This window comes from Ancylobacter rudongensis (assembly GCF_900100155.1).
Classification (GTDB): domain Bacteria; phylum Pseudomonadota; class Alphaproteobacteria; order Rhizobiales; family Xanthobacteraceae; genus Ancylobacter; species Ancylobacter rudongensis.
This window is the reverse complement of record NZ_FMTP01000002.1, coordinates 620,467-675,097: the sequence shown is the minus strand read 5'-3', so window position 1 is coordinate 675,097 and position 54,631 is coordinate 620,467. Positions and strand designations below refer to the sequence as shown.

The 54,631-nt window shown below is 68.4% G+C and carries 56 protein-coding genes (2 of these 56 running past the window's edge); 35 read left to right on the top strand and 21 right to left on the bottom strand.

Going from position 1 to position 54,631, the window contains the following annotated elements; all coding sequences use genetic code 11:
- Nucleotides 1–509: the 3' portion of an exopolysaccharide biosynthesis protein gene (locus BLO63_RS08135; RefSeq protein WP_091438662.1), read on the top strand. Its footprint begins 154 nt before the window's first position; 509 of the gene's 663 nt are visible here — the last part of the coding sequence; its start codon lies beyond the left edge, outside the window; the stop codon is at nt 507–509.
- Nucleotides 510–538: 29 nt separating this feature from the next.
- Here the strand turns inward: BLO63_RS08135 and BLO63_RS08130 are convergent, their stop codons facing one another.
- Complete coding sequence (locus BLO63_RS08130; protein ID WP_091438660.1) at nt 539–751, bottom strand: hypothetical protein; 213 nt, start codon at nt 749–751, stop codon at nt 539–541.
- A gap of 342 nt (nt 752–1,093) precedes the next feature.
- Between BLO63_RS08130 and BLO63_RS08125 the strand changes: the two genes are divergently transcribed.
- Nucleotides 1,094–1,462: a DUF983 domain-containing protein gene (locus BLO63_RS08125; protein ID WP_205409293.1), complete on the top strand. Its 369-nt coding sequence runs from the start codon at nt 1,094–1,096 to the stop codon at nt 1,460–1,462.
- On the opposite strand, the gene BLO63_RS08120 is transcribed toward BLO63_RS08125, so the two are convergent.
- Nucleotides 1,445–2,359 carry a ChbG/HpnK family deacetylase gene (locus BLO63_RS08120; protein WP_280138054.1) on the bottom strand — a complete coding sequence of 305 codons (915 nt, stop codon included), beginning with the start codon at nt 2,357–2,359 and terminating at the stop codon, nt 1,445–1,447. The genes BLO63_RS08125 and BLO63_RS08120 overlap by 18 nt on opposite strands.
- 127 nt (nt 2,360–2,486) lie before the next feature.
- On the opposite strand from BLO63_RS08120, the gene BLO63_RS08115 reads away from it, so the two are divergent.
- The 7 genes from BLO63_RS08115 (at nt 2,487) to BLO63_RS08085 (ending at nt 12,138) form a co-directional block, all read left to right on the top strand.
- Nucleotides 2,487–3,524, top strand: a complete 1,038-nt coding sequence (locus BLO63_RS08115; protein WP_091438655.1) for a glycosyltransferase family 2 protein — start codon at nt 2,487–2,489, stop codon at nt 3,522–3,524.
- Nucleotides 3,521–5,281, top strand: coding sequence for a glycosyltransferase family 39 protein (locus BLO63_RS08110; protein ID WP_091438652.1), 1,761 nt, complete (start codon nt 3,521–3,523; stop codon nt 5,279–5,281). The genes BLO63_RS08115 and BLO63_RS08110 overlap by 4 nt, the downstream gene beginning before the upstream one ends.
- Nucleotides 5,282–5,349: 68 nt before the next feature.
- Complete coding sequence (locus tag BLO63_RS08105) at nt 5,350–5,793, top strand: GtrA family protein (protein ID WP_091438650.1); 444 nt, start codon at nt 5,350–5,352, stop codon at nt 5,791–5,793.
- 81 nt (nt 5,794–5,874) lie between these two features.
- Nucleotides 5,875–6,720: an ImuA family protein gene (locus BLO63_RS08100; protein ID WP_091438648.1), complete on the top strand. Its 846-nt coding sequence runs from the start codon at nt 5,875–5,877 to the stop codon at nt 6,718–6,720.
- Between the two features lie 79 nt (nt 6,721–6,799).
- Nucleotides 6,800–8,242, top strand: coding sequence for a Y-family DNA polymerase (locus BLO63_RS08095; RefSeq protein WP_091438959.1), 1,443 nt, complete (start codon nt 6,800–6,802; stop codon nt 8,240–8,242).
- 7 nt (nt 8,243–8,249) lie between these two features.
- Nucleotides 8,250–11,774 (top strand): error-prone DNA polymerase, encoded by a 3,525-nt coding sequence (locus BLO63_RS08090; protein ID WP_091438645.1) that lies wholly within the window; start codon nt 8,250–8,252, stop codon nt 11,772–11,774.
- Nucleotides 11,775–11,856: 82 nt separating this feature from the next.
- Entirely contained in the window at nt 11,857–12,138 is a 282-nt protein-coding gene (locus tag BLO63_RS08085) for a hypothetical protein (protein WP_091438642.1), read from the top strand.
- A gap of 220 nt (nt 12,139–12,358) precedes the next feature.
- On the opposite strand, the gene BLO63_RS08080 is transcribed toward BLO63_RS08085, so the two are convergent.
- Nucleotides 12,359–13,660 carry an NAD(P)H-dependent oxidoreductase gene (locus tag BLO63_RS08080; protein ID WP_162841783.1) on the bottom strand — a complete coding sequence of 434 codons (1,302 nt, stop codon included), beginning with the start codon at nt 13,658–13,660 and terminating at the stop codon, nt 12,359–12,361.
- A 167-nt stretch (nt 13,661–13,827) separates the two neighbouring features.
- Nucleotides 13,828–14,850, bottom strand: a complete 1,023-nt coding sequence (locus BLO63_RS08075) for a sugar-binding transcriptional regulator (RefSeq protein WP_091438636.1) — start codon at nt 14,848–14,850, stop codon at nt 13,828–13,830.
- A 172-nt stretch (nt 14,851–15,022) separates the two neighbouring features.
- Between BLO63_RS08075 and BLO63_RS08070 the strand changes: the two genes are divergently transcribed.
- Nucleotides 15,023–15,472: a MarR family winged helix-turn-helix transcriptional regulator gene (locus BLO63_RS08070; RefSeq protein ID WP_205409280.1), complete on the top strand. Its 450-nt coding sequence runs from the start codon at nt 15,023–15,025 to the stop codon at nt 15,470–15,472.
- On the opposite strand, the gene BLO63_RS08065 is transcribed toward BLO63_RS08070, so the two are convergent.
- Entirely contained in the window at nt 15,462–16,460 is a 999-nt protein-coding gene (locus tag BLO63_RS08065) for a LysR family transcriptional regulator (RefSeq protein ID WP_091438631.1), read from the bottom strand. The two genes, BLO63_RS08070 and BLO63_RS08065, sit on opposite strands and share 11 nt — an antisense overlap.
- A gap of 204 nt (nt 16,461–16,664) precedes the next feature.
- On the opposite strand from BLO63_RS08065, the gene BLO63_RS08060 reads away from it, so the two are divergent.
- From BLO63_RS08060 to moaB, 4 genes are all read left to right on the top strand, one after another.
- A complete protein-coding gene (locus tag BLO63_RS08060; protein WP_091438629.1) occupies nt 16,665–17,597 on the top strand; it encodes a ring-cleaving dioxygenase in 933 nt (310 codons plus the stop codon).
- Nucleotides 17,598–17,831: 234 nt separating this feature from the next.
- Complete coding sequence (locus BLO63_RS08055; protein ID WP_091438626.1) at nt 17,832–18,464, top strand: alpha/beta hydrolase; 633 nt, start codon at nt 17,832–17,834, stop codon at nt 18,462–18,464.
- Between the two features lie 94 nt (nt 18,465–18,558).
- The gene (gene ypfJ, locus BLO63_RS08050; RefSeq protein WP_091438623.1) at nt 18,559–19,461 is read left to right on the top strand and encodes a KPN_02809 family neutral zinc metallopeptidase; all 903 of its coding nucleotides are present in this window, start codon (nt 18,559–18,561) and stop codon (nt 19,459–19,461) included.
- A 24-nt stretch (nt 19,462–19,485) separates the two neighbouring features.
- On the top strand, nt 19,486–20,037 hold the full coding sequence (gene moaB, locus BLO63_RS08045; RefSeq protein ID WP_091438621.1) for a molybdenum cofactor biosynthesis protein B: 552 nt from the start codon (nt 19,486–19,488) through the stop codon (nt 20,035–20,037).
- Between the two features lie 27 nt (nt 20,038–20,064).
- Here the strand turns inward: moaB and BLO63_RS08040 are convergent, their stop codons facing one another.
- Entirely contained in the window at nt 20,065–20,652 is a 588-nt protein-coding gene (locus BLO63_RS08040) for a glycosyltransferase family protein (RefSeq protein WP_091438618.1), read from the bottom strand.
- 317 nt (nt 20,653–20,969) lie between these two features.
- Between BLO63_RS08040 and BLO63_RS08035 the strand changes: the two genes are divergently transcribed.
- Together BLO63_RS08035 and BLO63_RS08030 are read left to right on the top strand one after the other, a co-directional pair.
- The gene (locus BLO63_RS08035) at nt 20,970–22,085 is read left to right on the top strand and encodes a PA0069 family radical SAM protein (protein ID WP_205409292.1); all 1,116 of its coding nucleotides are present in this window, start codon (nt 20,970–20,972) and stop codon (nt 22,083–22,085) included.
- The gene (locus BLO63_RS08030; RefSeq protein ID WP_425284322.1) at nt 22,082–22,606 is read left to right on the top strand and encodes a VOC family protein; all 525 of its coding nucleotides are present in this window, start codon (nt 22,082–22,084) and stop codon (nt 22,604–22,606) included. The genes BLO63_RS08035 and BLO63_RS08030 overlap by 4 nt, the downstream gene beginning before the upstream one ends.
- Nucleotides 22,607–22,856: 250 nt before the next feature.
- On the opposite strand, the gene BLO63_RS08025 is transcribed toward BLO63_RS08030, so the two are convergent.
- Nucleotides 22,857–23,513 (bottom strand): DsbA family protein, encoded by a 657-nt coding sequence (locus BLO63_RS08025; RefSeq protein WP_091438615.1) that lies wholly within the window; start codon nt 23,511–23,513, stop codon nt 22,857–22,859.
- Between the two features lie 120 nt (nt 23,514–23,633).
- Nucleotides 23,634–24,182 carry a DUF721 domain-containing protein gene (locus tag BLO63_RS08020; RefSeq protein WP_091438612.1) on the bottom strand — a complete coding sequence of 183 codons (549 nt, stop codon included), beginning with the start codon at nt 24,180–24,182 and terminating at the stop codon, nt 23,634–23,636.
- A 65-nt stretch (nt 24,183–24,247) separates the two neighbouring features.
- On the opposite strand from BLO63_RS08020, the gene mutY reads away from it, so the two are divergent.
- On the top strand, nt 24,248–25,318 hold the full coding sequence (gene mutY / locus BLO63_RS08015) for an A/G-specific adenine glycosylase (RefSeq protein ID WP_091438609.1): 1,071 nt from the start codon (nt 24,248–24,250) through the stop codon (nt 25,316–25,318).
- Nucleotides 25,319–25,409: 91 nt separating this feature from the next.
- Entirely contained in the window at nt 25,410–25,598 is a 189-nt protein-coding gene (locus tag BLO63_RS08010; protein ID WP_091438608.1) for a CsbD family protein, read from the top strand.
- An 81-nt stretch (nt 25,599–25,679) separates the two neighbouring features.
- Here the strand turns inward: BLO63_RS08010 and BLO63_RS08005 are convergent, their stop codons facing one another.
- On the bottom strand, nt 25,680–26,855 hold the full coding sequence (locus tag BLO63_RS08005; RefSeq protein ID WP_091438605.1) for a site-specific DNA-methyltransferase: 1,176 nt from the start codon (nt 26,853–26,855) through the stop codon (nt 25,680–25,682).
- A 163-nt stretch (nt 26,856–27,018) separates the two neighbouring features.
- On the opposite strand from BLO63_RS08005, the gene BLO63_RS08000 reads away from it, so the two are divergent.
- The 8 genes from BLO63_RS08000 to BLO63_RS07965 all read left to right on the top strand — a co-directional run bounded on the left by BLO63_RS08000 (nt 27,019) and on the right by BLO63_RS07965 (nt 34,895).
- Nucleotides 27,019–28,035 carry an FUSC family protein gene (locus BLO63_RS08000; RefSeq protein ID WP_244517725.1) on the top strand — a complete coding sequence of 339 codons (1,017 nt, stop codon included), beginning with the start codon at nt 27,019–27,021 and terminating at the stop codon, nt 28,033–28,035.
- 106 nt (nt 28,036–28,141) lie between these two features.
- Nucleotides 28,142–31,594, top strand: a complete 3,453-nt coding sequence (locus BLO63_RS07995; RefSeq protein WP_091438604.1) for a chromosome segregation SMC family protein — start codon at nt 28,142–28,144, stop codon at nt 31,592–31,594.
- A 236-nt stretch (nt 31,595–31,830) separates the two neighbouring features.
- Nucleotides 31,831–32,217 carry an AtpZ/AtpI family protein gene (locus tag BLO63_RS07990; RefSeq protein ID WP_091438601.1) on the top strand — a complete coding sequence of 129 codons (387 nt, stop codon included), beginning with the start codon at nt 31,831–31,833 and terminating at the stop codon, nt 32,215–32,217.
- Nucleotides 32,218–32,348: 131 nt separating this feature from the next.
- On the top strand, nt 32,349–33,098 hold the full coding sequence (locus BLO63_RS07985) for a F0F1 ATP synthase subunit A (protein ID WP_026221270.1): 750 nt from the start codon (nt 32,349–32,351) through the stop codon (nt 33,096–33,098).
- 65 nt (nt 33,099–33,163) lie between these two features.
- Nucleotides 33,164–33,391, top strand: coding sequence for a F0F1 ATP synthase subunit C (locus BLO63_RS07980; protein WP_018389010.1), 228 nt, complete (start codon nt 33,164–33,166; stop codon nt 33,389–33,391).
- An 85-nt stretch (nt 33,392–33,476) separates the two neighbouring features.
- A complete protein-coding gene (locus tag BLO63_RS07975; protein ID WP_091438599.1) occupies nt 33,477–34,079 on the top strand; it encodes a F0F1 ATP synthase subunit B in 603 nt (200 codons plus the stop codon).
- Between the two features lie 10 nt (nt 34,080–34,089).
- Nucleotides 34,090–34,572, top strand: a complete 483-nt coding sequence (locus tag BLO63_RS07970; RefSeq protein ID WP_091438596.1) for a F0F1 ATP synthase subunit B family protein — start codon at nt 34,090–34,092, stop codon at nt 34,570–34,572.
- A 107-nt stretch (nt 34,573–34,679) separates the two neighbouring features.
- On the top strand, nt 34,680–34,895 hold the full coding sequence (locus BLO63_RS07965) for a hypothetical protein (RefSeq protein ID WP_091438594.1): 216 nt from the start codon (nt 34,680–34,682) through the stop codon (nt 34,893–34,895).
- A gap of 36 nt (nt 34,896–34,931) precedes the next feature.
- Here the strand turns inward: BLO63_RS07965 and BLO63_RS07960 are convergent, their stop codons facing one another.
- Nucleotides 34,932–36,209, bottom strand: a complete 1,278-nt coding sequence (locus BLO63_RS07960; RefSeq protein ID WP_091438592.1) for a cell wall hydrolase — start codon at nt 36,207–36,209, stop codon at nt 34,932–34,934.
- Nucleotides 36,210–36,395: 186 nt separating this feature from the next.
- Nucleotides 36,396–37,373 carry an L-threonylcarbamoyladenylate synthase gene (locus BLO63_RS07955; RefSeq protein WP_091438591.1) on the bottom strand — a complete coding sequence of 326 codons (978 nt, stop codon included), beginning with the start codon at nt 37,371–37,373 and terminating at the stop codon, nt 36,396–36,398.
- A 266-nt stretch (nt 37,374–37,639) separates the two neighbouring features.
- Here BLO63_RS07955 and BLO63_RS07950 point away from each other — a divergent pair, with 266 nt between their 5' ends.
- The 3 genes from BLO63_RS07950 to BLO63_RS07940 all read left to right on the top strand — a co-directional run bounded on the left by BLO63_RS07950 (nt 37,640) and on the right by BLO63_RS07940 (nt 39,368).
- Entirely contained in the window at nt 37,640–38,569 is a 930-nt protein-coding gene (locus tag BLO63_RS07950; RefSeq protein WP_091438588.1) for a histone deacetylase family protein, read from the top strand.
- Between the two features lie 70 nt (nt 38,570–38,639).
- Entirely contained in the window at nt 38,640–38,885 is a 246-nt protein-coding gene (locus tag BLO63_RS07945; protein ID WP_091438586.1) for an exodeoxyribonuclease VII small subunit, read from the top strand.
- Between the two features lie 21 nt (nt 38,886–38,906).
- Nucleotides 38,907–39,368, top strand: coding sequence for a DUF1284 domain-containing protein (locus BLO63_RS07940; RefSeq protein ID WP_091438584.1), 462 nt, complete (start codon nt 38,907–38,909; stop codon nt 39,366–39,368).
- Here BLO63_RS07940 and BLO63_RS07935 read toward each other — a convergent pair.
- Genes BLO63_RS07935 through BLO63_RS07925 form a run of 3 tightly spaced genes read right to left on the bottom strand, consistent with a single transcriptional unit; the run spans nt 39,334 to nt 41,532 of the window.
- Nucleotides 39,334–39,585: a DUF1272 domain-containing protein gene (locus tag BLO63_RS07935; protein ID WP_091438581.1), complete on the bottom strand. Its 252-nt coding sequence runs from the start codon at nt 39,583–39,585 to the stop codon at nt 39,334–39,336. The genes BLO63_RS07940 and BLO63_RS07935 overlap by 35 nt on opposite strands.
- 18 nt (nt 39,586–39,603) lie before the next feature.
- Nucleotides 39,604–40,191, bottom strand: a complete 588-nt coding sequence (locus BLO63_RS07930) for a protein-S-isoprenylcysteine O-methyltransferase (protein ID WP_091438578.1) — start codon at nt 40,189–40,191, stop codon at nt 39,604–39,606.
- Between the two features lie 15 nt (nt 40,192–40,206).
- Complete coding sequence (locus BLO63_RS07925) at nt 40,207–41,532, bottom strand: hypothetical protein (RefSeq protein ID WP_244517724.1); 1,326 nt, start codon at nt 41,530–41,532, stop codon at nt 40,207–40,209.
- Nucleotides 41,533–41,742: 210 nt separating this feature from the next.
- Here BLO63_RS07925 and dxs point away from each other — a divergent pair, with 210 nt between their 5' ends.
- Both dxs and BLO63_RS07915 read left to right on the top strand, forming a co-directional pair.
- A complete protein-coding gene (dxs, locus tag BLO63_RS07920; RefSeq protein WP_205409279.1) occupies nt 41,743–43,665 on the top strand; it encodes a 1-deoxy-D-xylulose-5-phosphate synthase in 1,923 nt (640 codons plus the stop codon).
- A 17-nt stretch (nt 43,666–43,682) separates the two neighbouring features.
- Nucleotides 43,683–44,438: a TlyA family RNA methyltransferase gene (locus tag BLO63_RS07915; protein ID WP_091438573.1), complete on the top strand. Its 756-nt coding sequence runs from the start codon at nt 43,683–43,685 to the stop codon at nt 44,436–44,438.
- Between the two features lie 35 nt (nt 44,439–44,473).
- Here BLO63_RS07915 and BLO63_RS07910 read toward each other — a convergent pair whose 3' ends face one another.
- Entirely contained in the window at nt 44,474–45,010 is a 537-nt protein-coding gene (locus BLO63_RS07910; RefSeq protein ID WP_091438570.1) for a DUF1097 domain-containing protein, read from the bottom strand.
- Between the two features lie 211 nt (nt 45,011–45,221).
- Between BLO63_RS07910 and BLO63_RS07905 the strand changes: the two genes are divergently transcribed.
- On the top strand, nt 45,222–46,481 hold the full coding sequence (locus BLO63_RS07905) for a class I SAM-dependent RNA methyltransferase (protein ID WP_091438568.1): 1,260 nt from the start codon (nt 45,222–45,224) through the stop codon (nt 46,479–46,481).
- A gap of 32 nt (nt 46,482–46,513) precedes the next feature.
- Here BLO63_RS07905 and BLO63_RS07900 read toward each other — a convergent pair whose 3' ends face one another.
- The 4 genes from BLO63_RS07900 to aroC all read right to left on the bottom strand — a co-directional run bounded on the left by BLO63_RS07900 (nt 46,514) and on the right by aroC (nt 51,112).
- On the bottom strand, nt 46,514–47,320 hold the full coding sequence (locus BLO63_RS07900; protein WP_091438564.1) for a DUF1194 domain-containing protein: 807 nt from the start codon (nt 47,318–47,320) through the stop codon (nt 46,514–46,516).
- 159 nt (nt 47,321–47,479) lie between these two features.
- Complete coding sequence (gene ribB / locus BLO63_RS07895) at nt 47,480–48,784, bottom strand: 3,4-dihydroxy-2-butanone-4-phosphate synthase (RefSeq protein WP_091438562.1); 1,305 nt, start codon at nt 48,782–48,784, stop codon at nt 47,480–47,482.
- 755 nt (nt 48,785–49,539) lie between these two features.
- The gene (locus tag BLO63_RS07890; RefSeq protein WP_091438560.1) at nt 49,540–49,848 is read right to left on the bottom strand and encodes a hypothetical protein; all 309 of its coding nucleotides are present in this window, start codon (nt 49,846–49,848) and stop codon (nt 49,540–49,542) included.
- 151 nt (nt 49,849–49,999) lie between these two features.
- Nucleotides 50,000–51,112 carry a chorismate synthase gene (gene aroC / locus BLO63_RS07885; RefSeq protein ID WP_091438558.1) on the bottom strand — a complete coding sequence of 371 codons (1,113 nt, stop codon included), beginning with the start codon at nt 51,110–51,112 and terminating at the stop codon, nt 50,000–50,002.
- Between the two features lie 157 nt (nt 51,113–51,269).
- On the opposite strand from aroC, the gene BLO63_RS07880 reads away from it, so the two are divergent.
- Nucleotides 51,270–52,589: a hemolysin family protein gene (locus BLO63_RS07880; RefSeq protein WP_091438556.1), complete on the top strand. Its 1,320-nt coding sequence runs from the start codon at nt 51,270–51,272 to the stop codon at nt 52,587–52,589.
- Nucleotides 52,590–52,595: 6 nt separating this feature from the next.
- On the opposite strand, the gene BLO63_RS07875 is transcribed toward BLO63_RS07880, so the two are convergent.
- Nucleotides 52,596–52,814 carry a hypothetical protein gene (locus BLO63_RS07875; protein ID WP_091438553.1) on the bottom strand — a complete coding sequence of 73 codons (219 nt, stop codon included), beginning with the start codon at nt 52,812–52,814 and terminating at the stop codon, nt 52,596–52,598.
- A 735-nt stretch (nt 52,815–53,549) separates the two neighbouring features.
- Nucleotides 53,550–53,675 (bottom strand): hypothetical protein, encoded by a 126-nt coding sequence (locus BLO63_RS21430; RefSeq protein ID WP_280138053.1) that lies wholly within the window; start codon nt 53,673–53,675, stop codon nt 53,550–53,552.
- Between the two features lie 333 nt (nt 53,676–54,008).
- On the opposite strand from BLO63_RS21430, the gene BLO63_RS07870 reads away from it, so the two are divergent.
- Entirely contained in the window at nt 54,009–54,512 is a 504-nt protein-coding gene (locus tag BLO63_RS07870) for a VanZ family protein (protein WP_091438948.1), read from the top strand.
- Between the two features lie 82 nt (nt 54,513–54,594).
- Nucleotides 54,595–54,631 carry the beginning of a DUF3833 family protein gene (locus tag BLO63_RS07865; RefSeq protein WP_091438550.1) on the top strand. 464 nt of this gene lie beyond the right edge of the window, so 37 of the gene's 501 nt are visible here — the first part of the coding sequence; its start codon is at nt 54,595–54,597; its stop codon lies off the right edge, out of view.

Below are 54,631 nucleotides of genomic sequence, written 5' to 3'. Positions count from 1 at the left end.
AGCGCGCCTTCGGGCCGCTGATGCTGATCTTCGCGCTGCCCAACGTGCTTCCCACCCCGCCGGGCACCTCCTCCGTGCTCGGCGCGCCGCTGGTGTTCCTTACCGCCCAGCTCGCGCTCGGCTGGTCGCCCTGGCTGCCGCCGATCATCGCCCGACGATCTATTGCCCGCAAGGATTTCGCCGCCTTCGTCGCCAAGGCGGCGCCTTGGCTAGCGCGGGCGGAAAAACTGCTGCGCCCCCGCCTCGGCGTGTTGGCGCACCCGCCGGCGGAGAACATCATCGGGGTGATGTGCTGCGTGCTGGCGCTGATTCTGGTGCTGCCAATTCCGCTCGGCAACATGCTACCGGCGTTGGCCATCTGCATCCTCGCGCTCGGCATCCTGGAGCGCGACGGGGTGTGGATCCTCGCGGGCATGGCCGTGGCCATCGCCTCGATAGGCGTCGTCTCGGGCGTGATCTGGGCCTTCATCAAGGCCGGGCTGTTCCTGCTGCACCAGTTGATCGGCTGAGCGACCAGGCCACCCCCGCTTGGAACGGCTCATCCCTGGGCGCGGGCGTTTTCCAGCGCGCGGGTCAGCATGTCGAGGCATTCATGCGCCTGTTCCTGCCCGCTTGCATCGCCCCGCAGCCGGAAAGCGATGTCGCGCAGATCGCGTATGGCGACATCGACGGCGGTGAGGAGGTCGATGTCGAACTCGCCCTCATTCTCGGGAGCGGGGACGCGGACGGGGAACGGAACAACGTTACTCATGCGACTTCGGGACTCATGTTCGGCGAATCGCCGTGGCGTTTATCCCCGGAAACATGCCCGCAATTGGTTAATGACCCGCTCCTATTACCGGTTCCAGCGGTGAGCACTCTCTGCAAATCGACTGGTGAATGCAGTCAATATCCATTCAATACTGGATTGTATTGACATTGAATGCTGACTGACTATTTTTTGACTGCAACGTCGCGCGCAGTCGGTGTGCGGGCGTGCAGGAGTGCCGCCATGTCCGTCCGTTCCTCGACCGTGCCGCTTCCGTCCGTCCGTCTGCCCTCCGTGCCGGTGGCGGACCGCCATTATCCCAGGCTGTCGCCCTTTGAGTGCGGGATGCGGGCCTGCTGCCCGCGCTGCGGCGAGGGCAAGCTGTTCGACGGGTTCCTGAAGTTGGCGCCCCGCTGCGAGGTCTGCGGCCTCGATTATTCCTTTGCCGATCCTGCGGACGGGCCGGCCTTCTTCGTCATCTGCTTCGTCTGCGTGCCGGCGGTGATCTTCGGCCTGTGGCTGGAGGTGGCGTTCCAGGCGCCCTATTGGGTTCACCTCGTCACCACCCTGCCGGTGCTGCTGCTGACCTGCATCCCGCCGCTGCGCCCGCTCAAGGGCTGGATGGTGGCCAGCCAATTCTACTACAAGGCCGAGGAAGGTCGCCTCGTCATGGCCGACGAGACCCCGCCTGCCGCCTCAGTGGCCCGCGAGTGATCCTGGCCTCGGCCCGGTCTCGCGGAAGCGGGCGGGCCGGACGCCGGCACGTTCAAGGTCTTCCCCGCATTCGCCGGAGCTGAGATAGGTGTATTCCCTTGTGCGCGGCTCCAGCAGCGGGTCGAGCCGGCGCAGTTCCGCGTCGACATGGCCGGGATGGCAGTGCACCAGCACGCGCTGCCCCAGCCCTTCGAGGCTCGCCTGAAAAACCTCGCGATAAGGCGGGTCATCGGTGAAGCCGTAGAGGCCGCGAAAACTGTCATTGCTCGCGATGCCGGCCCGGGCCGCCCGCCCTGCGCTGCCGGCGGCGAGGGTGCCGACGACCAGTGCCTTGCGCAGGCCGAGCCGGCGCTGGCGGGCCCATGAGGCGGGCTCGGTGCAGTTGCGCAGCCAAGGCAGGCGCCCGCGATAGCGGGCCGCCATCTCGGCGATGACGATCTCGCGGATGCCTGGCAGCGCATGGGCGTGCTGGTGGCCGTCGACGAAATCGGGCGGCGCTCCCCATTCATCCTCGAAGGCGTCAAGCTGGGCGCGCAACTCTTCCGCCAGCGCCGCGCGCGGCAGGGCCCCGGCAAGCGCGCGCAGGACCAGCGGCCCGATCTCCGGCAGTCGCCCGTCCCGCGCCAGTCCGCACGCGCGGGTCAGGGGTCGCTGGCCGGTGAGGGTGAGATGCAGGCCGATATCGGTGGGATGCTCGGCAACAAGCGCCTTGAGCCCGGCGGCCCTCCGCTTCCAGCCCGGCAATCCGGTCATTGCGCCGGTGGCCGAGAGCCGGCCGCACGCGATCAGCTCTTCGATGGCGGCGCTGACGCCGTCGCTCAAACCGTAGTCGTCGGCGCAGATGACAATGGGTTTCAGAGTGTTTCCCTCTGTGCGTGCCCGACAAACAAAGAGCACAATCGGCTCCTACGTCCATGCAAGCTTCGCGAAAGTTGGCCGTGTGTTTACTATAGGGAATAGCGTCTTACCTCACGTAAACATCGCTGCCAGTGCGGCTTTTATCAAGTAAAATCAGCTTGAAATCATGACGACAGCTTCTCCAAAGTGGCCGGGCCTGATCTCGATCGTGGTGCCCGTGTACAATGAGGCGCGATGCCTCGCGGCGCTGCACGCGCGCCTGTGCGCCGCGCTTGATGCCTATCCCGGCCTGCGACGGGAGTTTGTCTTTGTCGATGATGGCAGCCGCGATGGCAGTTTCGAGCTACTGGCGGCGCTCGGCGCGCAGGATCCTGCGATCAAGGCTGTGCGCTTCGCCCGCAATTTCGGCAAGGAATCGGCGATGGCGGCCGGGCTGCGCGCGGCGGTGGGTGATATCGTGGTGCTGATGGATGCCGATCTGCAGCACCCGCCGGAGATCATCCCCGAGATGATCGAGCGCTGGCGGGGTGGCGCGCAGATGGTGACGGCGGTGCGCCGGTCGCGCCGCACCGATCCGCTGGCGCGGCGGCTGTTCTCGCGTGGCTTCTACCATTTCTTCCACGCGCTGTGCGACGTCGACATTCCCGAAGGGGCGGGCGATTTCCGCCTGTTCGACCGCCGCGTGGTCGACGCCATCAATGCCCTGCCCGAGCGCAACCGCTTCATGAAGGGCATCACCAGCTGGGTCGGCTTCCGCCAGGAAGAGGTCGTCTTCGAGGTCGCCGCGCGCGCCGGCGGCGAGAGCTCGTTCAACACGCTGCGCCTGCTGCGCTACGCCATTGACGGGCTCTCCTCCTTCTCCATGGTGCCGCTGCGCGTGTGGTCGCTGGCCGGCGTCCTGCTGGCCGGGTTGTCGGGCCTTTATGGCCTGTATCTGCTGGGCGAGGCGATGGTGTTCGGCGTTCAGACGCCCGGCTTCCCCACCATCATGGTCAGCATGCTGTTCGTTTCCGGCGTGCAGCTCATCAGCCTCGGCGTCATCGGTGAATATGTCGGGCGCATCTTCACCGAGGTGAAGCGCCGGCCGCTCTACCTCATTGCCGACGAGATCGGCTTTGCCCCGCCCGCCGCCTTGCCGACGGCGACGCTGCAGGCCGAGATGCGGCAGGCGCCGGCGCTGGTGCCCGAGGGTTTCGCCCCGTGAGCCTCGTCTCGTTCGACCTTGGCGCCACCCCGTCCTCACGGCTGGTTAGGCGCTCCCTGCCTCTGGCGCGCCTCGCCAGCCTCGCCGTGTTCGCGGCGGTGGCGGCTTTCATTCTGCTCACCTTCCGCGACTACGGCATCAGCAATGACGAGCCGGTGCAGCACACCTATGGCCAATTGCTGCTGGCCTGGTATGCGAGCGGCTTCACCGACGACCGGGCCTTTCACTACATCAATCTCTATCTCTATGGCGGCCTGTTCGACCTGATCGCGGCCGGCTTCGCGCCCTATGTCCCGCTGCCGCTCTATGAATGGCGCCATCTGCTCTCCGCCGGCTTCGGCTTTGTCGGCCTTATCGGCACCTGGCGGCTGGCGACGCGCCTTGGCGGGGAGGGCGCGGGTCTTGTCGCCGTCCTGCTACTGGCCTTCACCGGCATGTATGGCGGGGCGATGTTCACCCATACCAAGGACGTGCCCTTTGCCGCCGCCATGGTGTGGAGCCTGTATTTCATCACTGCTTTGGCCGGCGAACTGCCCGCCCGCCCACGCTGGCGCATCGTACTCGGGCTTGGCGTGGCGGTGGGCTGTGCGTTCGGGCTGCGGGTCGGCGGGGTGTTCGCGGTCCTGTACCTCGCGCTGACGATCGGGGCGGCGACGGCGCTGCTGCGCGACGGGCGCCTTGCGTGGCGTCTTATGCCGCGCCTCCGCGTCGCCGGGCTGGTCGCGCTCACGATCATGGCGGCGACCTGGCCGTGGTCGGTGCTGCCGCCGACCAACCTGTTCAAGGCGATGGGCGCCTTCAGCCATTTCAGCTTCGATCTCAAGACGCTGTTCAATGGCCAACTGCTGCCGATCGACCAGCTGCCGCCGACCTACATGCCGGAATATCTGCTCATCAAGCTGCCGGAGGTGACGCTGCTTGGCCTGCTGGCCGGGCTGGCGGTTGCTGTTCTGGCGCTGGTGACGCACCTGCGCGCGCCGGGCGCGAAGGCCGGCCCTTTCTCGCGCGGGCGGCTTGCCGCGTCGATGCTCACCTATCTGCCGCTGGGGCTGGCGATCCTGGTGCCGATCGGCGTCGCTGTGCTGACCGATCCCCCGCTTTACAACGGCATCCGCCATTTCCTGTTCGTGCTGCCGCCGGTGACGGTGCTGGCGGCGCTCGGGCTGGTGGGCGCCTGGCGGGCGCTGCACCGGCGCGCGCGCCTTGCGGGGGCGAGCTTCGCGCTGGCGGCGCTGGGGCTGTTCCTGTTCAACGCCTCGGTGCTGTGGCGTCTGCACCCTTACGAATATGTCGCCTACAACCAGCTCGTCGGTGGCACGGCGGGCGCGTGGGGACGCTTCGAGGGCGATTACTGGTCGGCGAGCCTGCGCGAGGCGGCGCTGGCGCTGCGCCATGGGGTGGAGCGCGAGACGCCGCCGGCTCATCCCTACAAGGTCTCGGTCTGTGCCGAGGACGTGCAGGCGCTGGCCTATCTCGGGCCCCGTTTCGAGGCGGTGGAGGAATGGGAGGATGCCGATTTCATCCTCTCCGCGCGTGATGTCGGCTGCGACGCGGCGCCGGGCCTGCCCTATGCGACGGTGAGCCGGATGGGCCTCGCCTTCGCCTCGGTGCGGGACCAGCGCCTGCGGCACATGCCGGTGGAGGTGCCGGTGCCGGACGGGGACGGGGACGGGCCGGACCTCGACGCCCCTTCGGTCTCGCAGAACGGGGGCGGATCGCCGCCTACGGGGCCGCAGGTCGCCAAGGCCAAGCCATGAGAGGCCAAGCATGAGAGGCCAAGTCGTGAGAGCCAAGTCTTGAGCCGTCAGGCCGCGAGGAGCCGCGCATGAACGAGCCGGCCATGAGACGGGCGGCGGCGCTTGCCGCACGGTTGCGTCACATCCTGCTCTTTGCCGCCCTCGGCGGCGTCGGCACGCTGGCGCAATACGCGGTACTCATCTCCCTCGTGCAGGGCGGCCTCGCCAGGCCGGTGGCGGGATCCTGCGCCGGCTTCGCGGTCGGCGGGCTGGTGAACTACCAGCTGGGCCGGCGGCTGGTCTTCCGCTCGGCCAAGCCGCACCGCGAGGCCATGGCGAAATTCTTCACCATCGCCGGCATCGGGCTGGGGCTGAACGCGACTCTGATGGCGCTGCTCACCGGGCCGCTTGCCGCGCCCTATCTGCCGGCGCAGATCCTCGTCACCGGGCTGCTGGTGCTCTGGCACTATGCCGGCAATGCGCTGTGGACGTTCCGGTCGGCGGGGCCGACGCAGCCCCCCAAGCAGGGGTGAGTCGCTTCAAGACGGCTTGACTCTCGGCACGGATGGAGTCGTTTTAGAAGGAACAAATCATGAACACACAGAGCGCCCCCCATGGACCCGATCCGCGATGTGGCGGCGCTGAGGCAGATGCTCGCCGGGCTGGAGGCGGAGCGTCTGCCCGGCGTCGAACAGTTCTTCTCCCTCGGTGCCGCCGGGCCGGAGGCGGGCGGCGTGCGTCTCGCCCGTGGTGCCCTGCATGAGGTGCAGGCGGCGTCGAGTGCCGACATGCCGGCCGCCACCGGCTTCGCGCTGGCACTGGCGCTGCGGGCCATGCGCCGCGCCGTGGCGGAAGAGGGGCGGCCATTGCTGTGGGTGCGCCAGGATATGGCGGAGGCCGAGTTCGGCCGGCTCGACGGGCCGGGCCTTTCCGCCCTCGGCCTTGACCCGGCTCGTCTCATCCTGGTGCGGGCGCGCGACGGGGAGGAGGTGCTGCGGGCGGCCGGGGACGCGGTGCGCTGTGCCGGCCTTGGCGCGCTGCTCATCGAGATCTGGGGCACGCCGAAGGTGCTCGACCTCACCGCCACCCGCCGCCTCGCCCTGCGGGCGACCTCCTCCGGGGTGACGAGCTTCCTTCTGCACCGGGCGGCGCAGCCGGCCGCCACGGCGGTGGCGACGCGCTGGCGGGTGATGCCGGCGGCGTCCGCCCCGCTGGAGGGCGACGCGCCGGGTGCGCCTTCCTTCCACGCCACCCTGCTGCGCCATCGCGGCGGCGAGGGCGGGGCCCGGCCGGTGGAGGGCGGCGACTGGACATTGGAGTGGGACCATGAGGCCTTTACCTTTCGCGACCTCGACCCGCTATCTCGCACTGTGGTTTCCGTTCCTGCCGGCCGACCGGATCGAGCGGCTGCGCCGGAAGCGCGGCGGGGCGAGAACCTCGCGCTGCGCCGTGTCGGCTGAGGGCGTGCGGGGAGGCGAGGGGAGCGGGCCGCAGACCGACGATCCCTTTGCCCCGGCGCCGCTGGTCTTTGTCGAGAAGGTGCAGAACGCGCTACGCCTCGCCGCGCTGGACCGCGCCGCGCGCCGGGCCGGCCTTGTCCCCGGCCTGACGCTGGCGGATGCGCGCGCCCGCGTGCCCGGCCTCGCCGTGCTCGACCACGACCCCGCCGCCGACGCCGCCTTTCTGGAAGAGGTGGCGGATGATTGCGACCGCTGGACGCCGCTGGTGGCGCTCGATACGCCGGAGGGTGTACCGGACGGGCTGGTCCTCGACATCACTGGCTGCGCGCATCTGTTCGGCGGCGAGGTGGTGCTGCGCGCGCGCCTTCTCTCCCATCTCCAGCGTCATGGCCTCGGGGCGCTCGCGGTGATTGCCGGCACACCGGACGCCGCGCGGGCGCTTGCCCGTTCAGGCAAGGGCGGCGTGGTGCTGCCGGGCGGCGAGGCGCAGGCGGTTGCCGGCCTGCCGGTCGCCCGGCTGGGCGTGAGCACGGAGATCGTCACCGGGCTCTCCCGGGCCGGGCTCAAGACGATTGGCGATCTTGCCGCCCGCCCCGGCACGCCGCTCGCCGCCCGCTTCGGCCGGGAGCTTCTGACCCGGCTGGCGCGCACGCTGGGGCGCGAGGATGTGCGCCTGGTGCCGCGCCGGCCGCTGCCGGAATGTATCGCCGAGCGGCGCTTCGCCGAGCCCATCGCCCGCACCGCCGATATCGAGGCGACGCTGGCCCTTCTGGTCGACGACCTCGCTTTGATGCTGGAGGCGCGCGGCGAGGGTGGGCGGGCCTTTGAGGCCTGCTTCTTCCGTACCGATGGGGCGGTGCGGCGGCTGAAGATCGAGACCGCGCGGCCGCTGCGCGATGGGGTGGCGCTGGCCCGGCTCTGGCACGAGCGGATCGAGGCGCTGGCCGACCCGCTCGACCCTGGCTTCGGCTTCGACCTCGTGCGGCTCGGCGTGATGCGGGCCGAGAAGCTCACCCCGGCACAGGTGAGCCTCGATGGCCGCGCGGTGGAGGAAGAGGAGGTCGCCGCGCTGATCGACCGGCTCGCCGTGCGGCTGGGACGCGAGCGGGTGCTGCGCTTCCTCCAGCGCGACACTCACGACCCCGACCGGGCCAGCGCGCTGGTGCCCGCGGACGGCGTGTCCACGCTATCGCCTGCGCTGACCCCGCCCGAGGTACCGGCGCGCCCGCTGACCTTGTTCGATCCGCCCCAGCCGGTGGAGGCGCTGGCCGAAGTGCCGGACGGCCCGCCCTTGCGTTTCCGCTGGCGGCGGGTGGTGCATGAGGTCGCTCGCGCCGAGGGGCCCGAGCGTCTCGCCCCGGAATGGTGGCGGCAGCCGGAGGCGGCACCGACGCGCGACTATTACCGGGTGGAAAATCGCGAGGGCCGGCGCTTCTGGCTGTTCCGTGCCGGCCTGTACGAGCGGGAGGCGCAAGGCGAGGCCGGCCCGCCGCGCTGGTTCCTGCACGGCCTGTTCCCGTGAGGCGATGATGCACACAGATGCGAACGCGCACGTCTATGCGGAACTCGTCGCCGCCTCGAACTTCTCCTTCCTGCGCGGCGCCTCCGCGGCCGGCGATCTGGTGGCTCAGGCGCTGCTCCTTGGCCATGCCGGGCTCGGCATCGCCGATCGCAACACCGTGGCCGGCGTGGTGCGCGTCCATGCGGCGGTGAAGGAGGCCGCGGCGCGCTACAAGGGGTTCTGGGAGGCGCGGAAACAGGCGATGGCCTTCCAGGAAGACGAGGCACCTTTGCCCACCCTGCCGCAAGGCCTGACCCGGGGTGGACCCGCCTCCCCTCCGGGCGGGACGACGCAGAAGGAGGGGGATGACGAGGACATACTCGCCCGTCTCCTGCGCCACCGGGCGGAGGTGGCGGCCGATACCGGGCAGGGGGCGGAGCTTCCCTTCACCCTCGCCGTGGGCGCGCGCCTGGCCTTTGCCGATGGCACGCCCGACATCGTCGCCCATGCGCAGACGCGTGCGGGCTGGGCACGGCTGTGCCGGCTGCTTACCGCCGGCAATCTCAAGGCAGCCAAGGGCTCCTGCCACCTCACCCTGGAGGATCTTCTGGCCGATGCCGGCGGGCTCTCGCTCATCCTCATGCCGCCCGATGAGAGGCCGGCCAGGAGCCTGCCGGCCCTTGCTCCCCTTCTGGCGCAGCTGAACGAGGCGGCCCCCGGCGCGCTGTGGCTCGGCGCCACCATGCGCCGGCGCGGCGACGACCGGCGCCGGCTGGCGGGGCTGACAGCGCTGGCGGCAAAAGCAAGGGTACCGCTTCTCGCCACCAATGACGTGCTCTACCACCACCCCGCCGAGCGCGACCTGCAGGATGTGCTGACCTGCATCCGCGAGGGCGTCACCCTCGAGAGCGCAGGGCGGCTGCTGGAGGCCAATGCCGAGCGCCATCTGAAAAGCCCGGCGGAGATGGCGCGGCTGTTCCGCGAGGCGCCGCACGCGGTGGAGGAAATCGCCGCCTATCTCGCCCGCCTCGACTTCTCGCTCGCCGAGCTGACCTATGAATACCCGCAGGAGCCGGTGCCGCCCGGCTACACCCCACAACAGCGGCTGGAGGAGCTGACCTTCCAGCGCGCCGCCATCCGCTATCCCGAGGGCATGCCGGACAAGGTCGAGCGTCAGCTCAAGGTGGAACTGGGGCTGATCGGCGAGCTCGGCTACGCTCCCTATTTCCTCACCATCCGCGACATTGTCGACTTCGCCGAGAGGCGGGGCATTCTGTGCCAGGGGCGCGGCTCGGCGGCGAATTCCGCCGTCTGCTATGTCCTCGGCATCACCGCCGTCGATCCGGCGACCAGCAACCTGCTGTTCTCCCGCTTCATCGCCCGCGAGCGCAACGAGCCGCCGGATATCGACGTCGACTTCGAGCATGAACGGCGCGAGGAGGTGATCCAGTACATTTATGAGCGCTATGGCCGCGAGCGGGCGGGCATTGTCGCCACGGTCATCTCCTATCGCCCGAAGAGCGCCATCCGCGATGTCGGCAAGGCGCTCGGCCTTACCGAGGACATCACCGCCCGCCTTGCCGGCACTGTGTGGGGCAGCTGGGGCAAGGAAATCGAGGAGGGCCAGGCGCGCGAGGCCGGGCTCGACCCGGCAAACCCGCAGGTGGCGCGGGCGATCGGCCTGGCCACGCGCCTGCTCGGCTTTCCCCGCCACCTCTCCCAGCATGTCGGCGGCTTCGTGCTGACCCAGCACCGGCTCGACGAGACGGTGCCGATCGGCAACGCCGCGATGAAGGACCGCACCTTCATCGAATGGGACAAGGACGACATCGACACGCTCGGCCTTCTGAAGGTCGATGTGCTGGCGCTCGGCATGCTCACCTGCATCCGCAAGGCGCTGGACCTTCTGCGCGCGCATGAGGAAATCGACTGGGGCCTCGCCGAGGTGCCCCGTGAGCAGGCCGATGTCTACGACATGCTGTGCACGGGCGATTCGATCGGCGTGTTCCAGGTGGAAAGCCGGGCGCAGATCAACATGCTGCCGCGCCTGAAGCCGCGCCGGCTCTACGATCTCGTCATTCAGGTCGCCATCGTCCGTCCCGGCCCGATCCAGGGCGACATGGTGCACCCCTATCTGCGCCGGCGGGACGGGTTGGAGAAGGTGGACTATCCCTCGCCGGCTCCGCCGCACCCGCCAAACGAACTGCGCGAGGTGCTCTCGCGCACGCTCGGCGTGCCGCTGTTCCAGGAGCAGGCGATGCAGCTTGCCATGGTGGCGGCGGAATTCACCGATGTGGAGGCGAACCATCTGCGCCGGGCCATGGCGACCTTCCGCCACCACGGCACGATCGGCACCTTCCAGAAGCTGCTGGTCGAGCGCATGAGCGCGCGCGGCTATGACCCCGCCTTCGCCGCCCGCTGCTTCGAGCAGATCAAGGGTTTTGGCGAATATGGCTTTCCGGAAAGCCACGCCGCCTCCTTCGCCAAGCTGGTCTACATCTCCGCCTTCCTCAAATGCCGCTATCCCGCGATCTTTGCGGCGGCGCTGCTCAACTCTCAGCCTATGGGCTTCTACGCCCCGGCGCAGATCGTGCGCGATGCGCGCGAGCACGGGGTCGAGATCCGTGGCCCGGACGTGAATTACAGCTTCCACGACAATACGCTGGAACGCGACGCGCCGGGCGTGCCGCTGGCCCTGCGGCTCGGCCTGCGCCAGCTCGACGAATTCAAGCAGGAGTGGAGCCGGCAGCTGGTCGACGCGCGGGAGCGGGGCTTCCTGCACGACATTGAGACGCTGGCCCACCGCTCCCGCCTGCCGGCGGCGGCGCTGGCGAAACTGGCGGATGCCGACGCCTGCCGCTCCATGGGGCTCGACCGGCGCGAGGCCGCCTGGGCCATGCGCCGGCTGCCGGATGACGCGCCGCTGCCGCTGTTCGTCGCAGCTGAGGCGCGCGAGCTCGGCAGCGACGCGGAGGCGCATCTGCCCCTCATGCCGCTGCCCGAGCAGATCGCCGTCGATTACCAGACCACCCGGCTGTCGCTGAAGGGCCATCCGATGGGCATGCTGCGTGCGGTGTTCGCCACTGAAGGGGTAGTCTCCAGCGCCGAGGTAGCGGCGGCGCGGGACGGGGCAAGGGTGCGCGTGGCCGGCATCGTGCTGGTGCGCCAGCGGCCGGGCAAGGGCAACGCCATCTTCATGACGCTGGAGGACGAGGCCGGCATCGTCAATGTGCTGCTGTGGACCCGCCAGTTCGAGCGCTACCGGGCGGAAGTGATGGGCGCGCGGCTCGTCGTGGTCGAGGGGCGGGTGCAGAAGAGCAAGGAGGGCGTGGTGCATGTGATGGGCGAGCGGGTGTTCGACCGCACGGCCGAGCTCGCCCGCCTGTTCGAGGATGTGCGCGCGATGCCCTCGCCGCAAGCTGACCCCGGCCAGGACGAGCGGGTGCGGGGCGGACCGCGTCCCGCCGCGGAGCATCTGCTCGCCGGCCGCCGCTCCGGCCATGGCCATCCCCGGCAGGTGCGGGTATTGCCGAAGTCGCGCGACTTCCATTGAGGCGGCGGCATCGAGGCTCCCGGCCTGTCGCGCCGGGGGCGATCAATGCTAGACGGGGGCGACACGCACGAAGGAGACACCCATGGCGCAGCGCTTCGACGATTGGGAGAAGGACGACAAGGGGCATTTGAAGGTGTGGCCGATGCTGGCCTTCACCACCGCCCTGTTCGGCAGCGACAAGGTGGGCCTGCGTCTGGAGATCGGCTCCCAGCAGCCCAAGCCCGGCGAGCCGGTGCCCGCGCTGCAGCTGGTGCTCGATCCCGCCCAGGTGCGCCAGCTCGCCGAGGCGCTGGCCGAGGCCGAGGCACGCCTGCTCGACGCCCGCTTCACCAGCCTTGCGAACTCCTCTCCCGGGAGTGCGTGACAGGCATCCTTCCAGGCGCGCGGCCCTCACACCTCGCGATGACGACGTCCTCGTCCAAGGGGACGCGCATGCACGGGCCCGTCATGCTGAGCTGCCGGCCGCCGGCCGGTCTTGCCGAACGCGGCGGCCCAACCGCCCTTTTTCCGGCCTTTCAGGAGGTCACTCCCGGCTCGGTGCTGCGGACCGTCCGGGATGACATGCGCTCTCGCGAAACGTCGCGCTAAGCTGCCAGGAACTGCGCGTCGGCCTGGTCGAGGCGGCGGCGGATCTGGGTGACGATAAGCTGCTCGTCCGGCATGCAATTGTCGTAGGTCAGCCGCTCGCCGGCCTTCACCGGCTTCAGCACCCGCGCGCGCTCGGCAAGACCAAGCGGCAAAGCGAAACTGTCGCGGGCGTCGCGCCAGCTCATTGTGTAGCCGCGATAATCATATTCGCCGATTCGGCCGAGCAGCGCGCCGGGCTGAAGGTCGCGCTTGGCCACCGCCGTGCACTCGGCGACGGGATGGTCCAGCACCTCCATATCGCGCGTGCCGTGCATCACCGCCCGCACGGCCGAGAGCGGCACTTCGAGGCTCGTGAGGTGGAACGGGCGGATCAGCGCGAAGCAGGGGCCGGGGCCCACCTTGAGGTCGGCCATGCGCTCGATCACCCGGTCATGGCGCGGCTTGACGATGCAGAACACGCCGGGTGCCACGCCCTTGCCGAGGGTGAAGTCCACCACGCCGGAACGCGAGAGGATGCCGCCATCCTCCTTGGTGCACAGCACCTGCGCCAGCACGTCGCGGTCGGCATGCGGCCCGTGCATGCCCGGCACGTCGGGCACCAGGCCGGTGGCGTTGGCGAGCGCCGTCATCTCCACCATGGTCTTCGAGCCGTCGACGAACTCGACCAGCATGCGCGGATTCATGTTGCGCGCCTTCGCCTCCGCCTCGAACTCGTCGGGAATGGCGTCGGGTTTGAAGGCGTTGTTCTTGGCCTTACCGGCGCAGACGATCTCGAAACCCAGCGCCTGGGCGAAGCCGATCAGCTCGATGGTCGCCGCTGGTTCGTCCCCCGCTGCCCCCGTGAGCACGACGCCCGCCGCCCGGGCCTCCTGCTTGAGGTAGCGGCCGATGGTGATGTCGGCCTCCACGCTCAGCAGCACCACATGCTTGCCGTTGCGGATCGCTTCCAGCGACACCAGCGTACCGATATTGGGGCTACCGGTGGCGTCGATCACCACGTCGATATGGCCGGAGGCGCACATGGCGCGGTAATCGTCGGTGATGGCGAAATGCCCGGCCTCGATGGCGCGGTCGATGGCGGACGGCGACGAGGCGCTGACGATCTCCTCGCGCCGGTGGCCGGCCATCAGCGCGGCGTCGATCGCTACCTGGGCGTTCAACTCCGTCACCGCGCCGATACGGACGCCCGGCATGAGGGCGGCCTGCACGATGAGGTCGGTGCCCATCTGGCCGGCGCCGGCAAGACCGATCGTTACCGGCCCGTGCGTGGCGGTCCACTGTTCCAGTTCGGCGGCCATCCCCGTCCGCACGATCCCGCTTGCACCGAGCCTAGTTGCACCGAGCATACGCCCAACCCTTCCCTGAGGCGCGCCTACGCCTTTCGGCGCATGCGTCATTGTTCTTCGGTACTCGACATTTGTTCCGAGGCAAAGAGCGCGCGCGCTCGCATCCCGCGCTTCCGCGTTCAGTAAGTCGCGCCGGCCTCTTCCAGTACCGCAGCGGCGGTGATCTCGTCGGTGATGAAGACGGTGGGACGCAGCATACGCAGCGCCGCGAGCGCCGCCTTCGCCTTGCCCGGCCCGCCGGAGGTGAGGATGCGCTCGGGGGTGGCCTGCAGCGTCTCGATCGGGATCGACATGACTCGGGTATTGATCGGGTGGTCGACCGGGCGGCCTTCGATGTCGATGAAGTTGTAGACGACGTCGCCCACCGCGCCGGCGGCGATCAGCGAGGCCCAGTCGGCATCGGAGAAGAATCCGAAGCGCAGCGAGGTGCTCTCCGATTCCATCTCGCCGACGCTCAGCACCACCGCGTCCATCTCGCGGGCGAGGGCGTAGACTGTGCCGAGGCCGCAGCGCTCGATCAGCGCCTGTTTGGTCTCGATGCTGTCGACAATGGCTGGGGCGGCGATCAGATGACAATCGGCCTGGAACAGCCGGGAGAGCTGCCAGGCGAATTCGGACGGGTTGTACTGCTTGGCCTTGGTGATGCCGCCCAGCAGCGAGATGACGGAGAGGTTCGTCACCGTCTTCTCGTCGATGAAGCCGAGCGCCCGCATCAGCGTGCGGCCCCAGCCGAAGCCGATCTTCATATCGGAGCGGATGAAGTCGGAGATGAACAGCCCCGTGGCCGCGCCGATGGCGCTGGTGGCGTCGGCGAAGGGACCGGAGACCGGGGCCACCACTGCCTCGCGCAGCCCGAACGCCTTCTGCAGGCCCATTTCAAGCCGCGGTAGCTCGGCGATCTCGCGGCTGAGCGAGATCTTCACTTCGTTGAGCTGGCGGGCATCGGCGAGCAGACGGACGACGGTGACCCGGCCGATGTCCAGCGCCTCGGCGATGGCGCTCTGCGTCATGCCCTCGACATAGTACATCCAGGCCGCGCGCAGTCGCAGCCGCGCCGAGCGCCGTCCGGTCGGGCTCAGATCGGCGAGCGAGGGCGCCTCGCTCAGGCCGCCCGGCCTGGTCGTCGCAGCTCCACCCGACATAAGCACCTCATCGCCCGCATGACGTCTGCGCCTGCTATAGAGGACCCCGGCGCCATCTTCAAACCGGCTGGCCCGGCCAGCCTGGGAAACGGGCCGGCGTTACGCAGAAACCCGCTTGTCGGGGGCGCCGGCCGGGCGCACGGTGCCGGCTAAAGGCACGCATGGTTCCGACATGTCCAGCACTGACGATACGCTCAAGCTCAAGAACTTTCTCTGCTTCGCGGTCTATTCGGCCAATCACGCCTTCAACCGCGTCTACAAGCCAATGCTGGACCGGCTGGGCCTGACCTATCCGCAATATATCGCCATGGTCACGCTGTGGTCCGAGGAAGGGTTGACCGTCGGCCAGATCGGCGACCGGGTGCTGCTGGAAACCAACACGCTGACTCCTCTGTTAAAGCGGTTGGAGAGCGCAGGGCTGGTGCGCCGGGTGCGCGACGCGGCCGATGAGCGGCAAGTGCGGGTGTATCTCACCGAAAAGGGCCGGGCGCTGCGCCATGAGGCCGAGCAGGTTCCCGCCGAGATGGGCGTATGCCTCGATCATGATTCGCAGGAATTGCGAGAGCTGACCGACGATCTCAGCCGGCTGCGCGACCGGCTGCTGGCCCGCCTCAAGCCGTAGCTTCGGAGCTGGTGGCAAGCGGTTCCGGTGCCACCCTTTCCGCCACACCCTTCTCCGATCCGTTCTCGTCGGGGAGCTCGATCTGCCCCTCGATGAAGCGCCTGTGCCGGGCGATTTCGCCGGCGAGGAAGTCGAGGAAGGCGCGCACGCGCGGCGAATGGCGCAGGTCCGGATGGGTCAGCAGCCACAAATCGGCGGCGTAATCATTGTTCGGTGGCCCGAGCCGCACCAGAGAAGGCCGGGCATCACCGATCAGGCAGGGTATGTGGCCGATACCAATGCCCGCCTCCACCGCCTCGGCAATGCCGAGAACGCTGTTTATCTTGTAGGCGACCCGGTCCGGCGGCACGTTCTCCTGCACGAACTTCACCGTTTTCAGCGCCCCGAGGCTGTCGCCGAGCGACACCCAGTTGCAAGCGTCGAGCTGCTCCTGCGTGAGGGCGCGCGGCTCGGGGAAATCCACGGCGCGCCCATAAAGCGCCCAGGCGATGCGGGCGACACGCCGCCCGACCAGGTTCTCCGGGGGATTGTCGGTGGCGCGGATGGCGACGTCGGCGTCGCGCTTCGACAGGTTTAGCGGCTGGTTGCTGAGCACGATGTCGAGCCGCACCTCCGGGTAGCGCGCGCGGAAGGTGGCGAGCATCGGCATGAGCAAATGGATGAGCAGCGAATCCGGCGTCGTCACCCGCAATTCGCCCGAGGGCGCCGGCTCGCGGCCGGCCAGCTTGCGGCCGACGGCGGTGATCTCCTCGTCAAGCCGGTTTGCCAGCGCGACCATCTCCTCTCCGGCGGGGGTGAGCGCGTAGCCGGTGCGGTGGCGTTCGAACAGCAGTGTGCCGAGCTGGTCCTCAATCTGCTTGAGCCGGCGGAACACCGTGGAATGGTTGACGTTCATCGCCATGGCCGCCGCTGGCAGGCCACGGGCATCGGCCACCGCCTTGATCAGCCGGAAATCGTCCCAGCTCAGGTTCTTGAACGGCTCGGCCATGCGGGTCCCCGATGCTTGCGAAAGCTCAAATCGCTGCGCTGACAGAGGATTTTTTCCCATGCCCGTCAGCCTGCCGGCGAAGCTGACGATAGCAGCACAGATGAGATTGCGTCAACGCAATTGATAGGCCATGGCATTGCGTCGTTGCCGGGTTATCTCTTGTCGCAAGGAGAGCGCGGGTCGCGCTCGCGAGAGGGCAAGATCATGAACCGCAATGGCATCCATCATGTGACGGCGATCGCCGGCAATGCGCGCCGCAATGTCGAATTCTACACTCGGACGCTCGGTCTCCGGCTGGTGAAGAAGACCGTCAATTTCGACGATCCCGGCACCTATCACTTCTATTATGGCGACGAGGTGGGTTCGCCCGGCACCATTCTCACCTTCTTCCCCTGGGACCACGTCGCTCCCGGCCGGCTCGGAATTGGTGAGACGCAGGAGACCGCGTTCCGCGTGCCGGCGGGCGCGATTGGCTACTGGACGCAGCGCTTTGTTGAGAAAGGCGTGGCGCACAGCGCGTCGGTGAAGCGCTTCGGCGAGAGTGTGCTGGCCTTCAAGGACCCGCACGGCATGCGCCTGGCGCTGGTCGGTGTGGTCGGCGCCGAGAACGAGCCGGCCTGGCTCGGCACCGACGTCCCCGCCGAGAACGCCATTCGCGGCTTTCACAGTGTGAACCTGCTGCTGGCCGAGGCGGCGCCAACGGGGGCGATCCTCACTGACGTGTTCGGCTTCACCGAAATCGGCCGCGAGGGTTCGCTCGTGCGCTTCAAGGCCGAGGGGACGGAGATCGGCGGGATCGTCGATATCCATGCGGCTGGCGGTTTCCTGCCGGCGCGCATGGGCGGCGGCTCGGTGCATCACATCGCCTTCCGCGCGGCCGACGACGCCGCCGAGTTCGCCATGGTGAAGAAGCTGCGCGAGAACCACGGCATCGCCACCACCGAGCAGAAGGACCGCAACTACTTCCGGTCCATCTACTTCCGCGAGCCCGGACATGTGCTGTTCGAGATCGCCACCGACATTCCCGGCTTTGCCGCCGACGAGCCGGTGGCGAGTCTTGGCGAGGCGCTGAAGCTGCCGGACTTCCTGGAGGGCCGCCGCAGCCAGATCGAGGCCGTGTTGCCCGAGATTGCCTGAACCTAAGGCGCCGCCCGTGACAGGGCGGCGCCACCAACCCGTCCAACCAGTAATACCTTCATGCTGAGGTGCTCGCGCAGCGAGCCTCGAAGGATGGTCGCGATAGTGCCCGCAGATCACATCCTTCACCGCCCGGCCGATGGCCGGGCACCTCAGGATGACGTTCACCCGGCGAATGCGTGCCGTTCGCTTACTCGCCGGGCGCTTTCATCCACATCGCAAGAGGAGGTCGTCATGACCGACGCCGCGCTTTCCTTCGTGCATCGCTTCGAGCCCGCCACAAAAGCGGGCGCTTCCCCGCTCCTGCTTCTGCATGGCACTGGCGGCGACGAGAACGACCTGATCCCGCTCGGCGGCATGATCGCGCCGGGTGCGGCCCTGCTGTCGCCGCGCGGCAAGGTTTTGGAGGGCGGGATGCCGCGCTTCTTCCGCCGCCTACGCGAAGGCGTGTTCGACGAGGACGATGTGCGCGCCCGGGCCGCCGAACTCGCCGCGTTCATCGCCGAGGCCCGCACAGTCTATGGCCTTGCCGCGCCAGTTGCGGTTGGCTTCTCCAACGGCGCCAATATCGCTGCCGCGCTGCTGCTGACGCAGCCGGACGTACTCGCCGGCGCGGTGCTCCTGCGCGCCATGGTGCCGCTGGCCGTTCCTCCCGCCGCCGATCTCGCCGGGCGTCGCATCCTGCTGCTCTCCGGTGCGATGGACCCTATCGTGCCGGAAGACAACGCTGCCCGCCTCGCCGGGCAATTGCGCGCGGCGGGGGCGGCGCTCGACCACCGCACCCTTCCGGTCGGGCACGGCCTTTCGCAGGCCGACCTGACTCTCGCCCGTCAGTGGATCGAGGGTCCGGCGCACGCTGTGGCCTAGGCGCGGCGGAACCGGATGCCTCCCGGTGCATTGCTGCCACGGCGGAGGTGTTTCACACTCGCGCCGTGGCAGCAGGCGGTCGGCGGAGGTTGGGATGCGTTGGGAAGATTTCCGCCGGAGCGGCAATGTCGAGGATCGGCGCGGCCACGGAGGCGGTCGGCTCGGTGGCGGGATGGGACGCGGCGGGCTTGGCATAGGCGGGCTCATCATTGTCGGCCTCATCGCCTGGGCCACCGGTATCAACCCCGCGGTGCTGATCGGCGGCGCCGAAATCCTGCTCGGCGATGGCAGCGGCACCAGCCAGCAGGCATCACCGCAGCGGCAAAACGCACCGGCGCGCACACTCAGCGCCGAGGATCAGAAGCTCGGCGATTTCGCCGCCGTGGTGCTGGCGCAGACCGAGGATGTGTGGACGCCGCTGTTCAAGGGCGAGGGCTCGGCCTACCGCCAGCCGGGCCTTGTGCTGTTTTCCGGCGGCACCCGCTCGGCCTGCGGCTCGGCCGATTCCGCGACCGGCCCGTTCTATTGCCCCCGCGACCAGAAAATCTATCTCGACACGGCCTTCTTCACCGAGCTGAACAAGCGCTTCAAAGCGCCGGGCGATTTTGCCGCCGCCTATGTCATCGCCCATGAGGTCGGCCACCATGTGGAGAACCAGATCGGCCTGCTGGAACAGGTGCAGGCGCGCCAGCGCCAGGCCTCGCGCACCGAGGCCAACGCCCTCTCGGTGCGTGTCGAGCTGATGGCCGATTGCCTCGCCGGCGTGTGGGCGCACCATGCCGATGCGCAGTGGCGCATTCTCGAAGACGGCGATATCGAGGAGGCGATGAATGCGGCCGCCGCCATCGGCGACGACCGCCTGCAGAAGCGGCAGCAGGGTTACGTGGTGCCCGATAGTTTCACCCACGGCACCTCTGCCCAGCGGGTGAGGTGGTTTAAGCAGGGGCTCGACAAAGGCTCGCTGGCGCAGTGCAACACCTTCAAGGGGGCCATCTGAGGGCCGCCCTACCGAGAGGCTGACATGAGTTCCGGTATTGCCTTCGTGCCGCTTTCCATCGCGGTGCTGACCATTTCTGACACCCGCACACCCGAGGATGACCGCTCGGGAAATACGTTGGTCGAGCGCATCGCGCAGGCCGGCCACCACCTCGCCGCCCGCGCCATCGTGCCTGATGATGTCGAGGCGATCCGCGCGCATGTGTCGGGCTGGGTTGCCGATGTGAACGTGGATGTCGTCATCACCACCGGCGGCACCGGCTTCACCGGCCGCGACGTGACCCCGGAGGCGGTGGAACCGCTGTTCGAGAAGCGCATGGAGGGTTTCTCCACCGTGTTCCACATGGTGTCCTTCGGCAAGATCGGCACCTCCACCCTGCAGAGCCGCGCCACTGCCGGCGTCGCCAATTCAACCTATATCTTCTGCCTGCCTGGCTCCCCCGGCGCCTGCCGCGACGGCTGGGACGAGATTCTCGTCCACCAGCTCGACATCCGCCACAAGCCCTGCAATTTCGTCGAAATTCTTCCCCGGCTCGATGAGCACCTCAAGCGCGGCAAGCTGCGCGCGCCTAGCTGAGCCTGGCGCCGGCGGAGCGGCTGACCTTCACCCTTCCTCCGGCAGCAGGATCTGCGAGCGCAGCAGGATAAGCCGCTTGCGCCCGACCCGCGCCAGCAGGCGCCGATTGGCGTTGGGCCCGGGGGTGTGGCCGCCGAGCGCCTCATAAAGCCGGCGGTGCAGCAGTAACCCCTGTTCGGGGCGCGGACGGCCGGTAATGGCATGGCGCATCATCGCCGCCGCCTCCCTCACCCGCGGCGAAACGCCGAAGCCATCCAGAGCCAGCCGGAAGGTGGCGGCCCGCCGCTCACTGGTCCCGGTCCGTTCGACCTGATCGGTGAAGTTGCGCACCTCGCGTGCCCAACCTTCCTGCAAGAGGCCCGTCGGTTCCAGAAACAGCAACCAGGAGGCCCGCGCCGCTGCCGCGCCCTGGCGCAGCCTTGCACCATGATCGGCCGGGCCAGCCAGATACTCGCATCCCGCGGCGTCGGCGATCTCCGCGACGTCGCCGGACGGGGCAGAATCGACGAGCAGCACTTCACGCACCAGCCCTGCGGCGGCGCCCGGCACGAGCGAGGCGAGGGTGGGAATCAGCCGCTTGGCGCCCGAACCTGTAGGAATGACGACCGAGATCACGCCGCGGACACCCTTGATGATCTGGGTCTGGAGAAGGCCGGGGAGCTGCCCCGAGCCTGATGGAGAGAGCTTTTCCTGCCTATCGCACCGTCTTGCGCCCGTACAGCCCGGCTGTCGCAATTCGGTCAATGTTCTTGATATGTTCTATTGGCTGCGCTAGAGATTCCATTATGCAACGCCCCGCTCCCGATCGGCCCTCCGGCCCGCCACCACCCCCTTCTGCCCCCCGGCATCTGGGACGGCTGGCGCAGCAGCGCCGCGACGCCCGCGCGCTGGAGCGTGCGGAGGCCGCCCGCGACCTTGCCGGCCTGTCGGACATGGACGCGGTGGCGCCCGCGCCCATGCCAGACTGGATGGTGGAGGCCGAGCGGCGGCGCGGGCGCGGCGCTCTTTCCAATCCGGCGGGCCGCTTCGAGCCGCACAGCCGTGAGCGCTTCGACGATGGCTGGCAGGGGCTGGACGATCTGCCCCCGTTCCGCACCAGTGTGACGGTGGAGAAGCCGCGCACCATCATCAACCGCAATGAATCGCCCGATGTCGGCTTCGACCGCTCGATCAATCCGTATCGCGGCTGCGAGCACGGCTGCGTCTACTGTTTTGCCCGGCCGACCCACGCCTATCAGGGCCTTTCCGCCGGGCTGGATTTCGAGACCAAGCTGTTCGCCAAGCCGGACGCGCCGGAGCTTCTGGCCAAGGAACTCGCCAAGCCTGGCTATGAGCCGCGTACCATCGCGCTCGGCATCAATACCGACGGCTACCAGCCGATCGAGCGCGAGTGGCGGTTGACCCGGCGCATCCTCGAAGTGCTGCGCGATTTCGGCCATCCGGTCGGCATCGTCACAAAATCGGCGCTGGTGGTGCGCGATTTCGATATTCTCGGCCCCATGGCGGAGAAGGGCCTGGTGAAGGTGGCGCTGTCCATCACCACGCTCGACGCCAAGCTGGCGCGGATCATGGAACCGCGCGCGGCGACACCGTCGCGGCGGCTGGACACGCTGCGCCGGCTGTCCGAAGCCGGCGTGCCGACCGCCGTTCTGGTCGCGCCGGTGATTCCTGCCGTCACCGATGCGGAATTGGAGCGCATCCTAGATGCGGCGGTGGCGGCCGGCGCGACGGAAGCCGGCTATGTCATGCTGCGGGTGCCGCTGGAAATCCGCGACCTTTTTCGTGAATGGCTGCTTACTCATTTCCCCGACCGCTACCGCCATGTGCTCTCGCTGCTGAAGGAACTGCATGGCGGGCGCGAATATGATTCCACCTTCGGCCAGCGCATGACCGGCACCGGCCCCTATGCCTGGACTCTGGCGCGGCGCTTCGAGATCGCGGCGGAGCGGCTCGGGCTCAACCGCCGCCATACCCGCCTGACCACCCGCCATTTCACCCGCCCGCCGCAGAAGGGCGAGCAATTGTCGTTGTTCGGAGAGGGCATATGAGCGGGCAGGACGGTATGGAACGGGGCGAGACGGAAGCCTGCGCGGCGGCATATGTTCCAGGGTCCGAGCCGAAGGCGGCGACGCGCACACTGCCACCGCTGCGCCTCTCGCTGGTGACGCTCGGCGTTGCCGACCTGAAGCGGGCGGTGGCGTTCTATGAGGCGCTCGGGCTGGAGCGGCGGGTGAAGGAGGCCACGGGTGCTGCCTTCTTCGATGCCGGCGGCGTGGTTCTCTCGCTCTATCCGCGTACGGAACTTGCCGCCGATGCCGGCGTGCTGGCGGGCCGCCCGGGGGCGTTCGGCGGCATCGCGCTGGCCTGCAACCGGGCGAGCCGGTCGGAGGTGGACACCACGCTGATCCGCGCCGTGGCGGCGGGAGGGCGGGCGCTGCGCCCGGCGCAGCCGACCTTCTGGGGCGGCTATTCAGGCTATGTCGCCGATCCCGACGGCCACCCTTGGGAGATCGCCCACAATCCCGGCTTTCCCTTCGACGCCGCCGGCCGCATCGTGCTGCCGGAGTGACGGTGAGGCCTCACCGGCAGGGCGTGCGCGTCGGGCGCGCGAGCTACTGGAGCGGTTCGCTGCGGGGGAGGCGGAAGAGCGTCGGCTGTGCGCAGCCGGCGTGGCTCGGGGGCCGGAGGCGTCCAGCACAACTGCGTGCCGCCGGCGCGGCTGCGCCTTCCGGCCGCTTGGCCTGTGGGATCATACGTGGTCACCCCGGCGCGGCTCATGCGCCGGGGCCGAACGGGCAGCGAACTGCGATGGTCGGGCTTCAGTTAGCGCCGAGCAGCGGCGCCAGTTCCTTGTCGAGCTGCTCGGGGCTCAGTGCGCCGGACACCTTCTTGCCGTTGATGAAGAAAGTGGGGGTGGAATCGATGCCGAGTTCGGCACCGCGCTTGGCGACCTCGTCGATCTGGCCGGCCAGCTTGGTGTCGTTGAGGCAGGCGTTGAACTGTTCCTCGGTCATACCGCTCTGCTTGGCGATGGCGAGGAGCGCCTGCGCCGGGTTGTTCGAGAACGCCCAGTTCTTCTGGGTCTCGAACAGCGTGTCGGTCATCGGGTAATATTTGCCCTCGCCGCCGCAGCGCGCGAGCATGAAGGCGGCCTTGGCGACGATGTCGAGCGGGAACTCGCGCAGGATGAAGCGCACCTTGCCGGTGTCGATGTATTTCTCCTTGAGCACCGGATAGGTGGTCTCATGGAAATGCGCGCAGTGGCCGCAGGTCATCGAGGCATATTCGACGATCGTGACGGGCGCGTCGGCCTTGCCGAGTACCTGGTCGGGCAGGGCGCCCGGCGCCATCAGCTTCTCGGTATCAACCGTCTGCGCCTCGGCGCGGCCGATCAGGCTGCCGCCAAGCGTCTTGAAGGCGGCAAGGGTGAGGGCGAGGGCGCCTATACCTTCGAGGAAGCGACGGCGGTCGATCATTGTCGGTCTCCAGAAGCAGCCGGGCGTTCCCGCCGGCCTTGAATGCCTGTGTCTTGTGTCTGTCTCTAGCGCCTACAGCCCACGCGACGTCCTGGCAACGGGGCGCTGCCGCCGCGTGCCTCACCGCTGCGTGAAACCGGGTCGATTGCCACGGCTGCTATCACCACTGTTGCAGTCACCTTTGTCGCGTGTCTCGCGCGCCACCAGCGCGCCGAGCCGGGCCAGGGCGGTGGCCAGTGCCTCATCCTCGAACGCGCCGGCGACGGCCGCGATTCGCTGCTGGGCGGCACCGCACTCCGTCGCATTGGGCTCCCGAAAGCGGAAGCGCGGGCGCGGGCGCGGCACCGGCCCCTGCTTGAGCGCCAGTCGGCCGATGCAGCGCCAGCCGAAATAGCGGTTCACCCGGTCGATCACGATTGGCGCGTCGTGCTGCAGTTCGATGGCAAAGCCGCCTTCGACCCGCACATGCAGCACGCCCGGCTCGACGCTGTCCGGCCGCGGGGGCCAGGCGAGCTTGATCGGCATCGCGCGCGCCGCCAGCGCCTCGCCGACAATGTCGGCCCAGCGGGTGACGATCTCCACTGAGGCGAGGCCGCGCTTGCGGCAACTCTCGGCGATGGTGGCGTCGATCAGGTCGGCGAGCGGGCGGGGACGGGAGCGGGGGGCCATCATAATCTCGTCTTGCCCGGCGTCGCCGATACGGCCACGGTACGGGCATTGTTCCTGAGGATCGCATGCCTGCCGCCGCCAATCCAGCCACCGCCGACGCGCTTTCGCGCCCCAATCCTGCCGCGCTGCTCGCCTGGTATGATCGCCACCGGCGCCGCCTGCCCTGGCGGGCCCCGCCCGGCGAACGGCAGGACCCCTACCGGGTGTTCCTGTCGGAAATCATGCTGCAGCAGACCACGGTGGTGACGGTCGCGCCCTATTACGCCGCCTTCCTGCGCCGCTGGCCGGATGTGCATGCGCTGGCTGGCGCGCCGCTGGAAGAGGTGCTCTCCGCCTGGGCTGGCCTCGGTTACTACGCCCGCGCGCGCAATCTCCATGCCTGTGCCAAGGCGGTGGCTGAGCGCCACGGCGGGCAGTTTCCGGCCGATGAGGCGGCGCTTCTCGCGCTGCCGGGCATCGGCCCCTATACGGCCGCCGCGATCGCCGCCATCGCCTTCGAGCGCAGCGCCGCGCCGGTTGACGGCAATTGGGAGCGGGTGGTGGCGCGGCTGTTCGCGGTGGCTGACCCTCTCCCTAAAGCACGGCAGAAGCTTCAGGCGCTGGCACTCACCTTGTTGCCACCGGCGCGTCATGGCGATTTCGCCCAGGCGATGATGGACCTTGGCGCCACCATCTGCACGCCGCGCAAGCCCGCCTGCGCCCTGTGCCCCTGGCAGAACCCCTGTGCCGCACGTGCCGAGGGCGCGCCCGAGCGCTACCCGGTCAAGGCAGCGAAGGCGGCGCGCCCGACCCGCCAGGGTGTCGCCTTCCTCGCTGTGCGGGCGGATGGCGCCGTGCTGGTGCGCTCGCGTTCGCCCAAGGGGCTGCTTGGAGGGATGACCGAGGTGCCTTCCACTCCTTGGGAGAGCGGCGGCAGCGCGCACCCCTCCGCTCACGCCCCCTTCAAGGTGTCGTGGACCGCGCTCAACGCCACCGTCACCCATGTGTTCAGCCATTTTGCGCTGGAGCTGCAGTTGTGGCGAGCCGAGGTGTCGGCCGACGCCCTCGCCCCGGATGGACATCGCTGGGTATTGCCGAGCGGCTTCGATGACGAGGCGTTTCCAAGCGTCATGCGCAAGGTGCTTGCCTACGCCTAGCGGTTTTGGCGGGCCCAGAATGAACCTTCAGACGCCTTGCTCGTTATTCCTGCAAGCCGCGAACGAGCGGATCAAACAGGAGATGACGACCATGGGTAGCACGATGGACAAGGCCAAGGGTATGGGCAACGAGGCCATGGGCAATGTGAAACAGGGTGTCGGCAAGATGACCGATTCCGAGCGTCTTCAGGCCGAAGGCAAGGTGCAGGAGCTCAAGGGTGAGGCCCAGCAGGCCAAGGGTGAAGTCAAGGAGCAGGTCAAGAAGGCCGGCAACCTCTGACCACCAGCGATCGCCTAGGACAAGGCCGCCCTCCCGGGCGGCCTTTTTCATTCCCGGGCGCCACTAGCAAAGGATATCGGCTTACTCCGCCGCCATTGCCATTTCGGAACGAACGACGGAACGCAGCGTGTCGATCGGCTTCAGCCCGTCGCGGGTGACAATGTGCCAGTAGGTCCAGCCATTGCAGGCCTCCAGGCCTTGGGCGAGGGCTCCGGCGCGGTGGATGGAGCCGATCTGGCCGAGGCCCGGCGCGGTCTCCAGAGACAGCGTCCCGTCCGCCCGCACCATGGCTCGCACCTTCGCCTTGGCATCGGTGAGCTGGGTGCCGGGTGTCAGCAGGCCACGCTCGACTAGCGAATTGAAGGCGATGCGCGGTGCCTCACGCGCCGTGGGCGCGGGGATGAGGGCAAGATCGGGCAGCGGCTCGACCGCATCAATGCGGGCCTGCGCCGCATCGGCATAAGTGGCGTCGCGCTCGATGCCGATGAAATGCCGGCCGAGGCGCTTGGCCACCGCCGCCGTCGTACCCGAGCCGAGGAAGGGGTCGAGCACCACGTCGCCGGGCTTCGAGGCGGAGAGGATGACGCGGGCCAGCAGCGCTTCCGGCTTCTGTGTCGGGTGCACCTTGTGGCCGTCCTCGTCCTTCAGCCGCTCATGGCCCGAGCAGATCGGGAACAGCCAGTCGGAGCGCATCTGCACGTCCTCGTTGGCTGCCTTCAGCGCCTCATAATTGAAGGTGTAGCCCTTCGCCTCCGGCTCGCGCGCCGCCCAGATCAGCGTTTCATGGGCATTGGTGAAGCGCCGGCCGCGGAAATTCGGCATCGGGTTGGTCTTGCGCCAGACGATGTCATTCAGGATCCAGAAATCGAGGTCCTGCAGCAGGGCGCCGACGCGGAAGATGTTGTGATAGGAGCCGATCACCCACAGCGTGCCGGTGGGCTTGAGCACACGCCGCACCGCCAGCAACCAGGCGCGGGTGAAGGCGTCATAGGCCTCGAAACTGTCGAACTTGTCCCAAGCGTCGTCCACCGCGTCGACCCGGCTGTCGTCGGGACGCTTCAATTCGCCCTGAAGCTGGAGATTATAGGGCGGGTCGGCGAAGACGAGGTCGACCGAGGCGGCCGGAAGCCGTGACAGAGCGGCGATGCAATCGCCACGCACAATGCTGTCAAGGGGGAGGTTGGAGGGCAGGCCAGCGGAACGGGCAATGCCGGATCGGGGAGCCCTCGGGGCCTCCCCGTTGCGAACGACCTTCATGAACGCTCTACCCTACTCGTAACGGATGCAACGGAACTCGTGTATCCACAATCTCCGCCGGACAGGGTAAAGACCGGGTAAAGCGATGCCGCCAAAACTGCATTCATCGATATCGTCGGCAAACTCGCCCGTCAGCCCGTCGCAGCCAGGCTCGTCCCGCCCGATGGCCGAAGGCCTGCCGCGCTGGCATGGCGACGGGCTGCTCGGCCGCTCGCTGCGCTTCACCGCAACGGTGATGGCGCCGATGGCGGCGGGGCTGTCGCTGCATCAGAATTACTGGGTTGGCTATGCGCTGCTCACCTGCATCCTCGGATTCACGCTCGACACCGGCGGTACCGCCCGGCAACGCGCGGCACTGTTTGCGACGGCTGGCCTTGTGGTTCTGGCTGGCGCCATGCTTGGTGCGCTCGTGGCCGGCCATCTGTGGCTGACAGCGATCGCGCTGGTGGCCACCGCCGCGCTCTATGCGCTGGTGGAGGCGGTGCATCCAAGCGCCGCTTTTGCCGCGCGCTTCTTTTGCCTCGCCACCGCCATCGCCGCGCTCGACGTGCCCTTCCTGCCCGGCGATGTCGGTGTGATGGCCATCTTCGCCGCCTATGCCTGGCTGGTGTCGGTGGGGTGGGACGTGATGACCGGCCTTCGGCGGGCGTCGACCGCGCCGACGCTCTCCGCCATAGCCGTGCATCTGCGCGCGACGAGGGGGGAGCGGCTGCTCTTCGCCGGCATTGTGTCGGTGGCGGTAGCGGCGTCCTTTCTGGTGGGCCGCCTGCTCGGCCTGCCACACCCGCACTGGGCGGTGTTCGCGGTGGTGATCGTGCTGCGCGACGACACCCATTTCAGCCGCCGGATGATGGTCGATCTGGTGCTCGGCACGGTGCTCGGGGCGGGCGCGGCCTTTATCTACGGCGCGTTGGTCACCTCGCCGGCCGGGCTGATGACCGGCCTGACTCTTGCGGCACTGGTGCGCTGGCCGGGGCAGCGCCTGCACGGCGCGCTAGGCATGGCTGCAATGGCGGCGTTTATCATCCTGCTGCTGCAGCTCGTCGGCACGCTGATGGCCGTACCCATCCACGCCGCCGCCGACCGGGTGGCGGATGTCACGCTGGGCTGCGCTTTCGCGCTGGCGGCGCTGATGGTCAATGCGCGCCTGCGCCGGTGGCTGGGCTGGCAGCCGGTCTGACCGGCACGCGGGGAAGCGCGCAAATGAGGCTGCAAACCGCAACATGTCGTGGATCGAGCCGCTCACGCCACTTGAACTTGTGGCTGGCGGGCGGCACCCTAGGCTCATGAAATTCACCCGCCTGCGCCTTACCGGCTTCAAGACCTTTGTCGAGCCGACGGAAATGCTGATCGAGCCCGGCCTCACCGGCATTGTGGGCCCGAATGGCTGCGGCAAGTCCAACCTTGTCGAGGCGATGCGCTGGGTAATGGGCGAGAGTTCCTACAAGGCGATGCGCGCCGAGGGCATGGACGACGTCATCTTCGGCGGCTCGACCACACGGCCCGCCCGCAATACCGCCGAGGTGGTGCTGGTGGTCGACAATGCCGACCGCTCGGCCCCGGCCGTGTTCAACGATGCCGACCTGTTGGAAATCTCCCGCCGCATCGAGCGTGAGGCGGGGTCCTCCTACCGCATCAACGGGCGCGAGGCGCGGGCGAGGGACGTGCAGATTCTGTTCGCTGACGCTTCCTCCGGCTCACGCTCGCCCTCCATGGTGCGGCAGGGGCAGATCGGCGAGATCGTCGGCGCCAAGCCTACAGCCCGGCGCCGCCTGCTGGAGGAGGCCGCCGGCGTCGCCGGCCTGCATGCCCGCCGGCACGAAGCCGAGATGCGGCTGCGTGCCGCCGAGACCAACCTGACCCGCCTCGAAGACGTCATCGGCCAGATCACCGGCCAGCTCGACGCGTTGCGCCGCCAGTCGCGGCAGGCGTCGCGCTACCGGGTGCTTTCCGCCGATATCCGCAAGGCCGAGGCGGCGCTGCTCTGGCTGCGCTGGCTGGAGGCGGAGGGTGGGCTCAGCGAGGCCAGCCGGGCGCTCGATCTCGCCGTGCGCGAAGTGGCTGCCCGGACGTTGCAGCAGGGCGAGGCATCACGCGCTGCAGCCATCGCGGCCCACGGAATCCCCTCCTTGCGTGAGGCCGATGCCGTCGCCGCCGCAACGCTGCAGCGCCTGACATTGGCCCGCGGCGAACTCGACCGCGAGGAAGCCCGCGCCGGCGCCCGCCGTGAAGAGCTCGACCGTCGCCTCGCCCAGCTGGGCGGCGACATGGAGCGCGAGCGGGCGCTGGAGAAGGACGCCGGCGAGATGCTGGAGCGCCTTGCCCAGGAAGCCGAAGAGCTGGCTTTCGCGCAGGAACAGGCGGCCCAGCTTGAAGACGAGGCGCTCGCGCTAAATGGCGAAGCCGTTGGCCGGCTTGCCGAATCCGAGCGCGCCTTTGCTGAGGCGACAGCCGCCAATGCCGAAGCTGCCGCCCGGCGTGGGGCGTTGGAGCGCGCCCTGCGCGAGGCAGGCGAGCGCCTGTCGCGCCTCGACCGCGACGTAGAGCAGCTCTCCGGCCAGAGGCGCCAGCTGGAAGCCAATGTCGACGCCGCACGGCTCGACGAGCGGCGCGAGAGGGCCGAGCTGGCACAGGAGGCCTTCGTCACCGCCGAGGCGGCGGCGCAAGAGGCCGAGAACGCTCATGTGGGTGCCCGCGCCGCGCTCGACCAGGCCCGCCGCCCGCTGGCCGAGGCCGAGCGGGCCGCCCAGCGGCTGGACACCGAAGCACGCACGCTGGCCAAGCTGCTCGATGTCGGCACGCCCCGTCGCTGGTCGCCGGTGCTCGACTTCATCGAGGTGGAGCGCGGCTTCGAGGCCGCGCTGGGCGCGGCGCTCGGCGACGATCTCGACGCGCCGTCGGACAGCGCTGCGCCGGTGCACTGGACGCTGATCGCCCCCCTTGGCGACGCGCCGCTGCCCGACGGTGCTGAACCGCTCGCCTCGCATGTAATTGCGCCCAAGGTACTGGCCCGCCGCCTCAACCAGATTGGCGTGGTGGCTCGCGCAGACGGGCCGCGCCTCGCCGCGCACCTGAGGAGCGGCCAGCGCCTGGTCTCCCGCGAGGGCGATCTGTGGCGCTGGGACGGCCTCATCGCCGCTGCGGACGCCCCCACCGCCGCGGCCCGCCGGCTGGCCGAGCGCAACCGTCTGGCCGATATCGAGGCGCAGCTTGAAGGTGCCCGCGCCGAGGTAGCCCGCCATCGCCGCGATCTTGAGGCCTCTGAGGCCGCCCTGCGCGCCGCCGGCGCCCGCGAGAACGCCGCCCGCGAGGCCCGCCGCGCCAGTCTGCGCGCTATGGAGACCGCGCGCGACGAACTTGCCCGTGCCGAACGCGCCGCCGCCGAGCAGAGCGCCCGCCTCGCCGCCCTCGGTGCCAATCTGGTGCGCCTTCAGGAAGATCGCGAGATCGCCGCGATCACGCTCGAAGAGGCCCGCGCCGACGTCGCCGACCAACCCCCGCCCGCCGCGGGCGAGGCGCAACTGGCGGAGATCCGCGCTCGTGTTGCCATGGACCGCGCCGTTCTGGCGGAAACGCGGGTAAAGGCCGATGCGCTAGTGCGCGAGCGCGAGCAGCGCGTGCGGCGCCTCTCCACCATCGCCGCCGAGCGCGCCTCCTGGGAAGCGCGGGCCGGCGGAACGGGCGAGCGGGTGGCCGCGCTGCAGGCGCGCCTTTCTGAAGCCGCCAGCGAGCGCGACGATCTCGATGATGCGCCGGTGCGCTTCGCCGCCCGGCGGCGGGCGTTGCTCGACGAGGTTGCCCGTGCCGAGGCAGCGCGCCGCGAGGCGGCCGACCGGCTGGCGAGCGCCGAATCGCTTCAGGTGGAGGGCGACAAGCTCGCCCGCGCCACGCTCGAGGCACTGGCCGCCGCCCGCGAAGAGAGCGCTCGCGCCGAGGCACGGGTGGAGGCTGCCCGCCAGCGGCGCGAAGACCTGGCGCGCGAAATTGGCGACGTCCTCGACGGACCGCCCGAGAGCGCGCGCGACATCGCCGGATTCACCCCTGAGGCGGAACTCCCGGTTCTGGCTGAGCTCGACCTCCAGCTCGGTCGGCTCAAGGCTGACCGTGAGCGACTGGGCGCTGTCAATCTTCGCGCCGAAGACGAGTTGATCGAGATCGAGACCCAACAGAAGGGCCTTACCGGCGAGCGCGACGACCTGACCGAGGCGATCAAGCGTCTGCGCCACGGCATTTACGGTCTCAACCGGGAGGCGCGCGAGCGGCTTCAGGCGAGCTTCAATGTCGTCGACGGGCATTTCCGCCAGCTGTTCACTACGCTGTTTGGCGGCGGCGAGGCGCAGCTTGTGTTGACTGATTCGGACGACCCGCTGGAGGCTGGCCTCGACATCATTGCCAAGCCACCCGGCAAGAAGCCTCAATCACTCTCCTTGCTCTCCGGCGGCGAGCAGGCGCTGACCGCTATGGCACTGATCTTCGCCGTCTTCCTCACTAATCCGGCGCCGATATGCGTGCTGGACGAGGTGGATGCGCCGCTCGATGATTCCAATGTCGAACGCTTCTGCAACCTGCTCGACGAGATGCGCCGCCTCACTGAGACCCGCTTCGTCACCATCACCCACAACCCGATCACCATGAGCCGGATGAACCGTTTGTTCGGCGTCACCATGGCCGAGCGCGGCGTGTCGAAGCTGGTCTCGGTCGATCTGGCTACCGCCGAACGCTTCTTGGAGGCGAGCTGACGGGTCAGCGCACCATTTCGGGTGCGTCGCTGGCATGCCAAAAACATCGCCGATCCCTTCCCTTGGTGCAGGATGCGATCGAAACGCCTGCGACAGAGCGTCCTGACTTTGCTTTTGTTCAGGCATTTCAATGGCTTAAAAGATGAGTTCACATCCTTGACACCCCTAGGAGCGAACACTATGGTGCGCCCGTCTTCGGGGTCGGGAAGTCCTTCTCCGGTCAGGCTTGAGTGCGGATGATGGGCGACCGAAAAAACACGGACGACCATGGCGGCTCAGCGCAGCCGGACCCGTCCGAGGCTGAGCTCCTGGGCCGACTTCGTGGTCTTGGCAGTGCGCTGGATAAGGTGCAGGCCGAGCGGCAAGCCGAGGAGAAGGCGTCCGCCACTCAGGATCGGACGTCGTCTTCAGCCGGCATGACGCTGGCGTTTCGGCTGGGTGCCGAATTCGTCGCGGGTGTGCTGGTCGGTGCTGGCCTCGGCTGGGCCATCGATCGTTTTCTCGGCATCGCGCCGTGGGGAATGATCGTCTTTATGCTGCTGGGCTTTGGCGCGGGCATCGTGAACATGATGCGCGCGGCGGGGGAAACCGGCCGCAAGAGTCCGCCCAAGGGTGGTGCATAGGGAATTTCGGTGCCGGCCCTGTGGCGGGTGCCAGATAAAAGGACGGTGCCGCTCCGGCGGTGCTTGAGATGGGGGCGAGCGCCAGCGGCGCCGCGTGTTGAGGGCAGCGACCGGCGATGGCCAGCGGCAGTGTGATCGATCCGATCCATCAGTTCCAGATCATCAAGATCGTGGAATTGGGGCAGCCTGGCGGCGTCGAGCTCGCCTTCACCAATTCTGCCGCGTTCATGTTCGGCATTGTGGCGCTGGTGTTCTTCTTCCTCACCTTCGCCACTCGTGGCCGTACCCTCGTTCCCGGGCGTCTGCAGTCGCTGGCCGAGCTCTCCTACGAATTCGTCGCCTCCACCGTGCGCGGCTCGGCGGGTAATGAGGGGATGAAGTTCTTCCCCCTCGTGTTTTCCCTCTTCATCTTCGTGCTGACCGCCAACATGGTCGGCATGATCCCCTATGCCTTCACCGTCACCAGCCATCTGATTGTCACCGCGGCGCTGGCGCTGCTCGTCATCCTGACGGTCATCATTTATGGCTTCGTGCGCCACGGCACCCATTTCCTGCACCTGTTTGTGCCCTCGGGCGTGCCGGCCTTCCTGCTGCCCTTCATGGTCGTGATCGAGGTCATCTCGTTCCTCTCGCGCCCCATCAGCCTCTCGCTGCGTCTCTTCGCCAACATGCTGGCGGGCCATATCGCCATGAAGGTGTTCGCCGGCTTCATCGTGATGATGACGGCCTCGGGCGTCGTCGGGTGGTTCGGTGCCGTTCTGCCGCTGTTCATGGTGGTGGCGCTGACGGCCCTCGAATTCCTGGTCGCCGCCCTGCAGGCCTATGTGTTTGCGGTGCTGACCTGCATCTATCTCAACGACGCGCTCCACCCCGGTCACTGACCCGCGCGTCGCGGGAAGCTCATCCAGCCATCCAACCAATCTGACTATTCCAACAGGAGAAGATCATGGAAGCGGAAGCCGCCAAGTTCCTCGGCGCCGGTCTCGCCACGCTCGGCATGGGCCTCGCCGCCATCGGCGTCGGTACCATCTTCGGCAACTTCCTCGCGGGCGCCCTGCGCAACCCGTCGGCGGCCGATGGCCAGTTCGCCCGCGCCTTCATCGGCGCGGCGCTTGCCGAAGGTCTGGGCATCTTCTCGCTCGTCGTCGCCCTCGTCCTCCTCTTCGTGGTCTGATGCCTCACCCGGCCGCACGGGCCCCAGGCGGGTCTGTGCGGCCGGGATGAGCGGCCATCAGCAGTGATCGAGGAAGTCTGAACCCATGTCCGAGCCCCACGGTCCGGCCGGTATCATTGTCGCACAGGCGGCGCCGGGCACTCTGCCGGCCGCAAGCGGTGTGGAGATTGCCGTGCCCGCAGCAGAAGCACACGGTAGCAACTTCCCTCCCTTCGATGTTCATACCTTTCCCTCGCAGCTCCTCTGGCTGGTGATTGCGTTCGCCGCGCTCTACCTGCTGATGAGCCGCGTGGCGCTGCCGCGCATCGCCACCATCCTCGAAGAGCGGCATGACCGCATTGCCGACGATATCGAGGAAGCCGGCAAGCTGAAGGCGGAAAGCGAAGCGGCGGCCGAAGCTTATGAGAAGGCCCTCGCCAGCGCCCGCACCAAGGCCCATGGCATCGCCACCGAGACGCGCGACACGCTGGCGGCGGAAGCCGAGACGCGCCGCAAGTCGCTGGAAGCCGACCTGAACGTCAAGCTGGCGGCGGCCGAAGTGCAGATCGCCGCCACCAAGACGGCGGCCATGGCCAATGTCCGCGGCATTGCCGTCGAGGCGGCTGGCACCATCGTCAACACGCTTATCGGCACCACGCCCACGTCGGGCGCGGTCGAAGAGGCGGTCGACACCGCCATCAAGGGCTGAGGAGCGCACCATGGGTAGTGATACTTTCTGGGTCGCCGTCGCCTTCGTGATCTTCTTTCTCCTGCTCGCCCGGGCGGGAGCCTTCTCTGGGATCGTCTCCAAGCTCGACGCGCGCGGTGACCGCATCCGGCATGAGCTGGAAGAAGCCCGCCGACTGAAGGAAGAGGCGCAGAAGCTCGTCGCCGAATACAAGCGGCGCCAGCGCGAAGCCGAGGAAGAGGCCGAGGCGATCATCACCACGGCCAAGGCCGAGGCCGAGCGCCTTGCCGCCGAAACCAAGCAGAAGCTGGATGACCTCATCGTCCGCCGCACGAAGATGGCCGAGCAGAAGATCGCCCAGGCAGAGGCGCAGGCCCTCGCCGAAGTGAAGGCCGCTGCGGCCGATGCGGCGGTTAAGGCTTCGGAGCTTCTCCTGACCACTCAGCTGGTCGGCAGCGCCGCGGACCGGGTGCTTGACGCGGCCGTCGCCGAGGTGACATCGAAGCTCAACTGAGCGACTGATTCCACTGAACAACAGAAGCCCGGTTAGCGCCGGGCTTTTTGTTTGCTGCCTTATGGTGCTATGAAACCTCTTCAATCTAGGCGGGGGCGGGACAGTGCATGGGCGAGTTCTGGGTGTTCGAAAACTGGACCCACAACTATATCCGGGTCCATCGGCGCAACTGCTGCATGTGCAATAATGGGCGCGGCATTCACACTGGGGCCCCCGAGCGAAATGGACGCTGGCACCCGGCGGAGACGCGCGAGCAGGCGCTGCTTCTGGCCCAACGGCTCGGCAAGACGATCATCGCCGAGTGCGCCACGTGCGGCGGGTGAGAGGCATAGCGGCATCGGTGCGCGAGGCCGGGCGCCCTAGCTGGTCCAGCGGCGTGGGCGGTAGAAGGTGTGCTCGCCGATACGGTCGAGCTTGCGCATTTCGCGGATCCAGTTCGGGCGTACCGAACGCGCATGGTAATGCGTCGCCCGGCCGACCTTGTCGTCCCAGACGCGCCCTTCCAGCATGTCGCTGGCAATCTCCTTCGCCTGCTTCCAGAGTTCCGGCTCCGTCACTACGTCGCGGACATTGTCGCAGGCGAAGGTGAACTGGCAGGCGAGCCGGCGATGGGCATTCTGGTACACGGCACGGCAGATGTCGGCGGGGTAGTAGCCGGAGAAGACCCGGTTCATCACCACCTGCGCCACAGCGACCTGCCCGCGCCGGGGTTCTCCCCGGCTCTCGAAATACACCGCTTCGGCGAGGCATTTTTCCGCCCGCTCGCGCCGCTTGCCGGCGAGGCCCAGCCGCTCCGCCGGTGAGGGACCGTCGGTGACACGTCGCGAGTCGGCCTCGGCTTTGTGCGCTTCGGTGGTGCCGCTGTCGCCGCCAGGCAAGGCGCTCATGTGCAGGAATGGCTGGGGCGGCAGGGCGTTCTCGTCCAGCCCGAAGATGAAGGCGCTCTGACGATAGAGAGGAAGGGAGGGGTCCGCGTCAGGTGAGGGCGCAGACACCGCGTCGGCGCCGTCCAGCGCCGCCGCCAGCGCGCCGTCGTCGGGAACGCGGATCTCGGTGTCGCCGGTGTCGAGGCCGGGGCCATCCTCCTCAAGCTGGGCGGGGTCGCCGGTCGGGTCGCCGGCCGCTACGGCGTAGAGGCCGTCCGCTGGCACTGCACCGAGTTCAGCGTTGTCGTCGTTTTCGAACGGATCGGTGCCGCTGCCGGTAAAGCCGGATGGCTCCGTTCCGCTGCCGGCTCCGGTGGCGGCGAATTGGTCGGCGCGAACCATCGTACCGGCACCGGCACCGGCGCCAGCGAGGCTGGGCGGCGTGGCGACACCAGAGACGGCGAGCGGGTCGGCATCGAGCAGCGTCACCGGCGTAAGCGCCAGCCGGTCTGCCTTGACAACGCGGTTGATGTCGATCGCCAGGGCGGCCAGCGGCGGAGCGGTGATTTCGGACGGAGCCAGCAGCGCCGAATGGGAGGGCCAGGCGAAGGTGGAGGCCTTCAGCAGGTGTACCGGCTCGCCGAGGATGGAGATGCGGGCGCGTTCGGCGACGCCAGGCTGGCCTGTCAGGCGGCTCCGTACGTCCTGCAAGCCGACAGTCGACGAGCCGACGAGAAAGACCGCCAGCGCCGTGGCGCCGGTCCGGCCCATTCTCCGAATGCGCGTTGAGATTCGCATGTTACCCGACGCCCACGCACCACCACGCAACTAAACCCGCCGTGCGTGCCCGCTGTGCCACAGGCAAGGGCAGGCGCGTCCGCGCCATCCAGTTGTCGCGCATTAACCTTGCCCGAGCGTTAATGCCGTTGCGGCAAGGGTGGACCGGCCTTCTTGCGCTCAGTCCGGGCGAGGGGCGGCGGCCCGACGCAGGCGGTCGGCGATGGCCTCCCCGAGGCCGTGGCGCGGCAGCGGCACCACGGCGATGCCTTGGGCGCCGGCCGCATCCAGTTCCCGCAGCAGCGCAAACAGGCGGGAGGCGGCCTCGACCAGGTCGCCGGACGGGCTGAGGTCGCGCACCAGCGCTGCAGTCTCGCTGCCGGGCGGGCGGGCACCGGCGAAGCTCAACAGTGCCTCGCCGGGTCGAATCTCGTGAACGTTGAGCCGCACCGGCACGGAGGGCGCGTAATGGGACACGAGCATGCCGGGGGCGAGCGGGCCGGTCTTTGGACCGGATGTCTCCGGTGACGGCGCGGCGATCGCCAGCGGTACACTGAGCGCCGCCTCGATCGTCTCGCGCGCCAGCCCGCCGGGACGTAGGAGGACAGGCGCGCCGCCTGTGCAGTCCAGAATCGTTGATTCTACGCCGACAGCACAGGGACCGGCATCGAGGATCAGGTCGATACGACCGTCGAGATCGGCGAGGACATGGGCGGCCGTGGTGGGCGAGACATGGCCGGAGCGGTTGGCGCTGGGGGCTGCGATGGGCCGCCCGGCGGCCACCAGCACTGCCTGCGCCGCAGGATGAGCAGGCACGCGGATGGCAACGCTCGCGAGGCCGGCACGGGCGAGTTCGCAGGTGGCCCCCTCAAGCGCGGGCACCACCAGCGTCAGCGGTCCCGGCCAGAAGCGGCCGGCAAGCCTCTCGGCGGCCGGGGTGAAGAGGCCGACACGCCGGGCAGCCGCGAGGTCCGGTACATGGGCGATCAGCGGGTTGAAGCTCGGACGTCCCTTGGCGGCATAGAGACTGGCGACGGCGAGGGGATCGGTTGCGTCGCAGCCGAGGCCGTAGACCGTCTCTGTCGGCAGAGCCACCAGCCCACCGGCACGCAGCAGGCGCGCGGCGTCTGCGATGCCGGCGGCGTCTGACGCCAGCATCCGGGTCGTCCGCCGGGGCGGGCGCGTCATTGACGCCGGTCGCCCGCTCGTGCTTGTCGCCACGCTTGCATCTCCCGCTTAGGCGCGCTCGGATAGGCTCTCCCGCCCGGCGGGTCAACGTCACGCCCCGGGCTGGCCGGGGCAGGAGGCGGAAAAAACGCCCCGCACATGGCTGGCCCCCTCCGGCGGCGTGGCCTATCGTCCACCGCTTGCCGGGCCAAGAGAGCCAACGACCGGGACGACCAAGGATCTGCCAAAGGAACGCCATGACCACATTGCTGATCGCGCATGACGCCTGCCTCGAACACCTCACGCCCTCCGGTCATCCCGAGCGTCCCGACCGGGTGCGGGTGCTGAACCGGGTGTTCGAGGGCGAGCAGTTCGCCACGCTGGCGCGCGAACAGGCGCCGGTGGCCGCGCGCGAGGATATCGTTCGCGTGCACCCGGAGGATTATGTCGCCGCCCTGGAGGAGGCCAGTCCGACTGAGGGTATGGTGCGTATCGACGGCGACACGGTGATGTCGCCCGGCACCGGCGAGGCGATCTGGCGCGGCGTCGGCGGCGCGGTGCTGGGCGTCGACGAGGTGCTGTCCGGCAAGGTGGACAACGCCTTCGTCTCCATGCGCCCGCCTGGCCACCACGCCGAGACCCGCACCCCGATGGGCTTCTGCCTATTCAACAATGTGGCCATCGCCGCCCGCCACGCCCAGAAGGTGCATGGCATTGGCCGCGTCGCCATCGTCGATTTCGACGTGCATCATGGCAATGGCACGCAGGAAATCTTCTTTTCCGATCCGAGCGTGATGTACGCCTCCACCCACCAGATGCCGCTGTTCCCCGGCACCGGCGCCGTGGGTGAGCGCGGCACCACCGACAACATCGTCAACGCCCCGCTGCGCTCAGGCGATGATGGCGAGCATTTCCGCCAGGCGTTCGAGACCCGCATCTTGCCGCGTCTGCAGGCCTTCGGGCCGGAGCTCCTGATCATTTCCGCTGGTTTCGATGCCCATACGCGCGACCCGCTCGGTAATATCAACCTGTTGGAAGACGATTATACCTGGGTGACGAAGAAGCTGATGGACATTGCCGACACACATTGCGGCGGCAGGATCGTCTCGGTGCTGGAGGGCGGCTACGACCTCGAAGGTCTGGCTCGCTCGGCTTCCGCCCATGTCATGGCGCTGATGCGCGGCTGAGCGCGAGGGGGTGAGAACAGCGCCCCCTGCCTGTATAAGGGGCGCGACTCGACGGATGGAGGAGAATCGGATGGTCGATGCGGCGGACGTGAACGCGCTGAGCTTCGAGAAGGCGCTCGCCGAGTTGGAGACCATCGTTGCCAAGCTCGAAGGTGGCAATGTCCCGCTGGAGGAGTCCATTGCGCTCTATGCCCGCGGCGAGGCACTCAAGGCGCGCTGCGACGCGCTGCTAAAGGACGCCGAGGCGCGGGTCGAGAAGATAACGCTCAGCGCCGACGGTCGTCCCGTGGGGGCCCAGCCGCTGGATGGGGAATAGCGCGCCTGACGCGGTTCGCCGATGACCATTCGGCTGCGTGCCCACCACCTGCTCTGCCTGCTGACATTTGTCGGCCGGGGCTACACGCTCGTCTTCACCGCCCACTACCGACGCATTGTCGTCCGGCTGAATGAGGGCGAGGTGGTGGAACTGGTGGAGGGGCCGGACGATATCTGCACCCCCATGCTGGACGAACCCGGGCACCATTGCCGCAATGCCAGTATCGGCCTGCGCGATACGCAGGCGCGGATGGCGATTGCGGGACTGCTGGGCCGCCCGCTGGAGCCCGGACGAGCGATCACCCTGACGACCGAGCGGATTGAGCGGATGCGAAGGGCCTTTGCCGAGGGGGCCATGCGGGCCGCCTGCGCGGGGTGCCAATGGTCGGATTTCTGCACGCAGATCGCCGCGCAGGGGTTTGCGGGAACACGGCTCTCCGGCGCAGGCCTCAGCCCGTCCGGAGGCTGCGGCATTCCGGATTGAACACCCGCACCTTTGAGGCCGGGTGGCGGGCCAACGCCGCTTCGGGCCGCACCGGGCGGCGCACCAGCTCGCCCGTGCAATTGGGGCAGATGCCGCCCAGCACGGCGCCGGCGCAATCGACGCAGAAGGTGCACTCAAACGTGCAGATCAGCGCCTCGCGCGAGCCCGGTGGCAGGTCGCGGTCGCAGCATTCACAACTCGGACGAAGCTCCAGCATGCCGCGCTCCCTTCGCTCTCAGTAGACGCCCGGAATCAGCCGCGCCGTGCGGGCGCTGTAGGCGCGGTATTCGTCGCCGAACGTGTCGAGCATCATCTTCTCCTCGCGGCCGATGCGGAAGGCATAGAGGATGCCGAAGCCGATGAGACCGGCGGGGCCGGCGATCCAGTTCGGGATCAGGATCAGTTGCGCCAGCGCCCACAGGAAGAAGGCCGAGTACATTGGGTGGCGCACATGCCGGTACACGCCGCCGGTGATGAGCTTGTGCGCGTCCTTGATCTCCAGCGTCACCGACCAGTTCTTGCCGAGGTCGCGATGGGTGCGGCGGAACAGCCAGAGCGAGAAGAGGAAGGTGAGGGTGCCCAGCGCGAACTGCACCGGCGAATAGGGATAGTTGGCACCGTCGAACGCCGGAGAGGTCGCCCATAGCAGCGGGACAATGCCGAGGCCCAAGGTCGAGCAGGAGAGCAGCACGAGCTCACGAAGCCGGTCGCGGGCGTCGATGACGCGCTCGCGCTTCACCTTGCGCTCGAAGGGCAGGCGGATGACGTACCAGCCGATGCAGCCGGCGGCCCACACGATCTTGGCGGCGACGAGAAGGGTCATGAAGCGTCCGTTGTTTCAGGCGATCAGGGTGCCATCCGCCGCGAAGCGACCCACCGGCCCCTCCGCACGCGCGGACAGGTCGGGGAAGGGAAGCGGGCCGAGGGCGAACATGAAATAGTCGTAGGGCGCCTTCTGCTCATTCGCCAGCAGGAACTGGTAGTGCAGCCGCATGGCGTGCCAGCGCAGCCGCTTCAGCTTGGCGTGGGTGAGCATTTCCTTGATGTTGGCGTTGCGCAGCAGGGGCGGGCTGGGCTCGGCGTGGTCGAAGCCGGCGCGGCGCAGCGTCACCGGGTGGAATTTGTAGAAATTGATGGCGTCGTGCCGCGCCTGGTACTCAACCCAGGTGAGGCCGGGTGTCTGCGCGATCCGGGCAGCCTGCCGGCGCACCTTGCCGCCCTTGGCGTGCAGCGCGAGCTTGGGGATGGTGGCGCCGCAGGTGAGCAGGTTGACCCGCGTCTGGCCCTCCGTCAGGCCGGGATCGAGATCGAGCGCGCGGTCGATCACGCCAAGCATCAGCGTCGCCCCCAGGCTGTGGCCGACGAGGATGATCTCGTCATGATTGCCGGTGCGGACCGCCTCCCGCAGCACCTCGGCGAAGCGATCGAGCCGGGCGTCCAGGACGGGCGTGCGATCGTGCAGATAGTCACGCGCCAGATCCCAGTCGTCGAGCGCCTGATGCAGCCGCCAGTCGCGTCCCGGCCGGTGGAACAGGGCGAAGAAGGTGGCGGTGCCGGCGGCGAAGGCGAGAATCCAGGTCAGCGGGGCCGGCAGGAACGGCGAGGCGGCCCAGTGGGCGAGGCTTCCGACAAGCGCGCCGCCGGCCAGAAACAGCGCGCAGATAAGATAGGGGAAAAAGAAGAAAGCGCCGTAGCGCGGGCTGGCGCGGAAGTAGCCCCGCGCCGCGCCGCCGAGCAGAAAATCCCACAGCCCTCCGAAGCCGCGCCACAGCCGCACCGGGTCCGGCCGCGCGTCCAGCGCCCCGATGATGTCCTCCCAGCGCAGGATGCGGTATTCGGTGTGCGTCGACCAGTTCGGCCCGCGCGCGGCGACATCCCAGCGGGCATAGGGCTGCGCCCCGTCGTCGAGCCGGGGCGTCACGTCAACCTCCACCGACCAGAGCTTGCCGAACCGTTCCGCCTGGTTGGTGAAGCGGCCATGGTGATAGTCCATATCGGTCGGGTCGTGGCCGGGGAAGAACAGTACCAGCCGCCGGAAGGTCCGGTTGGTCGGCGTGTCGGTGCGGGGCGCGTCGACGAGAGGGCTGTCGATGGCGACACCCGCGTCAGCGGGCCCCCGCGTTCTGTCGTCCCTGTGCGTCGACGTCGCGACTCGTGCTTCCATGTGGCGTTTTTAAAGGAAGCTGGGCCGCGTGGCCAACGCCGCGTCGGTCCGTCCGCGCGGTCTCCACATCCGGTTGCGCCCGGGGTCGCTCCCGGGGGTCGCGCGAGCGTGCGTTGCGTGCCCCGCCGTCCTTGTGTATGCCGTTGGACTTCGCCCGGCGGCGCGTGCCCTGTGTGTGTGCCATCGGCGAATGTGTTTTCGGAGCCGTTCTTGACCCGTCCCTCGACGCCGCTACTCGACACCATCCGCGAGCCGGCCGATCTGCGCCGCTTGCCGGAGGAGCAGTTGCCGCAGATCGCGGCGGAACTGCGCGAGGAGATGATCGACGCGGTTTCCGTCACCGGCGGTCACCTTGGCGCAGGTCTCGGCGTGGTCGAACTGACGGTGGCGCTGCATCATGTGTTTGATACGCCCAATGACCGGCTGATCTGGGATGTCGGGCACCAGTGCTACCCGCACAAGATCCTCACCGGACGGCGCGAGCGCATGCGGACGCTGCGCCAGGGCGGCGGGCTCTCCGGCTTCACCAACCGGGCTGAGAGCGAATATGATCCTTTCGGCGCCGGTCATTCCTCGACCTCCATCTCAGCCGGCCTCGGCATGGCCGTGGCGCGTGACCTCGGCGGCGGTCAGCGCAACGTGGTGTGCGTGATCGGCGACGGCGCTATGTCGGCCGGCATGGCCTATGAGGCGATGAACAATGCCGGGGCGATGGATTCGCGCCTGATCGTCATCCTCAACGACAACGACATGTCGATCGCCCCGCCGGTGGGGGCCATGTCGGCCTATCTGGCGCGGCTGCTGTCCGGGCGCACCTATCGCTCGCTGCGGGAGACAGCCAAGCAACTCGCCGGCAATCTGCCAAAGTTCTTTGGTCGGCAGGCAGCGCGGGCGGAGGAGTTCGCGCGCGGCTTCTGGACCGGCGGCACGCTGTTCGAGGAACTCGGCTTCTACTACGTAGGGCCGATCGACGGCCACAATCTCAGCCATCTGCTCCCCATTCTGCGCAATGTGCGCGACGCTGAGACCGGCCCGGTGCTGGTCCATGTCGTGACCCAGAAGGGCAAGGGCTATCCGCCGGCGGAAGCTTCCGCCGACAAGTATCACGGCGTGCAGCGCTTCGATGTTGCCACCGGGGCGCAGAAGAAGGTGGCCTCCAACGCGCCCAGCTTCACGCGGGTCTTCGCCGAGAGCCTGATCGAGGAAGCCCGCCACGACAACAAGATCGTCGCCATCAATGCCGCCATGCCGGCCGGTACCGGGCTCGACCTGTTCGGCGCGGCCTTTCCCGCGCGCTGCTTCGATGTCGGCATTGCCGAGCAGCATGCCGTGACCTTCGCCGCCGGGCTGGCGACCGAGGGCTACAAGCCGTTCTGCGCCATCTACTCGACCTTCCTGCAGCGGGCCTATGACCAGATCGTCCATGACGTGGCGATCCAGCGTCTGCCGGTGCGCTTCGCCATCGACCGCGCCGGTCTGGTGGGGGCGGACGGCGCCACCCATGTCGGCGCCTTCGACGTGCCCATGCTCGCCACCCTGCCGGGCATGGTGGTGATGGCGGCGGCGGATGAGGCGGAACTGATGCATATGGTCGCCACGGCTGCGGCTTACGATGAAGGTCCGATCGCCTTCCGCTACCCTCGCGGCGAGGGCGTGGGCGTGGAGCGTCCGGTGCGCGGCACGCCGCTGGAGATCGGGCGTGGGCGCGTGGTGCGCGAGGGCTCGAAGATCGCCCTGCTCTCGCTCGGTACCCGGCTCGCCGCTTGCCTGTCCGCTGCGGAGCAACTTGCCGGATTCGGCCTGTCGACCACGGTGGCTGATGCGCGCTTCGCAAAGCCAATCGACCGTGATCTGGTGCTGCGGCTCGCCCGCGAGCACGAGGTGCTTGTCGTGGTGGAAGAAGGCGCCGTGGGCGGCTTCGGCAGCCATGTGCTGACCCTGCTGGCCGAGGCGGGCGCCCTCGATCGCGGTCTCAAGATCCGCACCCTTGCCTTGCCTGATCGCTTCATCGAGCAGGATTCCCCGTCCAGCCAGATGCACGAGGCCGGCCTCGACGCGGAAGGCATCGTGCGCGGCGTCTTCACTGCGCTCGGCCGCGAGGAAGAAGCCGCGCTCCCGCTGCTGCGCGGCTGAGCCGCCCCGGATTCGTCATGAGTTCAGAATCGTCCAAGCCCATCGGTCGTGACCGCGCCGACCGGGTGCTGGTGGGACGCGGCATCTTCGACAGCCGCGCCCGCGCCCAGGCGGCGATCGAGGCCGGCCTCGTCACCGCCGATGGCAAGCGGGTTGCAAAACCCTCCGAGACGATTTCCGCCACCGCCACCATCGAGGCGCGCGAGGCCTATGAATGGGTGTCGCGCGCCGGGCTGAAGCTGGAAGCGGCGCTCGACGCCGCCGAGCTTGGTGTCGAGGGGCTGGAGGCACTGGATGTTGGTGCCTCCACCGGCGGCTTTACCGAGGTGCTGCTGGCGCGCGGCGCCTTGCGGGTGCACGCCGTCGATGTTGGGCGCGGGCAACTCCATGAGCGCCTGCGGGGCGATCCGCGCATTGTCTCGCTGGAGGAGACCGACATAAGGAGCCTCGCGCCCGGCGCGGTGCCGAAGGCGGGCATCATCACGGTCGACGTGTCGTTCATCTCGCTGCACCAGGTGCTGCCGGCACTTCTCCCTCATGCGGCGACAAAGGCGCATCTGGTGGCGCTGGTGAAGCCGCAGTTCGAGGTCGGTCGCGACAAGCTGTCCAAGGGCGGCATCGTGAAAGACGCCGAGGCTCGCGCCGAGGCGGCGGCGCGCATCGTGGCCCTGCTGGAGGAACTCGGCTGGAAGGTGACACACAGGCTCGTCTCGCCCGTGCTGGGCGGGGACGGCAATGAGGAGAGTCTTCTCGTGGCGGCGCGGGCGGAGTGATGCCGCCCGCGCCTTTACCCCAGGAACGGCGCCGGTCAGGCGCGGCGCGTCTGGCCGCCGCTGGCGACCAGCATCCCCGCGACCTTTTCCGAGACATAGCCCAGCGCGGCGCCGACGATCATCGACAGCACGATCGTTGCCAGCGGATTGGCGAGGTTGGCCGCCGTCAGGTTGGCGAGGCCGTCGGTGGCAAGCAGCGAATAGCCCGCCATGGCGGCGAAGCCATAGACCATCGCCGGAATGGCGGCGAAGGCCGGAAGATGGCCGAGCAGGATCATCACCAGTACGCCGACGCCGACGCAGATGCCGGCCCATACGGGCAGGCCGAGCATCTCGCCGAGCCCGCCGCGGCTGACCGCCAGCAGGGTGAGCCACGCCATGACGGCGCCGGCGATGTTGGCGAGGACCGTAGCCTTGAGCCCGGCTTCCTTGCCACCGCAGTGGAAGAAGCAGGCCCAGGCAATGAAGGCGGCCCAGATTTGCAGGCCACCGGCGAGAGGCCCGAGAAACAGCCAGGTCGCGACGCCCCCAAGGACGCCAACGCTGATGGCAAGTGCGGAAACAAGCGGCATTCTTTCCCCCTTTTATGTGTTGAGATACTTATTATTATATGCGGGTGCTAAGTAAACGAGGCTGTCCATTTGTAGAAGTGGAATCAGCCGCGCGTATATTAGCGTGGATTATTGTTTTGAGAATGAGGGTTTAAGTTTCTGGACGTGGGGAAGCTGAATTTTTCTCGCAAATACATTATAACTTATGGATCATGATAGAGGTGAAGCCCGGATGAGCGTGACCAAGCTCGACATTGCGCGGATCGGCCATCGGGGCGACGGCATTGCCGACACGCCGGAGGGGCCGGTCTTCGTGCCGCTGACCCTGCCCGGCGAGGCGGTGGAGGTTGAGCGCGCGCACGACCGGGCGCGCTTGCTCGCGGTTCTCGCGCCGAGCCCGGAGCGGATCGCGCCGATCTGCCCTCATTTCGGCCCGTGTGGCGGCTGCGCGCTGCAGCACTGGGCGGCGGCGCCCTATGAGGCCTGGAAGCGCGGCCTCGTCGTTGAGACGCTGGCGCGGGCCGGGATCGAGACCGAGGTGGCCTCACTGGTGCCGGCACATGGCGAGGGCCGTCGACGGGCGACCTTCCACGCGCGCGGCACCGGCGGCAGCGCGCCGCAGGGGCGTGACGTGCTGGCGGTGGGTTTCGCCGGACGGCGCAGCCATGCGGTGGTGGCGATCGACGCCTGCCCCATTCTTGCGCCCGGCCTCGATGGCGCGCTCAAAGCCGCCTGGGCGGTGGCGCAGGAACTGGTGCCGATCGCCAAACCGCTCGACATCCAGGTGACGGCGACCGAAACCGGGCTCGACATGGATGTGCGCGGCAGCGGCCCGCTAAAGCCGAACCGTGTCGTCGCCCTGGCTGAGATCGCCGGCGCGCACGGGCTGGCGCGTCTCACCCGGCATGGCGAGCTGGTGCTACAGCGCGAGCCGCCCCTGCTTACCATGGGCCGCGCGCGCGTCGCCCTGCCGCCCGGTTCCTTCCTGCAGGCCACCGCAGCGGGGGAGGCGGCGCTGGCGCGGCTGGTGATGGAGGCGGTGGAGGGCGCACGCGGCGCGGCGCGCGCGGTCGACCTGTTCTCGGGCGTCGGCACCTTCGCGCTGCGGCTTGGCGAGCGGGTGCGGGTGGCGGCCTATGAAGCCTCCGCCCCCGCGATCGAGGCGCTGACCAAGGCGGTGCGCGGCGCGGCCGGGCTGAAGCCGGTGACGGGCGAGGTGCGCGACCTTTTTCGCCGGCCGCTGTTCGCGCCGGAGCTGAAGTGCGTCGATGTCGCGGTGTTCGACCCGCCGCGCCAGGGGGCGGAGGCGCAGGCGCGCCAGCTGGCTGCGAGCGCCGTGCCGCTGGTGATCGGCGTGTCCTGCGACACCACCACCTTCGCCCGCGACGCGCAGATACTGATCGAGGGCGGCTACCGGCTGGAGCGCGTCACCCCGGTCGACCAGTTCCTCTATTCCTCGCATGTGGAACTGGTGGGCGTGTTCCGGCGCTGAACGGGCGGCGGGGCGAAAGCCGGCCGCCAGTCTCAATTGCCCCAGCGTTCCATCCACATGCGCTCACCGATGGTGCAGGAGACGCGCGGTTCGGCGCTGGAGGCCGGGCGGATCAGCCCGGTCTCGGGCGGGCGGACGCCGGCGATTTCCAGCACCAGCTTGGTCTTGATGGCGTCGGCGAATTCATGCGGCCCGCGCACCGGAATGACAAAGGCGCCGGGGCCGCCGATGACGCAGTCCTCGTAATAAATGTCGAGGTCGCCAATATCGAGCAGCGAGCCGGTGGCCTGCTTGAGCATGAGCGGCAGGCCGTTGATGGTGATGCCGCGCGCGGCGATGGCGTCGCGCGTCACATCCACCAGCGGTCCCTGATTATTGGTGCCGTCGCCGGATATGTCGATCACCCGCCGGAGGCCGCGAATGCCGTTGCCCTCGATGAGGTCGGCGCTGAAAGTCATCGCGCTGGAAATCGAGGTGCGGTAGACGCGGCGCAGCGGCGCGGCGCCGATGGCGGCGGCGAAGGCGCGGGCCTCACTGGGGCTGCCCACCAGCATCCAGTCGACCACCAGCTTCTGCTCGTCCGCGCCGGCCCATTCGACATAGGCGATGGCGATGCGGCCATTGGGGCCCAGCCGCAGCGCGTTGAGGAATTCCGGCGAGGTGACGGCCTGCATGTAGCCTTCGCGCTGCAGCGCCAGCTCGTCGAGGTCCATCGAGTAGGAGACGTCGACCGCCAGCACCAGCTCGACATCGACGGTGTCAGCGGCGCGCGCGCCACTGGCGGCCGTCAGGCTGCACAGGGCGGCGAGCAGGGCGAGAAACGCACGCATGCGCGACATCGCGACCTCCGTCGGTGACGGGACCTCGACGTTTCGGAGAACCGTCACGCCCATGGTGACATGAGGGGCGCGGGGGCACGAGCCGAAAGTGCAGGCGGGCGCCGGTGCCCGATGCCGTTCGCGTGAGCGGGCTACCGGGGTAGCGAACGCTCACGCGTGTCAGACGTCCAGCGTCTCGGTGCCTGTGATCTCGATGCCGAAGCCGGCGACGCCGACATAGGTGCGGGCGCGCGAGGCCAGCAGGCGGATGGAAGAGATGCCGAGATCGCGCAGGATCTGCGCCCCGAGGCCGACCTCGCGCCAGTTCTGGTCGCGGATCTTGGCGCTCTCGATCTTGTCCTCGCCGCCCATGGTGACGGCGGGCACGCCTGTGGTGCCGTCGCGCAGATAGACCAGCACGCCGCGCCCTTCCGCCTTGATCCGCTCCAGCGAGGCACGGATCGCCTTGCCGCCGGTGAACACGTCGCCGATCGGGTCGGCCCGGTGCAGGCGCACCAGCACGTCGCGGCCGTCGCCGATCTTGCCGTGGATGAGGGCGATGTGGTTCACCGGCTCGAACGGGGTGACATAGGAAATGGCGTGCATCTCGCCCACTGCCGTCGGGGCGGCGAATTCGGCGGTGCGGCTGACCAGCTTCTCGCGCAGCTGGCGATAGGCGATGAGATCGGCGACCGAGATCCGGGTGAGCTTGTGCGCGGCGGCGAAGTCGGTGACCTTCGGCCCGCGCATCACCGAGCCGTCATCGTTCACCAGTTCGCAGATGACGCCGACCGGCTCCAGCCCGGCCAGCCGGCACAGATCCACCGCCGCCTCGGTATGGCCGGAGCGCATCAGCACGCCGCCTTCCTTGGCGATGAGCGGGAAGATGTGGCCGGGGCGGACGAAATCCACCGCGCCGGCATTGGGGTTGGCGAGGCCGCGCACGGTGGCGGTGCGGTCCTCGGCGGAAATGCCCGTCGTGGTGCCGTGGCGGTAATCGACCGAGATGGTGAAGGCGGTGGAGTGCGGGGCGTCGTTGTCCGTCACCATCGGGTTGAGCCGCAGCCGCTTGGCATGCTCGGCGGTGAGCGGGGTGCAGACGATGCCCGAGGTGTGGCGGACGATGAAGGCAAGCTTTTCCGCCGTCGCGAACTGGGCGGCGACGATGAGGTCGCCCTCATTCTCGCGGTCGTCGTCATCGGTGACGACGAGCATCTCGCCCCGGGCAAAGGCTTCGATCGCCGCTTCGACGCGGGCCTGCAGATTGTCGGTCATGAATATCGCCTCCACGCTCGCGAGCCCGAGGAAATCGTTCGGCGTCACCGCGCCGCCGGTAGCGGCGGCGATGCGCCCGCCCGCTTCCCGCGAAATCCAGGCCGTTTCGTCCTTGCACAGCGCGGTGATGCTGGCCGGTGACAGGCCGACGGCGCGCGCGAAGGCGCTCTTGGTCGTGCCTGTGGTGGTGAGCCAGTCCGCGAGTTTCATGACGCGACGATAAAGGTGCGACTATTCACTGGCAATGAAAATTCTAGACCGTTTCAGTCATACTGAAATCCGCCCCGGCAGGCACGCAGGCTGAAGCGCTCCGTCGCCCGTTCAGGCGCGGAGCTGCGGGCCGGCACGTCGCCTTCGCCCCTTGGAGAAGGGGCGTGCGGGGCGCCGGGACGGGAGCCCCGGCGGTCGCCTGCACCGTGTGTGAAAAGTGGTGCAAGCAGGTATTCAACCTTCCGACGCGCCGTCTCCGACGCCCCGCAACGCGGTGTTTCTAGGCTTGCTCCATGCGCGCCCGGGAGGACTGTCGCTTTCTATCCTCCCCTGTGGGGTGCGTGACGCGCCGGCGCGCCCTTGTCGGACGGTCGGCGCGCGTCGCCCCGTGGCCGGTGGGAAGACCGACCGGGGACGCATGGCTTGGGCCGCCGGGCACCGGGGTGCGTTATCGCCGCCACTCGGCCACCGCCCCCCATCCCGCGCGAGCCGGCCGCTCCGGTTGCGCCCCCTTCGTCGGGATGAGGTGGGGCAAGGATGGCAGAGAAAATGGGGCGTGTCTAGGATTTTATTCCTTTGACGTTCCCGCGCCGTCATCCCGGACGGCCGTCAGGCCGATCCGGGATCGTATGGGCATTGGCGAGCGATCCCGCCTCTTCGCTGCGCTCCGGCCGGGATGACAGAGCTTCGCCGCACGCCTGAACCTTCGGCTTTCTCGGCGACGAAGATCGCAGCGGCCGAAGACCTTCTGAATACTATCGACGTGAGCGCAGGGTGGAGAGCGATATCAGAAAGTAAACGAACAATGCCGGCAGTATCGCCAGAACTGTCACGTCTTGCAGTGCCTGCAGATAGTCACCTTGCGCCTCCTGCATGTATTCGTATGTGTCTCGAAGATTATTTCCCGTGCTGCTCATGTCGGAATGGGTGGTCGTCATACGGTGCTGCTCCTCCCAGAGCGCGACATATCTGTCCCGGAGGAAGAACAAATGTAAGAAAAACGCAACAAGAACGATCCAGGCGAGGGGGAGAAGCAGCGCAATGAGCTTGAGGAGCCTTCGCATGGGTCGATCCTCCCAGAGGCCTCAATTTGAGGTTCACAGCCGCAACCCGGCACCGTCGCAGTGTCGGCGAGCAACGCGACCTCTGCAACCGCCAGCTTCAACCCTTCTACGGCGTAGTGAGGCCTCGCCGCGCTAGCCGGACGTTCCAGCCTCAGCGCGGGAACGGCCAGGCCGGGGGCGTGCCGACTTGGCCCCGCTGGCGCAGGAAATGGTCGGCGAGCACGCAGGCGACCATCGCCTCGCCCACCGGCACGGCGCGGATACCGACGCAGGGGTCGTGCCGGCCCTTGGTGATGATTTCCGCATCCTCGCCATAGCGCGTCACCGTGCGGCGCGGGGTGAGGATGGAGGAGGTGGGCTTCACCGCGAAGCGCACCACCACCGGCTGGCCGGTGGAAATGCCGCCGAGCACGCCGCCGGCATGGTTGGCGAGGAAGACCGGGCGGCCATCATTGCCCATCCGCATCTCGTCGGCATTGTCCTCGCCGGTCAGCGTGGCGCTGGCGAAGCCCTCGCCGATCTCGACGCCCTTCACCGCGTTGATGCTCATCAGCGCCGCCGCCAGATCGGCGTCGAGCTTGCCATAAAGCGGCGCGCCAAGGCCCGGCGGCACGCCCTCCGCCACCACCTCGATCACCGCGCCGACCGAGGAGCCTGACTTGCGGATGCCGTCGAGATAGTCCGCCATGCGCGCGGCCGCCTGCGCGTCCGGGCAGAAGAACGGGTTGCGGCCGATCTCGGCGCTGTCCCAGTTCGCCCGGTCGATGCCGATCTCGCCCATCTGCACCAGCGCGCCGGTGATCGTCACGCCAGGCAGCACCTTGGCGGCGATGGCGCCGGCGGCGACGCGCACCGCCGTCTCGCGCGCCGAGGAGCGCCCGCCGCCGCGATGGTCGCGCAGGCCGTATTTCACGTCATAGGCATAGTCGGCATGGCCGGGGCGGTAGCTCTCGGAAATCGCCGAGTAGTCCTTGGAGCGCTGGTCGACATTCTCGATCAGGAAGGCGATCGGCGTGCCGGTGGAAATGAGCGTGCCGTCCTCTTCCGCCAGCGTGCCGGAGAGGATGCGGACCTCGTCCGGCTCGCGGCGCTGGGTGGTGAAGCGCGACTGGCCGGGCCGGCGGCGGTCGAGCGCGGCCTGCACCTCCTCCAGCCGGAAGCGGATGCCGGGCGGGCAGCCATCGATCACCCCGCCAATGGCGGGCCCATGGCTCTCGCCAAAGGTGGTGACGCGGAAGAGGTGGCCGAAACTGTTGAAGGACATAGCGGTTCCGCCGGCGGCAGGAGGGAGTGGGGCGCTTCTAGGCGCCCGCGCGGCGGGCGTCAAACGCGGCGCCGCGCCCTCCGGCCGTTGAGCGCCATGGAGAATGGGACCAATCGTGCTACATCAGTGCGATCCCGCGATTGCCACCCCCGAGCCGATGCCCCTTTTTGAAATCGCCGTCGTTCTTGTCCTCGTCCTGATCAATGGCGTGCTTGCCATGGCCGAGCTCTCCGTCGTGTCCGCCCGCCCGGCCCGCCTGCGCTCCATGGCCGATAATGGCTCGCGCGGCGCCCGCATGGCGCTGCAGCTGGCCTCCGACCCCGGCCGCTTCCTCTCGACCGTGCAGATCGGCATCACCCTGATCGGCATTCTGGCCGGCGCCTTTTCCGGCGCCACGCTCGGCGCCATGCTGGGCGAATGGCTGCAGGCGCAGGGCGTCTCGCCCGGCGTCGCCGGCGGCCTCGGCTATTCGCTCGTGGTGGCGGCGATCACCTATGTCTCGCTGATCATCGGCGAGCTGATCCCCAAGCGGCTGGCGCTGCGCAGCCCGGAAAAGCTCGCCAGCCTGGTGGCGCCGGGGATGGTGATGCTGGCCCGCATCGGCGCGCCGGCGGTGTGGCTGCTCGACATTTCCTCGCGCCTCGTGCTGCGCCTGCTGGGCGAGCACGGCGCCAGCGAGGAGAACAACGTCACCGACGAGGAAATCCGCGCCATCGTGATGGAGGCGGAAACCGCCGGCGTGATCGACCCGGACGAGCGCAAGATGATCGCCGGGGTGATGCGCCTGGCCGACCGGCCGGTGCGGGCGGTGATGACGCCGCGCACCGATGTCGACTGGATCGACCTGACCGACGACCCCGACGCGGTGCGCCAGATCATCCGCCACACCCGCCACACCCGGATGCCGGCCTGCGAGGGCACGCCGGAGGAGGCGGTCGGCGTCATCGACATTCGCGACCTGCTGGAGGCCTATCTCGACGGCGAGACGCCCGACCCGCGCCGCTTCGTCAAGCCGGCGGTGGTGATGGTGGAGACCGCCGGCGCGCTCGACGCGATGAAATCGCTGCGCCACGCCGACTCGCCGCTGGCGCTTGTCGTGGACGAATATGGCTCGATGGTCGGCATCCTCACCCCGGCCGACCTCCTGGACGCCATCGCCGGCACCGTGGTGCTGGACGAGGCGGGGCTGGCCAAGCCCGATGTGGTGGAGCGGGCGGATGGCAGCTATCTCGTCGCCGGCTCGACCCCGCTCGACGAACTCTCCGAGGTGCTGGGCATCCGCATCCCGCAGGATGCCGGCTTCCACACCGCCGCCGGGCTGGTGCTGCACGAGCTGAAGGCGCTGCCGCAGGAGGGCGCTACCTTCGAGACGATGGGCTGGCGCTTCGAGGTGGTCGACATGGACGGACGGCGCGTCGACAAGCTGCTGGTCGCGCGCGCCGTGGTGCCGCGCCGGCGGGCGCCGCTGCTGGGCTGAACGACCTCAGCGCACCACAATGTCGGCCGAGAGCGCCGGCGCGGCCGCCGGCAGCCCGCCATAGCGGGTGCCGACGCCGACGACGACGGTGACGATGGCGACCGCGAGCGCGGCGGCGATCAGGCCATATTCGAGGCCGGTGCCGTGGGGCCGGCGTGCGACGGCGGTGCGGCGGCGCGATGCCATCGACTGCCCGACCATTTCCCGTTCCACCATTTCGCGCATGGACCTGTCTCTGCTTGAATTCATCCACATGACATCTGTCTTCGGACAGATCTTGTTATGAGGACAGCTTGCGCCCTACACCTTGACCGCGCGTTAAAACCAGCGTCGGCCGCGCGTCCTCTTGGTCCGTGGTTAATGTTTGGCGGCGGTGGATGGTTAATACTTTGCGACCGAGACGATCGGGGGGGCGTCACCTGGCGGCCCGGTCGCGGTCCGGCGTCCAGAGGCGCGCGGCGCCATCGCCGGCGACGGACGATCATCCGGACCGTCGCCGGCGATGGCGCGGCGTGCCGTGTTTTTGAAGGGGACTGAAGCGGCAGGCGCGCGCGGCGCGGCCGCGCGGCGGCGAGCGCGGTGTCGATCAGGTGGAACGACCGGATCGACGCGACGAGGCGCTGCAATGGAGGGGCCGGCGCATCGTGCCGTCGCGAAGGTTTCTCAGCTTTGGCGAAAGAGGTTCTGGAACGCGATCCGATCCGGGCACACCCGTCTGATCGGTGCAGCGCGCTCCAGCTCCAGAAGAGAAAACGCCGGCTCCGACCGGCTTGCGAGGCAAGAGGGTCGGCGCCGGCGCTTGAGCCGATCAGGTGAAATCGGGTTCACCTGATGTGTTCTAGGTCTTGTTCTTACGCATTTTCGTCACGCGAAGCGGAGTCCACGTCGCTCGAAAATGCTAGGTCTTGTTCTTACGCATTTTCGTCACGCGAAGCAGAGTCCACGTCGCTCGAAAATGCTTCAGCCGATCTGCTCGATGATGATGGCGCGGATCTGCTCGCGCGTGAGGCCGCAGGGCTCGGGCTTCCACTCCGGGCTGGAGCGGATGATGGAGGGTGCGGGCGGGGTAAGCTTGGAAGTACGCATATATCCTCTTGGCCGCCTCGACCCGTGGTCGGCGGCCGACGCATGCTGCGTCAATGTGTGAGTAAAAAAGGCCCGGCATCGGTGTGATGGGGCTGGCCGCATGAGCGACGATGAAAATGATACCGTGCCTTTGCGTCACGATTGAGGCAGCATGCGACGGCGGCTTTCCGGGCGGGGTTCGACGTAAACGGGGTCGACATGGGCGAGAGCGCGGGCACGCGCAGGCCGGGCCGTGCGGGGGCACGCAAGGGCAGGGAACAGCCGCACCCCGGCTCCGGTCCTTGTGATGACCCGCGCCCTGCAATCGACAAGGCGATGCTGTATGCGGCGGACATGAGCACGCCCCACCCCCCGACCGCGCCTACGCCCACCCCCCAGCCCGCCCCGCTGCCGGCCGCCGTCAATGTTCTTCTCTACGGGGCGGCCTTCGCCTGCGTGCTCACCATCATGGCCCTCTCCCTTCTGCCGGCGCAGGAGATGCCGAGCACCGGCATTGCCGACGGCATCGACCATTTCATCGCCTATTGGGGCACGGGCGGCCTGATGGCGCTGGCCTTCCGGGGGCGGGGCCGGGTGCTTGTGGTGGCGGGCATCGGCCTCATCGGCCTTGGCGGTCTCATGGAGGTACTTCAGCAGCTCTCCCCGGGCCGTAGCTCGACCTGGGGCGACTTCCTGATGAGCGGCGGCGGCGCCCTGGCCGGGCTTGCCATGGGCACGGTGGCGGCGCGCCTCATCAGCCATCTCCGCCGGCGGGCGGCTGGGCGCCCGGGCCGCCGGCACCGCTTCGAAGGCCCGGTGCCTCAAGAGGCCGCGCCGGTACGGGCCGGTCGTCGCTGATCCGTGCGCCTCGCGAGCCTCGTCATCTGATCCACCGCCGCCGAGCCCGCGTAACCGGAGCAACGCAGCGGAGACATCGCGGATGAGAACGCTTCTTTTTACCGGACTGCTCGCCTTTG

Bases quoted from the DNA above. Each gene is read 5' to 3' on its own strand.
- BLO63_RS08130 (WP_091438660.1), bottom strand. From the start codon at position 751: ATGAGTAACGTTGTTCCGTTCCCCGTCCGCGTCCCCGCTCCCGAGAAT.
- BLO63_RS08125 (WP_205409293.1), top strand. From the start codon at position 1,094: ATGCGGGCCTGCTGCCCGCGCTGCGGCGAGGGCAAGCTGTTCGACGGG.
- BLO63_RS08115 (WP_091438655.1), top strand. From the start codon at position 2,487: ATGACGACAGCTTCTCCAAAGTGGCCGGGCCTGATCTCGATCGTGGTG.
- BLO63_RS08105 (WP_091438650.1), top strand. From the start codon at position 5,350: ATGAACGAGCCGGCCATGAGACGGGCGGCGGCGCTTGCCGCACGGTTG.
- BLO63_RS08100 (WP_091438648.1), top strand. From the start codon at position 5,875: ATGGACCCGATCCGCGATGTGGCGGCGCTGAGGCAGATGCTCGCCGGG.
- BLO63_RS08090 (WP_091438645.1), top strand. From the start codon at position 8,250: ATGCACACAGATGCGAACGCGCACGTCTATGCGGAACTCGTCGCCGCC.
- BLO63_RS08085 (WP_091438642.1), top strand. From the start codon at position 11,857: ATGGCGCAGCGCTTCGACGATTGGGAGAAGGACGACAAGGGGCATTTG.
- BLO63_RS08080 (WP_162841783.1), bottom strand. From the start codon at position 13,660: ATGGCCGCCGAACTGGAACAGTGGACCGCCACGCACGGGCCGGTAACG.
- BLO63_RS08075 (WP_091438636.1), bottom strand. From the start codon at position 14,850: ATGTCGGGTGGAGCTGCGACGACCAGGCCGGGCGGCCTGAGCGAGGCG.
- BLO63_RS08070 (WP_205409280.1), top strand. From the start codon at position 15,023: ATGTCCAGCACTGACGATACGCTCAAGCTCAAGAACTTTCTCTGCTTC.
- BLO63_RS08065 (WP_091438631.1), bottom strand. From the start codon at position 16,460: ATGGCCGAGCCGTTCAAGAACCTGAGCTGGGACGATTTCCGGCTGATC.
- BLO63_RS08060 (WP_091438629.1), top strand. From the start codon at position 16,665: ATGAACCGCAATGGCATCCATCATGTGACGGCGATCGCCGGCAATGCG.
- BLO63_RS08055 (WP_091438626.1), top strand. From the start codon at position 17,832: ATGACCGACGCCGCGCTTTCCTTCGTGCATCGCTTCGAGCCCGCCACA.
- ypfJ (WP_091438623.1), top strand. From the start codon at position 18,559: ATGCGTTGGGAAGATTTCCGCCGGAGCGGCAATGTCGAGGATCGGCGC.
- moaB (WP_091438621.1), top strand. From the start codon at position 19,486: ATGAGTTCCGGTATTGCCTTCGTGCCGCTTTCCATCGCGGTGCTGACC.
- BLO63_RS08035 (WP_205409292.1), top strand. From the start codon at position 20,970: ATGGACGCGGTGGCGCCCGCGCCCATGCCAGACTGGATGGTGGAGGCC.
- BLO63_RS08030 (WP_425284322.1), top strand. From the start codon at position 22,082: ATGAGCGGGCAGGACGGTATGGAACGGGGCGAGACGGAAGCCTGCGCG.
- BLO63_RS08025 (WP_091438615.1), bottom strand. From the start codon at position 23,513: ATGATCGACCGCCGTCGCTTCCTCGAAGGTATAGGCGCCCTCGCCCTC.
- BLO63_RS08020 (WP_091438612.1), bottom strand. From the start codon at position 24,182: ATGGCCCCCCGCTCCCGTCCCCGCCCGCTCGCCGACCTGATCGACGCC.
- mutY (WP_091438609.1), top strand. From the start codon at position 24,248: ATGCCTGCCGCCGCCAATCCAGCCACCGCCGACGCGCTTTCGCGCCCC.
- BLO63_RS08010 (WP_091438608.1), top strand. From the start codon at position 25,410: ATGGGTAGCACGATGGACAAGGCCAAGGGTATGGGCAACGAGGCCATG.
- BLO63_RS08005 (WP_091438605.1), bottom strand. From the start codon at position 26,855: ATGAAGGTCGTTCGCAACGGGGAGGCCCCGAGGGCTCCCCGATCCGGC.
- BLO63_RS08000 (WP_244517725.1), top strand. From the start codon at position 27,019: ATGGCCGAAGGCCTGCCGCGCTGGCATGGCGACGGGCTGCTCGGCCGC.
- BLO63_RS07995 (WP_091438604.1), top strand. From the start codon at position 28,142: ATGAAATTCACCCGCCTGCGCCTTACCGGCTTCAAGACCTTTGTCGAG.
- BLO63_RS07990 (WP_091438601.1), top strand. From the start codon at position 31,831: ATGATGGGCGACCGAAAAAACACGGACGACCATGGCGGCTCAGCGCAG.
- BLO63_RS07980 (WP_018389010.1), top strand. From the start codon at position 33,164: ATGGAAGCGGAAGCCGCCAAGTTCCTCGGCGCCGGTCTCGCCACGCTC.
- BLO63_RS07975 (WP_091438599.1), top strand. From the start codon at position 33,477: ATGTCCGAGCCCCACGGTCCGGCCGGTATCATTGTCGCACAGGCGGCG.
- BLO63_RS07970 (WP_091438596.1), top strand. From the start codon at position 34,090: ATGGGTAGTGATACTTTCTGGGTCGCCGTCGCCTTCGTGATCTTCTTT.
- BLO63_RS07965 (WP_091438594.1), top strand. From the start codon at position 34,680: ATGGGCGAGTTCTGGGTGTTCGAAAACTGGACCCACAACTATATCCGG.
- BLO63_RS07960 (WP_091438592.1), bottom strand. From the start codon at position 36,209: ATGGGCCGGACCGGCGCCACGGCGCTGGCGGTCTTTCTCGTCGGCTCG.
- BLO63_RS07955 (WP_091438591.1), bottom strand. From the start codon at position 37,373: ATGCTGGCGTCAGACGCCGCCGGCATCGCAGACGCCGCGCGCCTGCTG.
- BLO63_RS07950 (WP_091438588.1), top strand. From the start codon at position 37,640: ATGACCACATTGCTGATCGCGCATGACGCCTGCCTCGAACACCTCACG.
- BLO63_RS07945 (WP_091438586.1), top strand. From the start codon at position 38,640: ATGGTCGATGCGGCGGACGTGAACGCGCTGAGCTTCGAGAAGGCGCTC.
- BLO63_RS07940 (WP_091438584.1), top strand. From the start codon at position 38,907: ATGACCATTCGGCTGCGTGCCCACCACCTGCTCTGCCTGCTGACATTT.
- BLO63_RS07935 (WP_091438581.1), bottom strand. From the start codon at position 39,585: ATGCTGGAGCTTCGTCCGAGTTGTGAATGCTGCGACCGCGACCTGCCA.
- BLO63_RS07930 (WP_091438578.1), bottom strand. From the start codon at position 40,191: ATGACCCTTCTCGTCGCCGCCAAGATCGTGTGGGCCGCCGGCTGCATC.
- BLO63_RS07925 (WP_244517724.1), bottom strand. From the start codon at position 41,532: ATGGAAGCACGAGTCGCGACGTCGACGCACAGGGACGACAGAACGCGG.
- BLO63_RS07915 (WP_091438573.1), top strand. From the start codon at position 43,683: ATGAGTTCAGAATCGTCCAAGCCCATCGGTCGTGACCGCGCCGACCGG.
- BLO63_RS07910 (WP_091438570.1), bottom strand. From the start codon at position 45,010: ATGCCGCTTGTTTCCGCACTTGCCATCAGCGTTGGCGTCCTTGGGGGC.
- BLO63_RS07905 (WP_091438568.1), top strand. From the start codon at position 45,222: ATGAGCGTGACCAAGCTCGACATTGCGCGGATCGGCCATCGGGGCGAC.
- BLO63_RS07900 (WP_091438564.1), bottom strand. From the start codon at position 47,320: ATGTCGCGCATGCGTGCGTTTCTCGCCCTGCTCGCCGCCCTGTGCAGC.
- ribB (WP_091438562.1), bottom strand. From the start codon at position 48,784: ATGAAACTCGCGGACTGGCTCACCACCACAGGCACGACCAAGAGCGCC.
- BLO63_RS07890 (WP_091438560.1), bottom strand. From the start codon at position 49,848: ATGCGAAGGCTCCTCAAGCTCATTGCGCTGCTTCTCCCCCTCGCCTGG.
- aroC (WP_091438558.1), bottom strand. From the start codon at position 51,112: ATGTCCTTCAACAGTTTCGGCCACCTCTTCCGCGTCACCACCTTTGGC.
- BLO63_RS07880 (WP_091438556.1), top strand. From the start codon at position 51,270: ATGCCCCTTTTTGAAATCGCCGTCGTTCTTGTCCTCGTCCTGATCAAT.
- BLO63_RS07875 (WP_091438553.1), bottom strand. From the start codon at position 52,814: ATGCGCGAAATGGTGGAACGGGAAATGGTCGGGCAGTCGATGGCATCG.
- BLO63_RS21430 (WP_280138053.1), bottom strand. From the start codon at position 53,675: ATGCGTACTTCCAAGCTTACCCCGCCCGCACCCTCCATCATCCGCTCC.
- BLO63_RS07870 (WP_091438948.1), top strand. From the start codon at position 54,009: ATGAGCACGCCCCACCCCCCGACCGCGCCTACGCCCACCCCCCAGCCC.